The organism is Litorivivens sp. (genome assembly GCF_041625495.1).
In the GTDB taxonomy this organism is placed as follows: domain Bacteria; phylum Pseudomonadota; class Gammaproteobacteria; order Pseudomonadales; family Spongiibacteraceae; genus Litorivivens.
This window is the reverse complement of the sequence record NZ_JBFJTH010000008.1, coordinates 1-46,921: the sequence shown is the minus strand read 5'-3', so window position 1 is coordinate 46,921 and position 46,921 is coordinate 1. Positions and strand designations below refer to the sequence as shown.

The 46,921-nt window shown below is 54.6% G+C and carries 38 protein-coding genes and 1 pseudogene; 13 read left to right on the top strand and 26 right to left on the bottom strand.

Going from position 1 to position 46,921, the window contains the following annotated elements; translation table 11 throughout:
• A partial coding sequence (locus tag ABYP39_RS01880) for a PQQ-dependent dehydrogenase, methanol/ethanol family (protein WP_372780894.1) occupies nt 1-1,659 on the bottom strand: 1,659 nt, incomplete at its 3' end.
• Between the two features lie 125 nt (nt 1,660-1,784).
• Nucleotides 1,785-2,426 (bottom strand): outer membrane protein, encoded by a 642-nt coding sequence (locus ABYP39_RS01875; protein WP_372759643.1) that lies wholly within the window; start codon nt 2,424-2,426, stop codon nt 1,785-1,787.
• 167 nt (nt 2,427-2,593) lie between these two features.
• On the opposite strand from ABYP39_RS01875, the gene ABYP39_RS01870 reads away from it, so the two are divergent.
• Entirely contained in the window at nt 2,594-3,013 is a 420-nt protein-coding gene (locus tag ABYP39_RS01870; RefSeq protein ID WP_372759642.1) for a PaaI family thioesterase, read from the top strand.
• Between the two features lie 7 nt (nt 3,014-3,020).
• Here the strand turns inward: ABYP39_RS01870 and ABYP39_RS01865 are convergent, their stop codons facing one another.
• Entirely contained in the window at nt 3,021-5,549 is a 2,529-nt protein-coding gene (locus ABYP39_RS01865; RefSeq protein ID WP_372780893.1) for a TonB-dependent receptor, read from the bottom strand.
• Nucleotides 5,550-5,964: 415 nt separating this feature from the next.
• Between ABYP39_RS01865 and ABYP39_RS01860 the strand changes: the two genes are divergently transcribed.
• Complete coding sequence (locus tag ABYP39_RS01860) at nt 5,965-6,573, top strand: TetR/AcrR family transcriptional regulator (protein WP_372760516.1); 609 nt, start codon at nt 5,965-5,967, stop codon at nt 6,571-6,573.
• Between the two features lie 99 nt (nt 6,574-6,672).
• Nucleotides 6,673-8,190 carry a flavin-containing monooxygenase gene (locus ABYP39_RS01855; protein ID WP_372780892.1) on the top strand — a complete coding sequence of 506 codons (1,518 nt, stop codon included), beginning with the start codon at nt 6,673-6,675 and terminating at the stop codon, nt 8,188-8,190.
• Here ABYP39_RS01855 and ABYP39_RS01850 read toward each other — a convergent pair.
• From ABYP39_RS01850 to ABYP39_RS01830, 5 genes are read right to left on the bottom strand one after another with little or no spacing between them, the layout of a single operon-like run.
• Nucleotides 8,169-9,221 (bottom strand): AraC family transcriptional regulator ligand-binding domain-containing protein, encoded by a 1,053-nt coding sequence (locus ABYP39_RS01850; protein ID WP_372780891.1) that lies wholly within the window; start codon nt 9,219-9,221, stop codon nt 8,169-8,171. The genes ABYP39_RS01855 and ABYP39_RS01850 overlap by 22 nt on opposite strands.
• Entirely contained in the window at nt 9,218-10,093 is an 876-nt protein-coding gene (locus tag ABYP39_RS01845; protein WP_372780890.1) for an alpha/beta hydrolase, read from the bottom strand. The genes ABYP39_RS01850 and ABYP39_RS01845 overlap by 4 nt, the downstream gene beginning before the upstream one ends.
• A 14-nt stretch (nt 10,094-10,107) precedes the next feature.
• Nucleotides 10,108-11,481 (bottom strand): cytochrome P450, encoded by a 1,374-nt coding sequence (locus ABYP39_RS01840; protein ID WP_372780889.1) that lies wholly within the window; start codon nt 11,479-11,481, stop codon nt 10,108-10,110.
• 51 nt (nt 11,482-11,532) lie between these two features.
• Entirely contained in the window at nt 11,533-12,351 is an 819-nt protein-coding gene (locus tag ABYP39_RS01835) for a crotonase/enoyl-CoA hydratase family protein (protein WP_372749976.1), read from the bottom strand.
• A gap of 15 nt (nt 12,352-12,366) precedes the next feature.
• Nucleotides 12,367-13,890 (bottom strand): hypothetical protein, encoded by a 1,524-nt coding sequence (locus ABYP39_RS01830; protein ID WP_372780888.1) that lies wholly within the window; start codon nt 13,888-13,890, stop codon nt 12,367-12,369.
• Nucleotides 13,891-14,175: 285 nt separating this feature from the next.
• Between ABYP39_RS01830 and ABYP39_RS01825 the strand changes: the two are divergent.
• The 6 genes and pseudogenes from ABYP39_RS01825 to ABYP39_RS01800 all read left to right on the top strand — a co-directional run.
• A pseudogene (locus ABYP39_RS01825) lies at nt 14,176-15,636 on the top strand (coniferyl aldehyde dehydrogenase); the annotation flags it as partial.
• Between the two features lie 13 nt (nt 15,637-15,649).
• Nucleotides 15,650-16,834: an acyl-CoA dehydrogenase family protein gene (locus ABYP39_RS01820; RefSeq protein ID WP_372780887.1), complete on the top strand. Its 1,185-nt coding sequence runs from the start codon at nt 15,650-15,652 to the stop codon at nt 16,832-16,834.
• Between the two features lies 1 nt (nt 16,835).
• Nucleotides 16,836-17,966, top strand: coding sequence for an acyl-CoA dehydrogenase family protein (locus ABYP39_RS01815; RefSeq protein ID WP_372780886.1), 1,131 nt, complete (start codon nt 16,836-16,838; stop codon nt 17,964-17,966).
• Nucleotides 17,890-19,644, top strand: a complete 1,755-nt coding sequence (locus ABYP39_RS01810) for an acyl-CoA synthetase (RefSeq protein WP_372780885.1) — start codon at nt 17,890-17,892, stop codon at nt 19,642-19,644. Before ABYP39_RS01815 ends, ABYP39_RS01810 begins: the two co-directional genes overlap by 77 nt.
• Nucleotides 19,641-20,564 carry a TIGR03564 family F420-dependent LLM class oxidoreductase gene (locus ABYP39_RS01805; RefSeq protein WP_372780884.1) on the top strand — a complete coding sequence of 308 codons (924 nt, stop codon included), beginning with the start codon at nt 19,641-19,643 and terminating at the stop codon, nt 20,562-20,564. Before ABYP39_RS01810 ends, ABYP39_RS01805 begins: the two co-directional genes overlap by 4 nt.
• A gap of 8 nt (nt 20,565-20,572) precedes the next feature.
• The gene (locus tag ABYP39_RS01800) at nt 20,573-21,025 is read left to right on the top strand and encodes a MaoC/PaaZ C-terminal domain-containing protein (RefSeq protein WP_372780883.1); all 453 of its coding nucleotides are present in this window, start codon (nt 20,573-20,575) and stop codon (nt 21,023-21,025) included.
• 9 nt (nt 21,026-21,034) lie between these two features.
• Here ABYP39_RS01800 and mtnC read toward each other — a convergent pair whose 3' ends face one another.
• The 6 genes from mtnC to ABYP39_RS01770 all read right to left on the bottom strand — a co-directional run bounded on the left by mtnC (nt 21,035) and on the right by ABYP39_RS01770 (nt 25,521).
• On the bottom strand, nt 21,035-21,736 hold the full coding sequence (gene mtnC, locus ABYP39_RS01795; protein WP_372780882.1) for an acireductone synthase: 702 nt from the start codon (nt 21,734-21,736) through the stop codon (nt 21,035-21,037).
• Complete coding sequence (locus tag ABYP39_RS01790) at nt 21,736-22,281, bottom strand: acireductone dioxygenase (RefSeq protein WP_372748763.1); 546 nt, start codon at nt 22,279-22,281, stop codon at nt 21,736-21,738. The genes mtnC and ABYP39_RS01790 overlap by 1 nt, the downstream gene beginning before the upstream one ends.
• Nucleotides 22,282-22,299: 18 nt before the next feature.
• Nucleotides 22,300-22,914: a methylthioribulose 1-phosphate dehydratase gene (locus ABYP39_RS01785; protein ID WP_372748764.1), complete on the bottom strand. Its 615-nt coding sequence runs from the start codon at nt 22,912-22,914 to the stop codon at nt 22,300-22,302.
• A gap of 102 nt (nt 22,915-23,016) precedes the next feature.
• Nucleotides 23,017-23,646: a lysophospholipid acyltransferase family protein gene (locus ABYP39_RS01780; protein WP_372748769.1), complete on the bottom strand. Its 630-nt coding sequence runs from the start codon at nt 23,644-23,646 to the stop codon at nt 23,017-23,019.
• Between the two features lie 52 nt (nt 23,647-23,698).
• Nucleotides 23,699-24,541, bottom strand: coding sequence for a DUF6279 family lipoprotein (locus tag ABYP39_RS01775; RefSeq protein ID WP_372780881.1), 843 nt, complete (start codon nt 24,539-24,541; stop codon nt 23,699-23,701).
• 86 nt (nt 24,542-24,627) lie between these two features.
• Nucleotides 24,628-25,521 (bottom strand): alpha/beta fold hydrolase, encoded by an 894-nt coding sequence (locus ABYP39_RS01770; protein WP_372780880.1) that lies wholly within the window; start codon nt 25,519-25,521, stop codon nt 24,628-24,630.
• A gap of 131 nt (nt 25,522-25,652) precedes the next feature.
• Here ABYP39_RS01770 and ABYP39_RS01765 point away from each other — a divergent pair, with 131 nt between their 5' ends.
• The 4 genes from ABYP39_RS01765 to ABYP39_RS01750 all read left to right on the top strand — a co-directional run bounded on the left by ABYP39_RS01765 (nt 25,653) and on the right by ABYP39_RS01750 (nt 31,545).
• Nucleotides 25,653-26,306, top strand: coding sequence for a TetR/AcrR family transcriptional regulator (locus tag ABYP39_RS01765; RefSeq protein ID WP_372780879.1), 654 nt, complete (start codon nt 25,653-25,655; stop codon nt 26,304-26,306).
• Between the two features lie 64 nt (nt 26,307-26,370).
• Nucleotides 26,371-28,749, top strand: coding sequence for a TonB-dependent receptor (locus tag ABYP39_RS01760; protein WP_372780878.1), 2,379 nt, complete (start codon nt 26,371-26,373; stop codon nt 28,747-28,749).
• 10 nt (nt 28,750-28,759) lie between these two features.
• Nucleotides 28,760-29,908, top strand: a complete 1,149-nt coding sequence (locus ABYP39_RS01755) for a PHB depolymerase family esterase (protein ID WP_372780877.1) — start codon at nt 28,760-28,762, stop codon at nt 29,906-29,908.
• Nucleotides 29,909-29,931: 23 nt separating this feature from the next.
• Nucleotides 29,932-31,545, top strand: coding sequence for a long-chain fatty acid--CoA ligase (locus ABYP39_RS01750; protein ID WP_372780876.1), 1,614 nt, complete (start codon nt 29,932-29,934; stop codon nt 31,543-31,545).
• A gap of 70 nt (nt 31,546-31,615) precedes the next feature.
• On the opposite strand, the gene ABYP39_RS01745 is transcribed toward ABYP39_RS01750, so the two are convergent.
• The 12 genes from ABYP39_RS01745 to ABYP39_RS01690 form a co-directional block, all read right to left on the bottom strand.
• A complete protein-coding gene (locus ABYP39_RS01745) occupies nt 31,616-33,421 on the bottom strand; it encodes a wax ester/triacylglycerol synthase family O-acyltransferase (protein ID WP_372780875.1) in 1,806 nt (601 codons plus the stop codon).
• A gap of 416 nt (nt 33,422-33,837) precedes the next feature.
• Nucleotides 33,838-35,547, bottom strand: a complete 1,710-nt coding sequence (locus ABYP39_RS01740; protein WP_372748686.1) for an FAD-binding protein — start codon at nt 35,545-35,547, stop codon at nt 33,838-33,840.
• Between the two features lie 6 nt (nt 35,548-35,553).
• The gene (locus ABYP39_RS01735; RefSeq protein WP_372748685.1) at nt 35,554-36,438 is read right to left on the bottom strand and encodes an alpha/beta fold hydrolase; all 885 of its coding nucleotides are present in this window, start codon (nt 36,436-36,438) and stop codon (nt 35,554-35,556) included.
• A gap of 1 nt (nt 36,439) precedes the next feature.
• Nucleotides 36,440-37,741: an alpha/beta fold hydrolase gene (locus ABYP39_RS01730; RefSeq protein WP_372780874.1), complete on the bottom strand. Its 1,302-nt coding sequence runs from the start codon at nt 37,739-37,741 to the stop codon at nt 36,440-36,442.
• Nucleotides 37,738-39,072: a wax ester/triacylglycerol synthase domain-containing protein gene (locus ABYP39_RS01725; RefSeq protein WP_372780873.1), complete on the bottom strand. Its 1,335-nt coding sequence runs from the start codon at nt 39,070-39,072 to the stop codon at nt 37,738-37,740. Before ABYP39_RS01725 ends, ABYP39_RS01730 begins: the two co-directional genes overlap by 4 nt.
• Entirely contained in the window at nt 39,069-40,247 is a 1,179-nt protein-coding gene (locus tag ABYP39_RS01720) for an alpha/beta hydrolase family protein (RefSeq protein WP_372749822.1), read from the bottom strand. Before ABYP39_RS01720 ends, ABYP39_RS01725 begins: the two co-directional genes overlap by 4 nt.
• An 84-nt stretch (nt 40,248-40,331) precedes the next feature.
• Complete coding sequence (locus ABYP39_RS01715) at nt 40,332-41,402, bottom strand: transporter substrate-binding domain-containing protein (RefSeq protein WP_372749823.1); 1,071 nt, start codon at nt 41,400-41,402, stop codon at nt 40,332-40,334.
• Between the two features lie 101 nt (nt 41,403-41,503).
• A complete protein-coding gene (locus ABYP39_RS01710; RefSeq protein WP_372749824.1) occupies nt 41,504-41,953 on the bottom strand; it encodes a chemotaxis protein CheX in 450 nt (149 codons plus the stop codon).
• Nucleotides 41,946-42,317, bottom strand: a complete 372-nt coding sequence (locus ABYP39_RS01705; protein WP_372749825.1) for a response regulator transcription factor — start codon at nt 42,315-42,317, stop codon at nt 41,946-41,948. The genes ABYP39_RS01710 and ABYP39_RS01705 overlap by 8 nt, the downstream gene beginning before the upstream one ends.
• Before the next feature lie 9 nt (nt 42,318-42,326).
• Complete coding sequence (locus ABYP39_RS01700) at nt 42,327-44,450, bottom strand: ATP-binding protein (RefSeq protein ID WP_372780872.1); 2,124 nt, start codon at nt 44,448-44,450, stop codon at nt 42,327-42,329.
• Nucleotides 44,451-44,663: 213 nt separating this feature from the next.
• Nucleotides 44,664-45,797: a PepSY-associated TM helix domain-containing protein gene (locus ABYP39_RS01695; RefSeq protein ID WP_372759629.1), complete on the bottom strand. Its 1,134-nt coding sequence runs from the start codon at nt 45,795-45,797 to the stop codon at nt 44,664-44,666.
• A gap of 128 nt (nt 45,798-45,925) precedes the next feature.
• Nucleotides 45,926-46,921: TonB-dependent siderophore receptor (locus ABYP39_RS01690; RefSeq protein WP_372780871.1), on the bottom strand; the 996-nt coding region annotated here is incomplete at its 5' end.

Genomic DNA, 46,921 nt, shown 5'->3' with positions numbered 1-46,921 from the left:
TTGCTCGCCATCAATCTGGTAGCTGATGGGCGCGGCGACAATCCCGGTTTGAGCAAAGTGATCCCACAGGCGCTTGCCTGTGCGCGCGTCATAGGCCACAAATTTAGCATCCGCATTGCCCTGAAAGACCAAGCCTCCTGCTGTGGACAACACCCCGCCATTCCACGGACTGTTGTGCTCAACCTTCCAGGCAGCTTTCTGGGCAACCGGATCCCAGGCCAGCAGGCGTCCTTTTACAGCCGCGCGCATCGCCTTGAACTGGGCCATATCCGTTGGCAAGGAACCAAAGCTGGCGTCGGCTCCTGCGTTCCAACCCACCTCACTGGCGCTAAACGCTTCTTCGTCCGCATAAATATAGGGGGTTTCAAGTGCTGGTATATATACCAGCCCCGTTTGTTGGCTATAGGACATGGGATGCCAATTGTGCCCGCCCAGTGGTCCCGGCAACTGTAAATATGGTTTGCGGCCACCCCAACGCGCCTCAGGCAGTTCCACCGGTCGCCCGGTTTGCGTATCAATATGGCTGGCCCAATTCACCGGCACATAGTTTTCTGCCGAAATCAGCTCACCGGTAGCTCTGTCTATCACATAGAAAAACCCGTTTTTCGGCGCCTGCATGATCACCTTGCGGGTATCCTCCCCGATCTGCAGGTCTGCCAGAATCAGGTGTTGGGTGGCTGTGTAATCCCATGTTTCGCCCGGCGTGGTCTGGTAATGCCACACGTACTCACCGGTATCCGGTTTGACCGCCACAATCGACGACAGAAACAGGTTATCGCCGCCCTCCGGGCTGCGAATGCTTTGATTCCAGGGCGAGCCGTTGCCTACCCCAAAATACAGCAGGTCCAGCTCCGGATCGTAGGCCATGGAATCCCAAACGGTGCCACCACCGCCAAAGCGCCACCAATCCCCGGTCCAGGTCTTCGCGGCCTCGGCCATAATTTCAGATTCAAAGCCCGCCTCGGGATTACCGGGCACCGTATAAAAACGCCATACCTGTTTACCGGTATTAGCGTCGTAGGCAGAAATATAGCCCCGCACACCAAACTCAGCGCCACCGTTACCAATCAGCACCTTTCCTTTTACCACCCGCGGCGCGCCGGTAATGGTATAGGGTTTATTTTGGTCTACGGTGACCACATCCCAGAGTTTGCGCCCGGTAGCGGCGTCCAAAGCCAGTAATCGACCATCAATAGTACCGGTGTAGATTTTACCGTCCCACCAGGCGACCCCGCGATTGACTACATCGCAGCACAGATCAGCGGCCTTGCTGCGATCCACCTGCGGATCAAAGCTCCAGATTTCCTCACCGGTTTTGGCATCGAGAGCGTAGACAACATTCCAGGTAGCGGTCACGTAGATACGGCCGTCGACAACCAGTGGTGTCGCCTCGATGCCGCGGCTGGTACCCAGATCAAAGGCCCAGGCCAGTCCCAGGCGTTCAACATTTTCAGTGGTAATCTGCGTTAGCGGAGAATAACGCTGCTCACTGTAGCCGCGACCGTGGCTGAGCCATACTTCAGGTGTGGTGTCGGCTGCTGCGATCCGCGCACCACTGTCTAGATCTGCGTCTTTCCCAACGGCTGTGGTGTTTCCCGATTGTTTGGAACAGGCTGTCGCTAGCAGGGCGACCAACAGTACAGCGATGCGTGCTTTCATTATTTTTCCTCTCGGCGCAGCTCCATGTTGGCACTGAGGATAAAGATTCAGCAGCGGCCTGTACAGCCACAAAAAAACCCGCAGGCGGGTTACGCCAGCGGGTTTAAGGTGAGAACCTGAATGGATCAATAGAGGTAGTAACGAACACCGAAGTTAAAGCTGTGACCGCGATTGTCGAGGTCGATGCGACGATTGTCGTCTTCCAGCTCAATATCCGGCTCAGCGGAATACAGGCGATAGCCCAAGTCAAGACTGAGGTTCCGGGTTACCGCATAAGTAACGCCGCCACCCAGTTGAGCCACAGCAAACTCATCGTCGGCCGGGCCTTGCTTCAGCTGCCCTAGGCCAAAGCCGAAACCGAGGTACGTACCCAGCGGCGAATCATTGAATTTGAAGTCCCGCCAAAAGCTCGCCATCACTCTGCGAGATTCAATCGAATCTTCCTTTGACTGTTGTGAACGAATACCGAAATCTGCTTCGGTATACTCGAACTCTGTACGCCAGCCGTCGCGGTTAATAAAACCAAAGTTGATTGCTGGATGACGGTCGGTGTCGAAGCGTCCGCGGTAGTCGCGCGACACAATCGAAGAGGTACAGGCGACCAGCGTGCAGTTTTCTACCCGCTCACGATCGTGCACCGTGTTGTTGTTCATGGTGGTTTCATAAGATGTCGCACCGATGTACCAAGTATCACGCGCCCAGGTTGGGGCACTCAAAGCCATCAACAACGACAGGCCTGAAACAGCTATCCCCTTGTTCACACGCATTAAAACCTCCCTATATCGTTACAACAAAATATGGCGCCAGTGTAAGTTGCAGCGGGTTAACCAAACCTGAACAGCCAGCGTGAGCGACCGCACAATTCATTAACAAGCTGTATACCTGTGCACATTACGCATTCGGCACAATAACTGGATCACTTGAGGAGAAAACAATGCAGCAGGCCAAACCACCCGAAGGCTTTACCCCCCTCCCTCTGAACGGCACCTTTAACGATGCGCTGCACCCGGTTTACATAAAGGTATCCGACGACAGCGCGCCGGAAGTAGGGCTGTTACTGCAAAAACAGCATTTGAACAGTATGGGAATCTGCCACGGCGCGGTTACCATGGCGTTATTCGATATCGCCTTCGCCTGTGCTATCGGGTTTGAAGCGAAAAATTACCAAACACCAACAATCAACATCAGCATTGATTACCTCAGCGCGTCAAAAGAAGGCGAGTGGTTATGGGTTGAGGCCGAGTGCCTTAAAACGACAAAGACCACAGGCTTTGCCTCAGGGCTTATTCGATCTGAAGCGGGAGTAAAAGCGCGTGGCAGCGGTGTGTTCAAAATCCCCGCGCCGAAGACGTAAGACCTGGCTAAAAGTCGAGCGCAATTTCCAGACCAAATGTGCGCGGATTACCTTGCACCAGGGTAGCCGCGCCGAGCGCTGCACTCACCGAAAACCCGCTTTTGAAATATTCCCTGTCGGCCAGGTTGTCTACAAACGCTGTCAGGCGAAATGTCTCCGAGGGTATCCAGCTCAAACGCGCATTGAACATATCCAGCGCATCAACGTAGGAGCTCTCGTACTCCACCGCTTTAAAGTCGATACCGGTAAATAGTTCGTCACGGTGATAATAAGCCAACCTCGGCATAATAAGTCCGATCGGCGTCATCCACTGGTACATCACCGCAAGGGAGTAGGTCGCTTCCGGAACTAGCGCAAAGTCTTCTTCACTGCGGTCTACCGTATCTTGCCCTTGACCCGGAATAACAATCTGCCCCATGAACTCATCATAACTGGCATCAGTATAGGAAAAACTACCTTGTAGGAACCAGTTACCGAGCACCAGGGTGGACTCCATTTCAAGGCCCTGCACAGTCGCCAGGCCAGCATTCGAAAGGAACAGATAAATATCGCTGATGCGCTCACCCTGCTCTGCCACGCGCACCTGAATCTCCTCGTAATCCAGGCGGTAAAGCGCTGCATTGAAGCGCAATCGCGAGTTCAGGCCATCGAGCTTAACGCCCACCTCATAATTATTAACCTGCTCTGGCTCAAAGGGCACCAGCTCTGGGCCCCGCGGCTCAAAGCCACCGGCCTTGAAGCCCTCACTGTAGGTGGCATACACCATGAAACTGTCCAGGTTCATGGTGTCGAGCCATTCGCCGGGCGCCACCATCGACAAGGTGACCGACGGTGAGAAATCTGTCCAATCCGCCTGTTTTACGTCGCGAGATTCGCGAACAATGACCGGCAGGTCCGGGATGTTCTGTCCAATCTGGTCGAAAATCGGCACCGGCACCGGCGAGTAGAAACCGGCCTGACTGATATAACTGGTTGGGAAACCGAAACTACTCAGGCGCTGGCCGTATTCCTGATGGTCAATCTCAAAGATTGTGAGGTCACGCTCTCGCTCTTCATAGGTATAACGCCCGCCAACGGTCAACGACAGGTATTCGGTCAGCTCATAGCTGCCCTGCGCAAACAGCGCCCAGCTTTTGTTTTCCAGATTGCTGCGGGTCGCCAGAAAGGTCGCCAGTGGAAATACAAAACCATCATCCACGCCGACACACAGCGCACCCAGCGCCGGCGAGCCGGCCGCACAGGCGGTGGACGGCCGGATGCCACCCAGACCCTTGGGACCGATCAACTGCGCAAAGGGGTTGTCATCAATCGTTTCCAGCGACGCAAATGCCCCCAAGGTAAATTGCAGGCGATCGCTGAACGCCGCACCGTTCAACTGCAATTCCTGACTGAACTGCATACGCTCTTCTTCCGGAACCGGTTCGCCGTCAGCCTCCAAGGTAGAGTTCAGCGCGATGCTGCCATTGTTGACTGCGCTGATCTCAGTGCCATCCTGATCGTCATTACGCACGATATTATTTTGCAGGCTCAGGCCGGAAATACTTTTCAGCTCGTAGTCGTCAGATAATGCCCAATTCAACGTCAGCGCAAAAATACTTGTATCCATGGCGATGCGACTGTCTGCGCGATTAACCACCAACTCACGATCATCAACCGCCGCTTCGCTTGCCGCGCAGGCATCGGCAAAATCCGGGCGGTTGGGATAACGCAGCTGGGCAATATTGGATTCAGGGTTTTGCAGGAGACAGCTGATACCCGTGCTGAGCTCGTCCTGCCGACTCCAGTAACTGAAAACATCGACAGAAAATGTCTCACTCACATCCCACAACAGACGCCCGGTTGCCGCAACCCGGTCTTCATCGCCAAAAGTGCCGCCGTCAAAGCGATTGTCAAAGTAGCCGTCACTGCGCTTGCTGTTGAGCGCGAAGCGCAATCCAACCTTGCCTTCAACCAACGGAATATTGCCGCTGAATTTTGCATCGCGCCGACCAAAATTACCTGGCCTGAGCAACAGCGAACCCTCTAGTGATTCAAGATCCGGCTCACGGGTTGATACCAGTATTGCGCCGCCGGTATTGTTTTTGCCAAACAACGTACCCTGCGGCCCACGCAGGACCTGAATCGTTTGAGTATCAACGGTATCGAGTAATTGGGAGTCTTGCCGCGCAATGAATATACCGTTCAGGTAAACCCCAACTCCGGGGTCGAGCACCGCCGCAGCCTCGCGCTGACCTATTCCACGAATAAAAATGGCCGGTGTTTTCGAACCGCTTTCACCGAACTGCAGCCCCGGCACCGACTGTTGCAAGTCGGTAATCGCCGTAATGCCCGCTTCAGCCAAGGCATCAGCATCCAGCGCACTGACCGCCACCGGCGTCTCCTGCAGTTTCTCGGTTCGCTTACGCGCCGTGACGTACACTTCTTCAAGCACATTAGACCGGGCTGTCGGCTCCTTAGCCGCAGCATCCTGCGCCAGCGCTGACGTTAGCGGGGAAATGCAAATCGTTATAGTAAGCAGCCTAAACCAGACGTTCATACGTGCATCCCCCTGCATTATTATTTTCTGCGCCTAAAAAACGTAGGCTTAACGCCAACGGCACAATATGAGGCTCATCGCTCGGCCGGCACTTTGGCCTTGGCTTTAGCTTTGACGGCGGCAGTGTCGATAGATTTTGATCGGATAATGAAATCGAGCGAAAGTGGATGGACAGGCGCAGTCTAGAGACCTCGACCTCGGTAGCTGCCAGCGTCTGGCAGCCATACTGCCTGCACTGCCCCGTTACGGTCGCAGAATTGGCGCCGTTCAGAAGGACATCAATAGCGTCGCTCTCGGACATGATTTTCCGGACGATTTATATTATTATCTCTAAATATACTACAGTATATTTGATTTACAATCTCAATTTTGAGCAACCCCGCCTTCCGCCGACGCACCTGAGGTTTCAACGCGCATGACAGCCGCCCAACCCATCAACCGCATAGAAAAACGCAAACTGGAATTCCGGCGGAAGATTACCGAAGCCGCTGTGCGGCTGTTTGAAGAAAACGGTGTTTCTGACACCAGCATCGCTTCTATTATCAAAGAGGCGGATATCGCCCATAAAACGTTCTTCAACCATTTCCCAACCAAAGAACATCTGCTTCGCCATGTAGCCAGCACCTTTAGCCACCGCGCCTACCAATCTTTTTCCGACCAGATTACACGCATAAACGATCCGAAGAAGCGTGTCGCATTCTGTCTAAAGAGCATTGCCAAGGAACTTTCCGGGGTGAAAGACCACTACAAAGAATTGCTCAATCTCTATCTCATCAGCGGCGCTGCAGAAAGCGACCTGCAAAGTGAACAACGCGCTCAATTTACGTCGTTGATCCGGCAGATCATTGTCGAGGCCCGGGCACAGAACCAGCTGCAACACGATTTTTCCGACGACACACTCACCGACATCATCATCGGCCTTTGCATAGCCACGCTGCTAGCCTGGAGCCTGGAAGACAATTACCCGATCGTGGAAAAAATGCGGCAGCAGGTGGAATTCATCAACGCTACGGTGTTTGTCTAGCTGCTGTCGCGAAATATCAGGTTCTGCGCAGCCGACGACATTCAGCTCGGCAGGCGCTTTCGCTAAGGTGATAGCAGATCAGGATACAAGGTGCCACACATGAACACACAACGGCAAAACCCTTCTGTGGTGATAATCGGTGCCGGCATGACCGGCATTGGTCTGGCGATAAAGCTCAAGCTCGCCGGCATCAACAATATAACGCTACTTGAAAAAGCCGGCTCAGTTGGTGGCACCTGGCGCGAAAATACGTACCCCGGTGTAGCCTGTGATGTACCATCACATGCTTACACCTACAGTTTTGCCCCCAACCCGGACTGGAGCAGCTTTTTCGCGCCGGGACACGAGATATGTGCCTACTTCCAATCGGTGTTTGACCGCTATGCGTTAGCCGAGCACACATACTTCAACGAAGAGGTAACTCGCTGCCACTACGAACGCGGTCGCTGGCAGGTCGAAACCGCCAACGACACCCACTTCGAGGCAGACTTTCTGTTTTCAGCCACGGGTTTTCTGCACCGTCCAAAATACCCAGAGATACCTGGACTCGAAAATTTCGCCGGCCCCAAAATGCATTCCGCGCGTTGGGATCACTCGGTTGAACTCAAAAGAAAAAAGATTGGCGTGATAGGCACCGGTTCCAGTGCCACACAAATTATTCCTGAACTCATAGATACCGAGAATACTCAGGTTTCGGTCTTCCAACGCACCGCACAATGGATCGTACACACTGATAACAAGCCCTACAGCGAAAGCGACAAGGCCAAGTTTCGCGCTAAGCCCTCTCGCATAGAACGCGTAAAAAACCTGTCTCTCTATGTTTTCGAACAAGGCACGACAGCGCTGACCAGCCAGTCACTGTTTTACCGCACAATGCACAAGCTGTTTGCATGGAATGCGGTCCGCCACTTGAAACAGAAAGTCAAAAACCCTGAGCTCCGTAAAAAGCTAACGCCCGACTATACGTTCGGCTGTAAACGGGTTGTGATGAATGGACGCTTTTACGATGCGATGCAAAAACCTAATGCTCACCTCGTCACAGAGAAAATAGCGAAGGTAGTACCCAATGGGATTGTGACCGCTGACGGCCAACACCACGAGCTGGATATCCTCGTCATGGCGACCGGATTCGACTCCACCGCCTTTATGCGCCCCATCTCACTAGAAGGCCGGGACGGCATCACCATCAACGATGTCTGGCGCAAAAAAATGGTGGCATACCGTTCCATGTGCCTTCCTGGCTTCCCGAACTTCTTTCTAACCCTCGGACCCAACAGTCCAGTTGGTAACTACTCGGTGATAGCCATCAGCGAAAAGCAGGCCGATTATGCGATACAACTAATCAATGCGTGGCAGAGTGGCGCTCTGGAAACCGTTGAAGTAAAACGCTCCGCGCTGGATTCCTGGTACGCTAAGCTGAAAGGCAAACTGTCCCATACCATATGGGCCAGCGGCTGTCAGAGCTGGTACCTTGATGCCGATGGCGATCCACTCACCTGGCCCGATAGCTGGAAGGCCTGGACCCGCATGATGAAAACCTGCAATCTCGACGATTTTGAACACGTGTCGGTGCAAGCGCAGAACGACACAGAGACCTATTCCCTGGCTGAATCCTGACCCTTACGCCACTGCTGAGGCGATACTCCCTCCCACGTTTTAAAGGCGTGGGAGAACGCAACCCCATCGTTAAAGCCAAGCTCCAACGCAATCTCCTCGATCGCCGCAGCTGAATAGCTCAGTCTGTCTCTGGCACGTTTGGCACGCACGTCGCGCAGTATTTCACTGAATGTCACCTGCTCGCGCTTGAGGTACCGCTGCAGCGTGCGACCATCAACACCCAGATCAGACGAAAGTGCCTGCAAGTCTGGAATGGGGGTCTGGATTAATAGTCGATCGCGAACAACGCAGGCATATCGGAATGGAGCATCCATTTCCGCGGCCTGCCGCGCGCATTGCGCTTCGTAAAATTCCAACGCCAGCGGGTCAGCTGTGGGCAGTGGTCGCGCCAGCTCACTGGCCTTGAATGCAAGGAATGCATTTTCATGCCCGGACAGTACCTCACAACCAAAAAAGTGCTCATAAAGCGCAAACGATTCTTTAATGTCATGGGAAAAGCCCACACGTTCTATAATAAAGCTGGCGCCGAGGGCCTCGCCAAACAGCGTTTTCATGCACGCCATGTCGCGCTCCAGCAAAAAGCGTTCGACAGGGCTATTGCCTGCCTGGAGATCGAACCGAATTAAATCACCCTGCATTGTCCCCCGGGTTTCACAGACACCCCAGACCAATCGTGGATAACGCATAATCAGCTCAAATACATCACCCAAGGTGGCGCAGGCTCGCATCGCCAGACCAAGCATTAGAAAATTGTGCAGGTGATAGTAATGCGCCAACGCCAGACTCGGCGCTGGCTCTCTCAGATACCGCAGCGCCGCCTCAACAATCCGAAACTCATCGTCTCGACTGATTGTGAATGCGGGGTCGAACAACTCAAACCGCCGGATATTCACGGGGGCAAGCACTGCATCAATATCAACCCCGCGATCACTGAGCATATTGAGTAATGGAATCAAGCCGCAGGCGAGGCGTCGCTGGTAGCGCAGATTTGCACCGGCGAATGGAAAGGGTTCAGTCGCGGAGCGCGTCATAACTCCAGATGACGCAACCAGGCGACAATATCCTCCATCGCCCGGTTATGATCTTTTGTGGGGCCCATGATGCCGATAAACCCGTGCTGGCAGCCTTCGTATTCTGCGTGCGACACAGCAACGCTTGCCGTCTGTAGTTTCTCAACGTAAGCCCGCCCCTCGTCGCGCAACGGATCCAGTTCGGCGGTTATCAATAACGTAACCGGTTGCCCCCCGAGGTCGTCGCGCCGCAGCGGTGTGGCCCGGGGATCAACAAACGCTTCTTTCTCCGAGCGCCCCAGATACGTATCCCAAAACCAGATCATCTGCTTTTCAGTCAGCAGGTAACCTTTCCCGCATTCCTTGTAGGAAGCAAACCCTGACTGGTAATGATCCGTCACTGGGTAGATTAGCAGCTGGCCCTTTAACAGGCCGGGATATCGTTCTCGTGCTTCCAGCGTGGTCACCGCTGCCAGATTTCCACCGGCGCTGTCGCCGCCGATATAAACACGCTCCAATGACAGACCATGAACCTGCGTTTGTGACACAAGCCAGTCCAATGCAACCATGCAGTCATCTACGGCGGCAGGAAACAACGATTCCGGCGCACGTCGATAATCCACCGACACGACCGCTATCTGCGCCCGTTGACACAAGTCGCGGCAGAAGCCGTCATAGGAGGCAACATCGCCAATTACGAAGCCGCCGCCGTGGAAATAGAGCATTACAGGGCGCGGCGCCTCCGTATCCGGCGTATAGCACCGAACAGATACCTGACCACCAGCAAGGACATAATCATGGGTTACAACCGAACGATTGCGACCGCGCCACAGTAGATTGTTCGCAATTTTGAAACCACCACGAAACAATTGCGCTTTCAGCTTGTTTAACAAAATAAGACCTCTAGCTATCGTATTAACAGTTCTACCGGCATGTCATCAGTCGGCTTCGGCAAAGGCAAGGTCTGCATAAAAGGTTCTTTAGTGTGTTTTGCAAAAAAATCATATTTCAACAAGAACTGGTAGAGAAAGCACTTGTACTCCATCTGCGAAAAGTGCATGCCAATACACTTATGTGCGCCGCCACCAAAGGGATGAAAGACAAAGGGATGCTGCTTGTGCTCTGCCCGCTCGGGAGAAAAACGATCCGGATCAAAGCGGTGTGGCTCAGTCCAGTACTCATCCATAAAATGCGTAAACCGGGGCACCGTGTACACCATTGTGTGCGCCGGCACCTTTATTCCGGCAAGTTCAACATCACGGATAGTTCGCCTGGGCACCAACGGCGTTGACGTGCGCACACGCTGTACTTCGAAGAACACCTGTTCCATATAGGGCACACTAGCAAGGTCTTCGTAGTCCAGTGTCGGCTTGCCAACTGATAAACACTCGCGATACAGCTTTTCTTTTACGTCTGGATTGCGGGCGAGGTAGTACATCGTGTGCGTGATGGCAGCCGTGGTGGTATCGTGCGCCGCAAACAGCAGAAAGATAATCTGATTGACGATGGCTTCATCGCTAAAATAATTACCATCCTCATCTTTTTCTCTGCAGATCAGACTCAACATATCGCGCCGGTTACCCACGCGCCTGTCGTCAATCAGGCTTGCCACAAACTGCTGCAGATATTCACTGCCCTTTAACCCCTTATCCAGCACTGTTCCAGGCAAGCGGTAGGGCACCAGGTACATCATGCCGTTAAGCGCATCGATAAACGCCTGATTGAGTCGCTCTACCCGTTCTCCCCGCTCCGACTCACCGATAAATATCTCCGCCGCCACTTCCAGCAGAAGATTTTTTATCAAAAAGAAGAAGGGCACAGTCTGTCCTGTGTGACTTTCCCACTCCGTCAGGGCCCGCTGATAAATCGCATTGATATCGCGGGTGTAGTTCTTCAATGCATCGCTTTTAAACGCTGTTTGGAAAATCCGGCGCTGCGCTTTGTGGTGTTCGAAATCCTCCATAATCAGGCTGCCGGGGAAGAACTTAGCCACCCGGTCCATAAAACCCATCTTTGAGGAAAACTCGCGGTCGGGATCAAGGTAGATGCGTTGCATCAGGTCTGGGCCCAGCGCAACAATACCCTTCCCACTAGGCAAATTTACTCTGCATACTGGGCCGTATTTAGCATACTGCTTCTGCGACCACTCAAAGGGGTCTTTGTAGAACTGCAGTGTATGCCCGATCAATGGAAGGCCTTCGTCGCCCGGAATGCCAGACAGATCCTGGTTATTGGGCTCGTGAATATAATCGTCGTAATTGGTTACCGGGGTTGCGGCCATAACTGCCTCATCTGATTCATATCTGTTGCGAGTGCTCGACCCATCGCCTGATTACTCACCTATAAAGGCAGGCTTTCGTTTTTCCTTGAATGCTTTCATGCCTTCTTTTGCATCCTTGGTGGCAAAAATCCCCCAACCCAGTTGTTCTTCTTTTGCCAGCGCATCGCGTTCCGGCATACTTTCATCGTTTTCCCTTACTGATTTAAGAATGGCTTGTACTGACAAGGGCGCATTCTCACAAAGCTCTTCAGCCACTTTCATGGCTTCAGCCAATGCCTGTCCTTTGGGAACGATCCGGTTTATCAAGCCCCAATCGAGCGCTTCCTGCGCTGATACATGGCGGCCCAACAATAATATTTCCATGGCCAGGCAATAGGGAATCTGACGCCGCAGGCGAATCGTGGAACCCCCCAGAGGAAACAGGCCGCGTTTGCATTCAGTAACGCCAAAGACCGCATCTTCAGCAGCGACCCGGATTTCCGTACCCTGCAGAATCTCGGTACCCCCTGCCAACGCATAGCCTTCTACCGCAAGAATCACCGGTTTCGTCGGCCGGTTATGTCGCAACAAAGCTTGCCAATGCAGATCAGGAATGTCTTTCATCATCGCGTTGATTTCGTCGGCATCCGCGCCACCTTCGGTGCCGGTTTTCAGATCCATACCCGCACAGAAGGTGTCGCCCTTGCCTGTCAGCACGGCGCAGTAGAGATCCTTGTCTTCGTCCAGGCGGCGCCAGGCACGGTACATACCCACAATCATTTGCCCGCTAAGTGCATTCTTTGCTTCCGGACGATTCAGCGTTACTACCAGCACGTGCCCTTTCTTTTCAATCGTACAGTTCGGGGTACTGATATCCAGTTCCTGACTCATGACTTTCTCCTATTATTATTGATTAACAACCGATGCTGCCGATTCGATGGAAAACAGCTTGCCGTCAGAGATAGTGACCGTTTCCCCCACCCATTCTTTCTGAGTCATCACTTTCAGTGCTTCTTGGTTGTCGGAGCGAGCAACGACCCGTTTGCCGTCTGGCGTTTCACCGTACACGAAGCCGTGGGTAATCGTGTCCTTGTGAAATACCACGGTATATCCCAGCACTCTAGCAGGACCGTCATACTCGGTAATCGACGGTACGGGCTTATCAATTGCTGCAACACTGTCAGTAACATCTTCGTATCGGTAGCCCTCAGGTCCCGGTTTGTTGGCAAAGATAGCTACCGCCTGTTTACCGAATATGCCGCTTAAATTAGATGTTAGCCCGTAGCCAGGTGCCGCATCTCTTTCGGCTTTTTCCCGCAACACTTCAACCATTCTGGCAACACCATCGAGTGCACCATGATTATAAGGGCCACCGGCAAAAGCCATCGAACCAGTTACTGTCCAGGGAATATTGCGCTTAAGCTTCAAATCCCGGGCAAAGGATTGCACCGCTGAGGGGAAACAACTGTAGAGATCGGCGGCGACTATGTTATCTGCCGAAATGCCGGCCAATTCGTAGGCACGCTGGCCTGCGACTACGGTACCCGGATGAGTATGCAGTGCGCGCTGCTCTGCCAAGCAGACCACGTGGCGCGACTGGGCCGCTGATACCGGATAAATCCACTGGCTTTCATTCAGGCCGAGCGCCCGCGCGCGCTCCACCGAGCACACCAGAATCGCTACTGATTGATTAACGTTCCACTGACTGTTGTGCTTCTTGGTGTAGGGGAAAGCCAGCATCGTATTTTTCCCAGCCGGGTTGCGAATATCGCTGGCGGCGACAGGCTCGCGATTCCAGGCGTGTGGATTAGCTGCCGCAATCTCGCTGAATTCGCTGTAGAGCTCTGCCACCTGATCCCGATGCGACTCTATATCCAGCCCCTGCTCTGCCCTCAACGCCGATTCAATGACCGCAAAAAGCTCTACAGGCATCATGATGCCAGCATTGGATTCAGCCTGAGTGGCAAAGGGGTCCGGGGTGGGGTGATACACATCAGGGGGCGGCGTATCCTCGGGCTCCTGATAGTTACTCACTTCGGTCCCGGTTATCTTTGCCCGCAGGTCTCGATACTTTGCTTCGCCGCCGGTCACCACGCCCATCGAGACCTCGCCAGCCTGTATCGCAGCAAACAGGTCGAACAGCGGGGTCAACTGCAACACACCCAAATCTGCCAACACGCTCCGCGCTCCGGGACAGCCAATCGCCTCCGCAATCAGCTTACCGGGGTTGCGGTACTGCCACATGCCCTGCTCGACCGAAATGGATTCAATCGCAGTAACAAGGTCGGGCCGACCCGCGTCTTTGGCTGCATCACGAACAGCTTCTACCATCATTTCATAAGGTTCGGGGCACGCTGCCGGGTCGTCTGTAGGGTTCTGATAAAAACCGACCCCGACAATCACGGGTGTATTGGGCGCAATCTCTTTCACAACGGCTCCTTACATTGATCGACCATTTGGCAACAACCCACATTACCAATCTTTTATACAACTATATTCTTGTATACCGTAGTATATTTCAACGATGGCAATCTAAATTTTTTGTCACCTCAAACTCGTCAGCATTAAAAAAACAAACGCACGAGAACAGATAGCGAGGGATGCCGATGAAACATCAGTCGGATAGGAAACCAGCGGTAGCAGGTAAGCTCCCGTGCAGCACCAGCGTCGGTGTCGCTGGTGCTGCCAAGCTCCCCCTAACATCATCCAACGAAAAACCCTACATGCACGGAAAATCCCAACATGACTGCTACTGATATTTCGGAACTTCTGACCCAGCAGAAACGTTCCTTTATCAAAGAAGGCGCCGTGACAGCTGCCACTCGAATTGACCGACTACAGCGACTGCATCATCTTGTGGGGCGCCACCGCCGGCAAATTACAGAAGTCGTCAGTGCGGATTTTGGCAATCGCTCACTGCACCAGTCACAAATGTCTGAAGTGCTTGCATCCATGGATGGCATTAAACACGCGATCAAAAATGTAAAACGTTGGATGCGCCCGGAGCGGCGTAAACCGCCATTCCCCTTCGGTCTACTTGGCGCTAAGGCCCACATCGAATATGCACCCAAAGGCTCCGTGGGCAATCTGTCCACCTGGAACTTTCCCGTATATACGGCGCTGTCACCGTTGACCGGCATACTGGCTGCCGGCAACCGCGCCATGCTCAAGCTTTCAGAGCTGACACCTGAGACCGCGCAACTCCTCAAAACGCTGATAGAAGAACAGTTTTCACCCGAGGAGGTAGCCGTCGTGTTGGGCGATGCGGCGGTAGGCGCGCAGTTTGCCGCGCAGCCCTTTGATCACCTGATTTTTACTGGCGGCACCCATATTGGGCGCCATATTCTGGAAGCCGCAAGCAAAAATCTGACACCTTGCACTTTGGAGCTCGGCGGCAAGTCGCCGGTCGTAATCAGTCGCTCCTATGATCTCAATAAAGCCGCCGAGCGAATTTTTGCCGGTAAGGCACTCAATCAGGGGCAGGCCTGCCTGGCCCCAGATTATGTGTTTGTGCCCAAAACAGCGCTTCAGGACTTTATTAACGCGGTCACTCAGTGCTACAGCACCTGGTTTCCCACCTTGATCGACAATCCCGACGTCACCTCCGTTATTAATCAGCGTCACTATCAACGCATTCGCAATCTGATTGAAGACGCCAGACAAAAAGGCGCGAGCATTCACAGCATTAACCCCGCAAACGAAAATCTGGAACAGCAACCCGAACATCTGCACAAGATCCCCCTCACCTTAGTCAGCAATGTCAGCGACGATATGGCGATCATGCGCGAAGAGATTTTCGGCCCGGTCATGGCCATCAAAACCTATGACAATATCGATGAATGCGTGACGTACATCGCCGCCCGCCCGCGCCCCCTCGGACTTTATTATTTCGGCAATGACACACACGAAGAGCGCTTTGTACTCGACAACACCATCAGCGGCAGTGTCTGCCTGAACGATGTGATGGGGCAAGCCAGCTGTGAGGACTTGCCCTTCGGTGGCATTGGTGCGTCGGGCATGGGGCACTATCACGGGCAGGACGGCTTTCGAACCTTTAGTCACGCCCGCGCAATTTACCGCCAATCTCCCATCAACCTGATGAAGCTGTCGGGCATGCTGCCGCCCTATTCCGACAAATGCCAGAAGCAGTTAGACCAACTGACGAAAGTAAACTAAGGACGTTTCTGCCATGAGAATCGGATTAACAGAAGAACAACAAGCTCTGAAAGAAAAAATCCGTCACTACATGCGCGGTCTACTCGATGAGCCCATGCGGCAGGAAATGGCACAACCTGACTTTATGGAAGGTGGCGGCCCTCATTTCCAGTCACGACTGCAGCAAATGGGCGCAGACGGCTGGCTTGGACTCGGCTGGCCAAAAGAACTGGGAGGCCAAGGTATTGGCCCCGTCGAGCAGTACATCTTTACCGAAGAAATCATGAACTCCGGATTTCCCTATCCATTTCTCACTGTCGATACCGTGGGCCCAATGCTTGCGCAACATGGCAGCGAATTTCTGCGCGAAACGGTGGTAAGAAAAATATTGCAGGGCAAGGTGATTATTTCCGTGGGTTACTCCGAACCCGATGCCGGCACCGATTTGGCAAGCCTTAAAACACGCGCCGACCGCGATGGCGAAGACTGGATTATCAATGGCCAGAAAGTGTGGACCAGCCTTGGCCAGTTCGCCGATTATGTCTGGCTTGCGGCGCGCACCAACCACAATCCCGATATTAAAAAGCATAAAGGCATTACCATCTTCCTGGTCCCTACCAGCGCGCCCGGCTTCTCGCTTACCCCCATCCACACGCTGGGCATGCGCACTAACGCCACCTACTACGAAAACATTCGCATACCTGACAAATATCGTGTTGGCGAGATTGATGGGGGCTGGAAACTGATCACCGGACAGCTCAATCGAGAACGCCTCTCGATTGTAAACCCTGGCATGCTTGGCGGCCTGTTCGAAGAGGTCTGCGCCTGGGCGGCGACAACAAAATCCCCCAATGGCAACCCGATCATCCACACGCCGTGGGTTAAACAAAGCCTGGCGCGGGTTCAGCTAGATCTGGAGACACTCAAGCTGATGTGCTGGAAGCAAGCCTGGTCAATGCAGTCAGGCAATCCAGACATGGCAGATTCCTCTGCCGCCAAGGTGTTTGGCAGTGAGTTTTTTGTAGAAGCCTATCGTCGCCTGATGGAAGTCATCGGTCAGGCCGCAACACTCAAACGAGGCTCACCAGGGGCCGTACTCAAAGGAAAGCTCGAACACCGCTACCGTGTCGGATCTGTGCTGACATTCGGTGGCGGCACCAATGAAATACAACGGGAAATCATCGCCGGCGCCGGCCTGTTTCTACCCAGGGGAAGATAGCATGGACTTTTCCATACCGGACACACATCACGATGTACAGACGCTGTGCAACCGCGTAGTCAAAGACTTTTCGACCCAGGAACGATTACGTGAAATGGACTCACAGTCACAGGCCTGGGATCACGCGCTCTGGCAACAATTCGTCGACAGCGGATTGCACGTTATCTCCCTGCCCGAATCAATCGGCGGCAGCGCGTTAGATTTACACGCCGCCGCTGCTGTAGCACAGAGCATTGGAGAGCACACAGCACATACGCCGTGGCTATACTGCATCGCCATAGCGCACGGGCTATCCTCATTCGAACAACAAGACGCCGTTTCAGACTTACTCAACGCGCTGACACAGGGCCGCGTGATATGCACCCCAGCTATGATCGAGCTGGGTAATGACGTATTGGAAGCACCGGCAACCCGCGCTGAACACAACGATAACGGCTGGCAACTCAATGGCAATAAAGACTGCGTGCCCTATGCCGCCGACGCAGAACAACTGCTGGTCACAGCCTCTTGCGAACACGGCCTGTGGTTGGGGCTCGTGCGCAAAGACCAGGCGGGCGTTGTCGAAGAAGATCAGCTCGCAACGCACGGAGAACCACAATCGCACATAACCTTCCATAACGCCCACGCCGCTTGCCTAGCATACGGCGAAGACGCCACGCATTTGGTTCAGCAGATTAACAACCTTTTGCTCGCCCTGCAGTGCGCAACCGCCATCGGCGTGGCCAAAGCCATGCTCGATCTGGCAGCTCAATACACGGGGCAGCGCAAGCAATTTGGGGTAGCAATCGCCACGTTCCAGGCCGTCGCCCACCGCTTGGCAGATTGCTACATCGCGATAGAGCGACTGGAAATTCTAACCCTGAAAGCAGTTGATGACGTCGACCAGAAACACCCCGGGGCGATGCTTTCCTGCGCGATGGCCAAAGCCTTGTGTGGCGATGTATTGCACGACGTTAGTCAGGCAACGCAACACGTTCACGGTGGCATGGGGATAGACCGGGACTATCCACTGTTTCGCTATTGTCAGTGGGCTAAACATTTAGAGCTGCACCTTGGTGGCACCCAACACCATCTCTGTCGGCTTGCCGACGCATTGGAAAAGCAAACCCTTTCAGACTGCACAGGAAGCTGAATCGATGGACTTTAACTTTGCTGACCTGCTCGAACGCGTCGCGAACAATATTCCCGACAGAGAGGCCCTTGTGTGCGGTGATCGTCGCGCCAGCTACCGCCAGCTTGACGAAGACTCCAGTCGCTTTGCTGCTCACCTACTGAGCTGCGGCATCAGCAAGGGCGACCACGTGGGTATTTATGGCTACAACAGTATCGAATGGGTGACCGCGATGTTGGGCTGCTACAAAATAGGTGCGGCGCCAATCAACATCAACTTTCGTTACGTGGATGAGGAATTGATATACATCGCACGCGATGCCGACCTCACAGCATTGGTCTTCGATGTTGCATTTTCGGCGAACGTCAATCGCATTCGTCAGCACCTGCCGTTGATAACACACTTTGTCTCTATCGACTGGGCAGACGAAGGCGAAAGCTTCCCGGAGGTGGAAGGCAGTGTGTGTTTCTACGACGCCCGTCGAGACGCCCAAGACCAGCCACTACCACCGCGCAGCGGCGATGATCACTATATTCTTTACACTGGCGGTACAACGGGCATGCCAAAAGGCGTTGTATGGCGCCAAGAAGATGCAGTCATGATTCTATGTGGTGGCATTGATATGTACACGCAGGAACCCATAGCAACACCTGAGGCCATGGCAGACCGCTGCCTGGCTGAAAACGCAATGCACATGAAATCACTGCAAGTGGCACCTTTGATGCACGGGGCTGCACAGGGCGCCATAATGCGCGCGTTATTCGAGGGCAGCACGGTTATTCTGCTGGCAAGCAAACATTTCGATCCGCACGAAGTCTGGCAACAGGTGGAGCGCGAGGGCGTGCATATTCTGATGGTTACAGGCGACGCCATGGCCAAACCTCTCATGATGGCGCTGGAAAAGGGAAAGGTCGACGGCAGCAGCTATAACACCTCAACGCTCTTTGCCTTTGCCAGCACGTCGGCCGTGTTCTCGCCCACGCTCAAAGACCGCTATGTAGAAAAACTTCCGCACGTAGTGATTACCGACAATATTGGCTCATCAGAAAGCGGCTTTACCGGAACCACCATTCACGAGAAAGGCAAAGCCGAAACCAATGCGGGCGGACCGCGGGTAACCCCAGCACGCAATACCGTGGTGCTCGACGACGAGCTCAACATTATTCCACCGGGGGATGAGCGCGTTGGGTTGCTTGCAAAATCCGGCTATATTCCACTGGCCTACTACAAAGACCAGGCCAAAACTGCAAAGACCTTTGTAACGGCTAAAGATGGAAAACGGTATGTGATTCCCGGCGACCGCGCGCGCCACAACAGTGATGGCACCATAACCATGCTCGGTCGCGATTCACAGTGCATCAATTCCGGCGGCGAAAAGATTTATGCCGAGGAAGTTGAGATGGCGGTGAAGGCACACCCAGACGTGCTCGACTGTCTCGTTGTCGCCACTCCACACGAACGTTTCGGTCAATGCGTCACCGCACTGGTGCAATTACACAGCGGCGCGCGTGCCCCTGACATCGACAGTCTTCACACGGCCTGCGCCAGCCATATCGCCCGCTACAAACTCCCGCGACGTGTTTACTATGTGTCGAGCATCAAACGCTCGCCCAGCGGTAAGGCAGATTACAAATGGGCAATGGAGGAAGCACAGCTGCTTTACTATGCCCAACTGCGCACGGAAGATGTCAGAACATGAATATCGGCTTTATGTGCGGCATGAAAAATAACGGCCGCTACACCATTGACGACTACCTGGAAGAAATTCGTTTTGCCCAGAGCATTGGCCTCGACCAGGCCTGGATGGGTCAGGTGTTCAGCGCTGATGCGATCTCTGTGCTAACACTGGCCGCACGCGAAACCACGTCGATTCGGCTGGGCACCGCCGTTACACCAATTCAACCACGCCATCCGACATCGCTTGCGTTACAAGCACTGACCGCGAACGCCGCCAGCGCCGGTCGCTTTGATCTTGGCATTGGGCTGTCTCACAAGCTGGTTATCGAAGACATGTACGGCCTGTCGTATAAAAAGCCCGCTCAGCAAATGCGCGAATACCTTCAAGTGCTGGCGCCTCTGTGCAGGCGTGAGCGCTGCGATTACGATGGTGATCTGTATCGAGTACACGCCAAACTGCCAGTGGCAGACGCTGGCGAAGTACCGATTATCGTCGCGGCGCTGGGCCCGGCGATGCTAAAGCTCGCGGGGCAACTCGCGGCAGGCACCACCACCTGGATGACCGGGCCAAAAACGCTAGCGCAACACACCATTCCACTTATCCGGCACGCAGCTGCGGCGGCAGATAAACCACAGCCTCGGGTTGTTGCGAGTTTCCCCATCGTACTGACCGACAAGCCTGAGGACGCCAAAACCCAGGTTGCCGACAAAACCGCCATCTACGGTCACATACCCTCTTACAAGGCAATGTTGGACCAGGAGGGTGCCGAGCACCCGGTCGACCTCGCGCTAATTGGCGACAAAGCGACCTTGCGCAGCCAACTACAAGCGCTGAAAGATCTCGGCGTCGACGATTTTAACGCCTTCTGTATGGACACCGACCCGGAAGCGGTACAGCGAACGCTGACCTTTCTGGCCGAAGAAAAAACCAATCTACGCTAGGACACCACATGCTGTATTACGAAGATATTGATCTAGGGGCGCGCTATACCTCTCGCGAGTACTATGTCGACAAAGACGAACTGATCGACTTCGCGAAACAATGGGACCCGCAACCCTTTCATATTGATGAGGAAGCCGCCAGAGGCTATCCCACCGGACTGATAGGCACCAGCGTACACAGCTACGCCATACTGACGAAACTACTCACCGAAAGTGACCAGGAGCCGCCTGCCATGGTGGCCGGGTTAGGCATCGAAGACTGGCGTATGCCTTACCCCTTGCGGCCCGGAGATGCGGTGCATGCGGTTGGATCGGTGGAATCAAAGCGCGAGTCAAAGTCGAAACCGGAATTCGGCATTCTGGTTTCGCGCAGCGAATTGATCAATCAAGATGGCAAGGTCGTACTTACACACTGCAGTTCGGGCTTGATAATGAAAAGGCCGCAATCGGTAGTCGCCTAGACTGCCTTCTTATTCTGCGAGCTGTATCTCGTGAAAACTCGATACCACTGGGTAGGAATGTTCAGCTACCGCGGCATTGCCCGGTCGTTCGAGTAGACAAACCTGGAAACCGGCCCGGCTGGCAGCGTCCAGCTCGGCGACAACGTCAGACAGAAAAAGCATAGCCGGAGCAGCGAATCCGGTCGCCCCGGCAATAGCCGTGTAACTCTGACTATCACGCTTGGGTCCGGTTGTGGTGTCAAAATGGCCATCGAATAACGGCAGCAGATTGCCAGCTTCCGAGAATTCAAAAAACAGTTTCTGCGCCAGTACAGAGCCGGAAGAATAGACAAACAGTTTCAGGCCGGCATGCTTCCAGCGCTTCAACGTATCTCCCACATCGCCAAATACATGAGCCCGGTAATCGCGGTTGCGATACCCCGCCTCCCAGACTTTCCCCTGCAGCGCTTTCAGCGGCGTTGCTTTCACGTCATCCCGAATCCAGCCAAGTAACTGCCCAACCAAGGCGTCAACATCGTTCGGCGACAGAGCAGCCTCGCGCGCCACGGCATCGAGTTGTTCACGCACCTCCGGCTCGTCTGCATGCTTGCGAACATACTCTGGCAGGTGTTTCGCCGCATAGGGGAATAACACGTCGTGCACAAAGGAGATCGAACTGGTGGTGCCTTCGATATCCGTCACCACCGCTGCGATACCGCTGAATTTCACCATCAGGCTTCCAGCCGCGAAAACTGGTCTGCAATCTCACTACCTGAATAATGCGCCACCCAGCCATCGGGGTTATTGAAAAAACGCAGCGCCACCAGATGTGGTTCTGGCCCCATATCAAACCAGTGACGAGTGTTGGCCGGCACGCTGATAAGGTCACCTTTTTCGCACAACACTTCATAGACCTTGTCATCGATATGCAGCGAAAATAGCCCTTTGCCATCGACAAAAAAGCGCACTTCATCTTCCGTGTGAATATGCTCAGACAGAAATTTTTTGCGCAATACATCCTTATCCGGGTTGTCCGCTTTAAGGCTGATCACATCCACTGTCTGGTAGCCCTCTTCATCGAGCAGCCGCTTTACATCGTCTTGGTATGCAGCCAGCACTTTTTCCTGACTGTCTCCGGCCACCACCGCAGCGCCAGCCTGCCACTGTTCGAAGCGCACACCGACGGCCTTGAGAACAGCAGCAATTTCCTGCTGGTTATTGCTGTGCAGCTCCACCTTATTCGGCTGACTATCTGCAAATACCTTTAGTTGACTCATCGATTGATCTCCCGGACGTCAGCCGCGCAGACGTCGCAATTCAAGCTCACAGTGAAACAAAAAATCCAACGCTTCCAGCTCACGCTGACAGGCATCCAGACTGTCTGCCCAGCAATATACGCCGTGTCCACGAATGACATAGGCCGGGCAATCAGGCTGGCGATCGAAATACGCATCAACGCTTTTCGCAAGCGCAGCAATATCCTGAGTGTTGTCGAACACCGGGATGGTCAGCACCGACTCATGGGTATCAACACCGGCAAAGGCCTTTTGCAATTCATAACCTTCGAATACCAGCTCAGCCTCGGGCGAATGCATCGACAGCACGGTAGAGGCAGGGGTATGACAGTGCAGCGCTGCGTTAACCTTGGGAAATCTGGCATACAGCTGTGTGTGAAGCAGTGTTTCCGCTGAGGGCTTTCCACCGTCGACCGGCTGCCCCTGCAGATCCACCGCTAGGAAATCCTGTTCGTTCAGCCGCCCTTTGTGACGACCAGAGGCGGTCACCAGTACGCTGTCGCTCGCCAGACGCATAGAAAAATTGCCGCTGGTAGCGGGCACCCAACCACGTGCGTGTAACTCCCGGCCTGCCGCCGCGAGCGCTCTGGCCTTGGCTAGAAAATCGCTGTTCAACCCGCTGTCCTTTCTCAGAAATCTGCTTCAGAAACACCGCGTGTTTCCACAGGTGATACGAGCGGCGGAGTATACCCCGCCTGTACCGCCCCGCAAGGGGTTTCAGCTGCGCGTTTCAGTCGAATCCAGGCGAATAAACTTTTCCGGGTGTCGCGGTACAACCGTATCGTAGTCGGCCCGCAGAGCCCGCATGTCCGCCTCTATGTTACCGGTAGGATAGAACGGTGCCCAAATACCTGCCCGTCGGCTGCCTGCATCCAGATAGCAGCGCACGATCGGTACACCGGCCTCGCGGGCAATATGATAGAAGCCCTGCTTCCACTGAGGTACGGGCTTGCGCGTTCCCTCAGGCGCTATGATCAACACCATTTCATCGGCGCGGTCGAACTCATCGACCATTTGCTGCACAAAATTATTCCGATTGCTGCGATCCACCGCAATCCCACCGAGCCAGCGCAGTACAGAGCCCACTGGGCCTATAAAGACACTGTGCTTGATCATGAATTTAACGCGCCGCTTGAGCAGCAAACCTACCGGGAACATCATCAGAAAATCCCAGTTACTGGTATGGGGCGCCAGTATCAGTACATATTTTTTCTCGGCGGGTGCCTCCACATGGTGAGTCCACCCCCGCCATTTAAGCAGCGGCAATGCAATCCGCTCAAGCAGCCGAATTATCCACGGGTGGTCAAAAATATTGGGGGGACGCTTGAGGGTCTCTACTACCTGCATATTCACATCAATACCTCACCGACAGCCACGTTAACTACGTAGAACCAACCAGTCAGCTTTGCTCCAACAATTTGCGGATATCTTCGGCGATTTTACGCAATTCAGCAAGCAAGTGGTCACGTTGCTGCTGAGTAAGACTGTTCTCTATCGTCAGCAGCATGGCTTTTGTGAGGTCGCGGTTCTGCTGTAGCTGACGCTGCTCCCAATCTTCGAGGTAAGGGGTATCGTCAGCCAGCAACTGCTGCAGGCGCTGACTAAACGCTGGTTTCTGCCTGGCCGCGAGCAATTCGGCAAAGGCCTGCTGACGGTGCTCGCGTAAGCGAAACCAGATGGGGTAACTGTCGGGCGCGCGTCCGGCCCAATCGGCTACGACACTTTTCTGTGCTGGCGTAGCCGAACCCAGCCAACGCTCTAGCTGGTCGACAACACGCTCATTGCGCTGTTTGATCCGCTTGCGATCAGTGATCGCCACGTGCTTGTCGAAATACTCTTTGTGCTTTTCCGTCAGACGCTGCAATAAACCTGCAACCTGAGTGTCTGACAACTCGGCCAGCAACGGCGCAGCATCGGCAATCGCCCGATCCCGGGCACGATACCAGGCAGTTTCAAAATCACGCGTCAGCGCATCGTAGTGTTCTTCGGAAAAGTCCTTGCCCAGCGCTACCTGCATACGCTCGAGCAGATCCACGTAGCTCGGCATTTCTTCCAGCCGATGCCACGTCAGCCACTGCTCAACCGTCGTCTCCAGCTGGTTAGTTTGCGGCGGAGTGAGATCAACATAATCCTTAACCGCGCGCTCAATAAACCAATCGGCACGGTTATAGAAAAACTGCGTAGCACTGCAGCCACTGATGAACAGCAGAACAATCAGGCTCAGGCAGGTTCTAGCCTTCATTGCGCACCCTCTTTCGCATGGTATTGCGTGCGAGCCATTATGGCACGAGCACTAATGACAGGCGCGCAGTGGTTAAAAAATACCCGTTACGACCCCGGTTTTAGGGTGCTGCGCAGGAGGGTCGCAATCTGCCTGGCACCGTTGCCACCAAGCACAATGGTATAGTGATTGACGTCTTCAAGAGCGCAGACCGTCAGCCCGGGTATAGCCTGAGCCAGTCGCTCCACACGCGCCAGAGGGTAGAGTGGCGCATCATCCATAACGCCGCGCGGCGCTTGCAGAAACCAACCTTCACCGCTTAGCTGTTCGATGGAGGCAGGAATGATGTCACTCATCAGCTGGCTGTTCGTATCTTCGACTATCGCCGTCTTGTTTACCGGCGAGTGCAGATGCGGCGCCTTCCCCGTTAGGTCAAACAGAAAGTAGTTTTCCAGCGCATCGCTCCAGTCCTCAACACGAGCAAAGGCAGGGTGCGCTCGCCAGAAGTCCAGGTAGGCTGCCGCGCTCTCAAACTGCATATCAAGCCGCTGCATCGCAGGGCCAATAATCGCGTCTATTAACTGTTCAGGGGTAACGTCCGGCACCTCATCAAACAGAGGCAGCCCCCCGTCCACAAGCATGTAGCGTGGTATACGCTCGGGCATTGCCGCCTGACTAACTACGGTGACAAAGGCGCCCATCGAATGACCCAGCATCAGATCGACCGAGTCGATATTCAAAGCATCGAGCAGCGCCGCCATATCTCTAGCGTGTTCGGCCATACCCCACGGACCGGCTATCCCCGCACTGCCGCCACGGCCGCGATGATCCGGTGCAATCAGCTGAAACCCATCCCCCAACGCATCGGCAAGCCCCTGAAATGACAGGTGATTCGCAGTAATACCGTGAGAGCAGAGAATGCGTGGTCCGGTGTTTCCCCAGAGCCCAACATGAAGCAGTCCGCCATCGACCTCGATATCGATCGTGCGATAGTCCGGCATCAACAACCCCTTTTTATCGTTATCGTGACGACGATAGATTAGCCTAACGATCGTTCGTTGACAAAACAAAATATCCTCTTAGAATGTGATAAACGAACAATAAATACACTAACGATCGTTCAGGAATGCGTATGCCGGTACAAACCCATACCGCCAGCAATGTCAGACGCCTGGCCAGCGCCACTACCGCCTTGCCCGCTGACGTGGCTCCTGCCGGCCCGAAGGGCGGCATTCTGAATGTTGCACTGCGGCTGTTCGCTGAGCACGGCTACGCCGGTGCCTCAATTCGCGATATCGCCCAGGCTTGCAACCTCAAACCGGCATCGATTTACGCGCATTACGCCTCCAAGGAAAAACTACTGGCGCAGTTGCTCAATCTGGGTCACGAAGAACATTTCAAAATGGTTCAGGAAGCAGTGATTGATTCCGAGCCTGAGCCCTTTACTCAGCTCAAGGCCTACGTCTCCGGCCATGTGCGTTTCCATGCGGAATTTCCAATGTTGGCAACCCTGGTCAATCACGAGCTGCACGCCTTGTCAGCTGAAGAAGTCACGACGGCACTGAAGTTGCGCGAGCAGGCGACAAATCTCCTGATGCACATTCTGAAGCGTGGTCAGGAACAGGGGGCGTTTGCCACCGACTACGATCACTGGCTGGCCGGTGCGGCGATTGGTGCCATGGGCATACGGGTAGCCAATTGGTACTCGGAACAGCACGAAAAAAGCATTGAAGACATCGTCGACCACTATCAGCGCTTTGCCTGCCGGCTGGTTGGCACGCCCTGAATAACAGCGACCCGAAAACGCGGCACAACTAAAACAATATCTATAACAACAGGAGAAGTCGGGCATGATAAACCGTCATCGCAGATCCCCCCTCTGGCTGGCCCTAAGCGGTCTCTGCCTGCTGCCACTGATTGGCAACGCCCAGGAATCCTCCCCAGGCGGAAAAAAGCCTCGAGTGATCGAAGAAATTATTGTATCAGCGCAGAAGCGCGATGAGGCGGTACAGGATGTGCCGATTTCCATGTCAGTAATGACCGCTGAATTCATGGTGGAACAGGGTGTCACGGATTTGCGCGAAGCGCTGCTGTACGTGCCCAATGTTGCTGTAGAGCAGGCCGGCTTTTTCGCTGCACCGCGAGCACGTGGCTTTACTTTCAATAACAACAACAAGGCGTTTGAGCCGCCGCTGGGTTTGGCTATTGACGGCGTGCCCTACACGCGCATCCCTTACTTCCTCGCCGCCACTTTTGACTTAAAGCGCATGGAAGTGTTGCGCGGCCCACAGGGCACCACATTCGGCAAAAATACTACCGCCGGCCTGATTCACATACTTACCGCCGACCCCAGCGACGAGTTCACCGGCAACTTCAGCGCCCAACGCGGTGACTTCGAGCGCAAGCGCTACGAAGCCAGCTTCGGCGGCCCCTTAATTCAAGACATTGTGAATTTTCGCATCGCGGCTTTCACTGACGAGCGCGACGGATTTATCGAAAATACGACCGACGACGTAAACCCCAAAGCACAGGAAAATTTCCGCGGACACGACCGCGATGGTTACCGGCTGAAACTGCAGTTTCCGGATCTTGCGGGCGCCGACGTAAAGCTCACCTGGGAAGATGTTGATCTCACGGATTTGGGCACCGGTTTTGAAATCATCCGCGCCTCGGATGAAGTTAAGGAATACCTGCGCGCCTATGATCCCAATACCGACTTTGAAAAAGGCAACTACACCGCGTCGCTGGATGAGCAGGACGGCCGCTCGGTCAATATCAAAACCTTTAACCTGCAGGTGAACTACGACATCAGCGAATGGGGACTGGTGTTTGTAGGCGGCCACTCAGTGCTGGAGCAATCGCTGAGTCTGGATACCGACTTTACCCCAGCCCCGGCAACGCTCGGCCTCGGCGGCGATAAGTCTCCTACGACCACAGGCGAATTCCGCGTTATATCTCCACCGTTAGAAGGCCTGTTTGGCATCGAGAGCCTATTCGGCGCCGATCTGGGAAGCAGCGACTTCGTCGCCGGCGTGTTCTATCAGGACAGACAAATCAACGACAGCTACTTCCGCTTCATTTTCGATCTTCCATCGTACTTGGGCTTGATTGCAGCCGCAGGCTCTGACGATTCTGCCCTGGCCTACTCCCTCCTGCCCAACCTGGGCGAAGACCAACTGGTCGAAGACTTCACCCAAACTTTCGAGCAGGAGGCCGAATCCAAGGCTGTATTTGCTGAGTTCAAATGGCACTTTCTGCCGGAGTGGACTGCACAGGTGGGTATGCGCAATGGCACCGAGACGAAGGTTGGCGAGTGGAAACAGTTCTACAACCAGTCGCAACCGGCCATCGTATTGCCTCAGGCGGGCATTCAGGAATTTGAGGCTCGCCGCGAACAGGAAGATACCCAATTTCAGCACAAAATCTCGCTCAATTGGCAACCAACGGAAAACATCAGTCTTTTCCTGCATCGCGCTGAAGGTGTAAAAGGCGGCGGCTTCAACGCTTTTGCTTTCCGTGGGGTTGAGGATGAACTGGTTTTCTACCCCGAGTTCACAACCGAATGGAGCTTCAATGCCAAAACCAGCTGGCTGGACAATACGCTCAACGCCAACCTGTCCATTTTCCGCATGGATGTCGACGACTTCCAGGTGCTGAGCCGCGCTCCGGAACGCACCACCATCGGCATAGGGGTAACGCTGGTGAAAAATGCGGCTGAAGCTCGTTCACAAGGCGTTGAAGGTGACATTCAATGGCTGGTAAATGATTGGTTCACGCTGATCGGCACCATCGGCTACAACGAAACGGAATACCTCAACTTCACTGACAATGAATGCCCTCCGGACAAAACCGATGACCCAAACTGCGGTGACGCCTCTGGCAAATCCTTTCCTTTCGCGCCGGAGTGGAACAATACCCTCACTGGTCTAGTGCGCCTGCCGATTTCCAACACCGGACTGGAATTCACCGCCAGCGCTACCATCGAGCAGTTTTCTGAACAGTTGCTCGATGTGGACCTGGACGAACGCAAACTACAAGAAGGCTTTGAACGCTATAAGGCCAGCCTTGGTATTGCTCACCCGGCTCAGGGCTGGAGCTTGAAAGTCATCGGGGAGAATCTTAGCGACGAAGCTACCGGTATCCGCCAGGGCGATCTGTTCTCCGGCGTATTTGTTGAAATTGCCGAGCAGCCGCGCACGCTCTATGCGCAATTTGATTGGCGGTTTTGAGGTCTGATTCATGCTGGCGCGCCTTCTGCTTCTAGCCACTGCGTTACTCTCGCTGACTGCCTGCAATGGCTCGTCGAGCTCATCGGGTGGCAGCCCAGCCAACACGCAAGCTGCGTCTTTCAAGCAGTTTCGTTTTGAACAGGACGGCCTGCCATCACGGGACTACTTCGTGTACGTTCCTGCCTCATTGCGGGCCAACGCGCCCCTGGTGGTTTATCTGCATGGATGCAACCAAAATGCCCAACAGGCTGCCATTGGCACCCGCTGGAATGAGGCTGCCGAACGCTTTGGCTTTGTGGTGGTTTATCCAGAGCAGAAAAATCCCAACAACGAAGAAGAGCCCGTAGACCAGACCAACGGCCATCTCAATGACGGCAATGGCATCAACTGCTGGAACTGGTTTCGCCCCGAGCACTTAAATCGCGACGAGGGCGAACCGGGCACCATCGCGGGTATAACGCACGAGGTGATGGCGCGCGCTGATATCAGTATTGATCCGAACCGGGTTTACCTCAGCGGAATGTCGGCCGGTGGAATTATGGCCAGCACCATGGGGGCCACCTACCCGGAACTGTACGCAGCTATCGCCGTGGTTGCCGGTTGCGGTTACCCGGCCTGTGGCGACCCCACCGGTAGCGCCGCCTATCAGGCGATGGGAAATCATGCCCGACGCCTGCCGGTCATTCTGTTTCACGGTACAGCCGATGAAATTGCGCCCATTGCCATGGGCGAAGATGCACTGCGTCAGTGGCTCGGTGCCAACGATTGGAGCGACAATAGTCAACCCGATCAATCGGTACCCGCCACGCCAGCCCAAACCTACAATGTAGGCTTTGATGAAAGCCTGTTTGCCAATGTGGGCAATGAGGGCGACACCTGTATTCGCAATCAAAACTCACCCTGTATCGGCGGCGTCTTCGCCTTTGCAAGCTACCCCACGACCATAGAACGATACGCAGATGCCAACGGCTGCCCACTCATCGATTTCTGGGTGATCCACGGCCTCACGCACAACTACCCCGGCGGCAACCCAGAGGGCAATTTTGTTGACCCTATAGGCCCAGATATTACGCTGGCCAGCGTCAATTTTTTTCTGGCCAACCCGAAAAACAGCGTCTTTGAACGCGGCGAACTCAACTGCAACGCGTTGCTGCAGTAAACCAATCTATAAAAGAGGGAACCATGCTGCAATCTACCATGATGAATATGCCGCTCACCCTGAACAGTATTCTTGATCGCTGCGGATCACTGTTCGCGGATGTCGACATCATCTCCAACACCCCCGACAAACAGCTGCACAAAACCAACTATGGCGAGGTAGCCCGGCGCGCACGACAACTTGCCAGTGCGCTCCAAAAAGCCGGCGTAAAACCCGGCGACCGGGTAGCCACTCTGATGTGGAACCATTACGCCCACCTGGAATGCTACTTTGCGATACCCAGCATCGGCGCCGTGATTCACACCCTTAATTTGCGACTGCACGGCGACGATATCGCCTACATTGCCAACCACGCCGAAGATCGCATCCTGATCATTGACGATATGTTACTGCCACTGTTTCGGGAGTTCGAAGATCAGGTCAGTTTTGAGCGTATCATCGTGCTCAACTATGGTGGTGAGCCGCACACGCATGAAGATTATGAAGACTTTCTGAGTAGCGGTAATGCACAGCCGGAAGCTGTCGACATCGATGAGCACTGGGCCTGCGGCATGTGCTACACCTCGGGCACCACCGGCAAACCCAAGGGCGTACTTTACGGCCATCGCTCATCCGTATTGCACGCGATGGGCTTTGCTCTGCCCGACGCCGGCAATCTTTCTTTTCGCGACACGATCTGCCCGGTAGTGCCCATGTTTCATGCCAAAGCTTGGGGCTTACCCTACGCTGGCGCCATGGTCGGTGCGCGCCAGGTACTGCCCGGCCCCCATCTCGACGCGGAAAGTCTACTCGACCTGTTTAGCCAAACCGGGGTGAACTTCACCGCCGGAGTGCCCACTATCTGGATGCGAGTTTACGAATCACTGACCCGGGAACCCACGCGCTGGTCGCTAAGCGAAAACTTGCGGTTGTTTGTCGGCGGCTCTGCGACGCCTTCCTCCCTGATCGAAAACTTCAGATCACTGGGCATGACCTTGCAGACGGTGTGGGGCATGACCGAGACCTCACCCATTGCCAGCGTGTCCACCATGCGCCCTGAAATTGACGCGCTGGACACTGACGAACAGAAACGCTACCGAGCACGGGCTGGAATTCCACTGCCCCTGGTGGAACTGCGCGTGCAAACCGACGACGGCGAGCTTGCAGACTGCGATGGCAAAACGGTGGGCGAATTACAGGCCCGCGGCCCCTGGATTACCAATAGCTACTACAACCGGCCCGATGCCGCAGACAGCTTTACCGACGACGGCTGGTTTTGCACTGGCGATGTCGCAGCGATTACGCCACTGGGCTATGTACAGATATCGGATCGCACCAAAGACCTGATCAAATCCGGTGGTGAATGGATAAGTTCGGTCGACCTGGAAAACGAACTTATGGCTCATGCGGACATAGCCGAGGCCTGCGTCATTGCCGTGAGCCACCCCAAGTGGATGGAACGGCCGCTGGCCGCCGTGGTTAAGAAGCCGGGAGCAGAAATTTCCGACACGGCAGTAAAGGACCACCTGCGCCAGAAATTCGCAAACTGGTGGATTCCTGATGCGGTGGTATTTGTCGACGAGATTCCCAAAACCTCCACCGGAAAATTCATGAAACTGAGATTGCGGGAACAGTTTGCCGATTGGCACTGGGATTAGTTTCGAAGGGAAGAGCTAAAAAAAAGCCGGGCACAGGCCCGGCTTCTCCGTCTGAAATGGCGCGACTCGGTCAGTGCAGGGCTGATTCCTTACGCGCCGGCTCAGCATCAACATCCGCAAAGATAGATGTCACCGACTCGCTGCTGCCCTTACCATTAGTCTTGGCAGCTTTGCGAACCGGAGCCTTGGCCGGCGGTTTGGCCTTGCTTGCTGGCGCAGGCTTGGCGGTGTTCTCCGCCTGCTTCACTTCAGCCGCAACCGACGAGACCGCCTCCAGCTGCTTTTTACTGGCCTGCTTGCGCTTGCTGGCACTGGTCTTCACAGCCTTGGCTTTACGCGGCGGTGCCTTTGGCGCCGGCGCTGTCGCCTTGGCCTTCTTGGCTGCGCTAGCTGCCACACGCGGCTTTTTCACCAGCGGCGCAACATTACCCTTCACTTGTTCAGCAGCTTCTTCATCACTGCGACGATTCAGGGCCGCCTCCTTCAGCTCTTCGAAGGTTTCGTACATGAAGCCCACAAAGGTCGAGGGATCAGACACCGTATCGCGATCTGCCAACAACGAGAGCGTCAACAAACCATTGGACGTAAAGGCCAGATTGAATATCCCCATACCTGGCGTTAACAGACCCATGCCGTAATAGCGCACCATCTTCGCGCCAGCGGTGTACAGCGGGAAGGGAGGCCCGGCAACATTGGACACCACACCGGAAATGTTAGCCGGCACGTGGCGGGTCAACTGGTTGTTGATATACATGTTGATGAAAGGCTTGGTCAGCGCTGGCGAGAACATGCCGGTCACTTTCAATGCATCCACCAAGGGTGAGGACTCGCCGTGGGATTTAGCATCGGACGAGCTCTTCATGATTGCCCGCAAACGCTCCAGGGGGTCCTTGATATGGGTGTGCAGCTCCAGAAACACCGAGCCGATCTGGTTGTTGTCTTCAGTGACACCACGGCGGGTACGCATGTTCAATGGTACCGATACCGCCAGGCTCTTTTCTGGCAGCTCGCCAAGGTTATCAAGGTAGCGACGCATCGCCCCTGACACAATCGCCAGCACCACGTCATTGACCTTGCAGTCAGCCGCATTTTTGACGGCCTTTATTTCTTCCAGCGAAAATTCCGCTGCATCAAAGGCTCGGTAAGGTCCAACCGGCTTGTTAAAGCGGGTTTTGGGCGCGCTGATCGGCGGCATGGGTATTTCCTTGCGCGCCAGCCCCAGCGCAAACTTGCCAATATCTTTGGCAAGACCGGCAGCACCCTTGGCCATTTTGAATGTATTTTTCACCTGGTTAACAGTGGCAGCAGCGGCCAGATAACCCGGGGTCGGCGGCGTATCAACCGTTATGGTTGTGCGCTCGGTATTTGGCTTGGGGTTGGGTTCCAGATCATGGATGGCCGACATAAAGGAGGCGCCACCCGCGCCATCCACCAGCGAGTGATGCATCTTGGTGTAGATGGCAAACGCGCCCTCGGGCACATCGACAATATTGTCCAAGCCCTCAATGATATAGACCTCCCACAGCGGGCGAGACATATCGAGCGGTCGCGCGTGCAAACGCGACACCAGAATACAGAGCTGGCGCCAGTCACCCGGTTTGGGCAGGGCGATGTGGCGGATATGAAATTCCACATCAAAATTGGCATCCTGAACCCAGTACGGCCGATCGAAACCGCCGGGGGTGTGCACCAGACGAGCACGGAAAATGGGCTGTTTAAGCAGACGTTGCTCGAAATTCGCGATTACGCCCTTGAAACGGACAGACCCGCCCGGTGCCGTCGACTGATCATAAATTCCAAGCCCGCCAATATGTTGCGGTGTATGTGGATGCTCCAGGTTTACAAATGCTGAATCAATAATTCCGAGTTGTTTCATAGCGCCCTGCCAAAAATTCCTTTTATTTTGTCGCTTCCAAGACCGACGAGATGCTTATTGAGCAATGCTGACTCGCGCCAACGCGAAGTAGACTGCGGATTCAATAATGCGGGTATTTTTCAAATCTGATTACTAAGTCATTGGAACCTAGCAATGTTACATTTGATCGTATCAGAGACATTGTAGCTGATAGCTGGAAGCTTAGATCAATTTTCCACCGTTAGTTCTACCGAAAAATTTGACACACATCAACGGCGCCAACGATCCCTTGCAACTGCGCACAAACTGCGCGGATATCCCACCAAAAAGTTCAAAGCAAATACGGTGCCAGCGCTAATTCAGCAGGTAGGCATCAATACAGAAGAAAGCAGCACGTTTTTGGGGCGCGCCACGAAGGCTCGCCCCAAAGAGGTGCTTTATTGGCCGGAGATATGTTTGGCTGCTTGATAGGCAAACGTCATGGCTGGCCCAAGGGTTGAACCCGGACCGGGATAGGTCGGCAATACCGCCGCCGAGCAATTGCCCACAGCGTAAAGCCCCTCAACCCAACTGCCATCTTCACGCATTACCTGCGCGTTGGGGTTGGTGGCCAAACCACCCTGCGTGCCAAAATCCCCCGCATCGAGCCGGATAGCGTAGAACGGCGCCTCGTCGATCGCGCCCAGGCAGGGGTTGGGTTCAAAACGCGGGTCACCATAGTAGCGGTCGTAGGCAGAATCCCCACGCTGAAACTCTGGGTCTTTGCCGTCTTTGGCGTACTGGTTCATGTTGGCAACCGTCTTTTCCAGGTTATCCGCATCGATACCCAGCTGCTCGGCCAATTCGCGTACCGTGTTGGCCTTACCCACCAGCTTGGTTTCAAACCACTCCTTGGGAATAGTCCAATCCGGCTTCAGGGACGCCGTCATCAGCGGGCCGACGATGTAATCCCGGCGGAAGCGCGCATCAAACACCTGATACATCGGCGAGCATGGCGTTTCTTCTGAATGGGCCTCATAGAGGTCTTTCTGGAAGGCCATGTAATTCTGTGATTCGTTAGCAAAGCGTTCACCGCGCATGTTTACGATGCAGGAGCCCGGATAAGACTTCTCCATTACGCTCAAACGCGGCGCCGGCTCGCCCGGCACGGAAATGGTGGTACACCACCAGGCGCCGCTCATCAGGCGGGTGGCCGCCCCCAAGCGCAGGCCTTCGCGAATGGCGTCACCGGTATTGCCCGCTACCCCGCCGCTCCAGCTGGTATCCGTGGGCGCAGGCAGGTATTGCTCGCGCATTGCCTGATTTTTCTCAAAGCCACCAGCGGCCAGCACCACACCCTTGCGCGCTTGAATGCGCTGGGTTTTACCGTCTTTGGTAATGACGGCGCCAATTACCTTGCCGTTTTCATCCACCAAAGACTCCATAGTGGTCTCGGTCCACAGCGGAATGTTGCGCTCTTTCAGCGAGTACCAAAGACGAGCCACCCCCGCCGCACCCGTACAGATCTGACGGCTGCGCGAATGGCCGCGCAGTAGCCAGAGAAAATCGAGGTAATAGCTGGCCAGCAATTTCATGGTCAGCTTAACCCAGCCCGGCGCCTGCACAGTCAGCAGGGCAGCCTCCACCTGCGTAAAATAAATGCGGTTGAACAGCCGCATCATATGATGGGTGGGGCGCAGTCGTTTAACATCGTCGCCCAGCAGCGAGGAATCGAACCGCGCCGGCTCCATGGAGCGATGACCGGTGCGCGAGCCTTCCACATTGGTGTAATAATCCGGGTAATGCTCCAGCGATTCATAGCGCATGTGGGTGCGCTCGTGCATGAAGTCGACCATTTCCGGGGCGACCTGCAAATAGGTATCAATCATTTCCTCGGGTACATCGCCCTCGGGAATGGTACTCATCAGATACTTTTTGGCATCTTCAAAAGAATCCTGAGCGCCGGCAGCTTTTGCATAGCGATTGCAGGGAATCCAGACACCACCGCCCGACGTGGCACTTGTGCCGCCCACCAGGTCTGACTTTTCGATGACGAGTACATCCTGCGTACCCATTTCATAACAGGCCAGTGCAGCGGTCAGGGCTCCATTACCGCTGCCCACCACCAGTACGTCGACACTGTGATCCCATTGTTGTTCTGCGCTCATGAGTGACTATCCAACCTGCTTGTCTGCTGCAGCTTCCGGCACCGCTAAAAAGGCCAGTAACTTGCTGTGAAATTCCGGTGCCGCCTCGCGGTGTACAAAGTGCCCCACACCGGGGTAACTCACCAGCTCAAAGGGGCCACTGCAGGCCTCAGCGGTGTTGGCAAAGACTTCCGGGCCAATGCTGCCATCCGCTTCACCCACAAACCAGAGCGCCGGCACCGTGGTTATTGTAGACATCACATCATAAACGTCGCGGCTGGCACCCCGAATCATCCGTCTGTAGTAGCCGAGTGCGGCCTGGAGCCCGCCGGGGGCAGCCAGCGCGGCTTTGAGCGGCGACAGATCGTACTTATTTACCGGCCAATTAGGCGACCACGCCCGGTAGAGACGATCGATAAAGGCAAAATTGTTTCTCGCCACCCGTTTTTCAGGCAGCCAGGGCAGTTGGAAAAACCAGACATACCAAGATCGCCGCAGCTGGGCAAAAGAGTTAGCTGTCGCCGCCATGTGCGGTACCGCGATGACCACCAGTTTTGACACCTTCTCCGGCGCGATATTGGCCGCCGTGTAGGCCGCAAAACCGCCCCAATCGTGGCCGATCACAATGGCGCTTTTCTCGCCCAACGCGTCAATCAGCGCCAACGCGTCGCGCGCCAGGGTAGTGATGGCGTAATCGCCATCCGCAGGTATTTCACTGGGATAATAGCCACGCATAAAGGGTGCAACGGCACGGTAGCCGGCTGCGGCCAGCACCGGCAGCAGCTCATCAAATGAATGGGCAGTATCGGGAAATCCGTGCAGACAAAGCACCAGCGGGCCGCTGCCCTGCTCAAGATAGGCTAGCTCGATACCGTTTACAGATAGACGTTTGTAGCCTGTGCCATTTTGCATGCTAGGTCGACTTGATGTTTTTGACTTTGCGCGCCCGCTGCTTTTTTGCCGGCGCTACTTTGGCTTTCCCGCTGGGCGGCTTCCCCGGGCTATTCGCCGAGGTGTTGGCTACCCTACTTTTGCCGGCAGCCGACTTGCGCGGCTTGCGGCCACTATCGCGCGCCTGTAACCAGTCCGCGGCCTGCGCCCAGACAGCCTGCTGGGCACGGCTACCGAGAGTCACCCCCATATGGCCGCCCGGTGACACGTAAAAGGCTTTGTCACTGCTGGCCACCACATCCATGATGCGCTCGGCAATCGACGGGGGCACCAGTGAGTCGGTCTCACCAGCAAAAACCAGCAAAGAGCACTGTATTTTATTAAGCTCGGCCAGCTTGCTGCCAATTTCTATTTCACCCGTGGCCAACTTGTTATCAACGGCAACCTTGACCGCCATATCCTGCACCACCCCCCCCGGATACAACAGCATGTTATTAAGGTAGTCAGAGGTGGTGGTGTGCGATTCCACAAATTCTCTATCCCACAACCGCGTAATCAAATCCCAGTAGCTCGTGACGCTGCTGAGCGGGTCGGTCAGCTTGAACGCAAGCGTGGTGAGCCACGGCGGCGCGCTCAGTACCGACGGGTCGAGCACATGCAGCCGAAAATCGGTATAGCGCCGGATCATTTGTGCCGGCACATTCAAGGCCTGGGCAACACCCGTGGCAAGCCCACCACCGCGTAAATCGATTGGGCTGGCCACGGTCACCAGATTTTTCACCTGCGGATCTTTGGTCAACCCCATATAAAGAAGACTGATCAGCCCACCCATACACCAGCCCATCAGGGAGATTTCCTTGCAGCCGGAGTGACGACGGATTTCTGCCAGCGCTTCACCCATCATGGTCTCAGCGTAATCTTCCAGTCCCAAGTGCGCATGTTTCTTTTTGGGTTTACCCCAATCGATCAGGTAGGTTTTGAAGCCGCAGGCCGCCATATATTTCACAAGGCTGCGATGCGGCAACAGGTCAAAAGTTTCAGTGGTAACCCCCAGCGGCGGCACCAGCACCAGCGGTCGCTTGAACTGTTCCCGGCGAATGGGCATGGTCGAGCCGTCCGCCAGCTCAATCTCATCTTCGTCGGGTAAACCGTAGTAGCGCACCGCCATTGGGTCGCCGTCGTAAACCAGCTCAAACCAGGTATGTCCCGATTTCACCAGATTGTTACGTCTAAACAACCAGTCAAAGCCGTTGCCCGCCGCCTGGGCAACACGCTGATTGGTTGCCAGGCCCTGATCAAGCAATCGTTTCGCCAGTGGGTTCATATGCTAGCCTCCAACTGCTCCAGCGCCAGCCCCATATACACGGCCACACGCTGCAAATGCGGCAGCGTATCACGAGCGCCAATCAAACCAATACTGACAGCGTCATCATAATAATTGGACGTGACGGCAAGTGCAGTTCCCGGCATCAACAGCGACAGATTGTGTAGCGCCACCAGCTCGGCACCCGCCAGATAGCGCTTGCCGATCGGCCCCGGCATATTGATAAAGGAAAGGTTAAACATGGCAGGCATCCACGGCTGAGCGCCCGCGGCCTGGGACGCAATAAACGGCGCACTCGCCGCCAGGCTGTATGCCATACGCAATTCTGGAGCCACATCAGCCAGATGTGCCAGTGCTGCACGGTAGGATTTATCAACCGCTGCATAGCGCGCCAGGGGATCAGCCTCATCACTGGCCAGGCTGACAAACGCAAGACTGAAATCCGACAAATAGACACGGCTTTGCGGTACCGCTGCCACCAGCGGCTCGTCTGGCAAGGCATTAAATTCCTTGAGGAAGCGACGCAGCGCACTACCACAGAGATACAGCAGGGTTACCGTATCATCACAGCCGCCCAGCTTCCGGGTAAGCTCCGATACCGTTTTCTGGTCGTAGCGCTGGGTGGCAAACCGCCGCTGCCTATTGACCGGCCCGTTCAGGGCGGTACGCGGCGCACGGTAGGGAACAGCGAGGGTTCTATCCCGACGAATCCCCGCGCCCACCAGCCGAGTAATGGCCTTGCCCAGCCCGGTCGCGGCAGCCACTGGATCTTCCCACGCTTCAATCTGCGGCACGTCGTTTATCGAATCGGCATCTATACAGCAATGCCAAGGCGGCGTTACTTCACTATCGCCTTTGCTTTGCGCAAGAAAGGTATAGAGCACTTCCGCGCCCCCAGCCACATCAAGCAGTGCCCGGTGAACCTTAATATAAAGGGCGAAACCATTCCCCTCTAGCCCTTCGATAAGAAAGCACTCCCACGGTGGGCGCTCCATATCCAACAGCTGACTGTGAAGACGAGACACCAAGACCCCTAACTCACGTTCGCCGCCCGGGGCTGGCAAACCGATTTGCCGGAAATGGTGACTCAGATCCACCGACTGGCATTCCTGCCATTGCGTTTTTATAACCCAACGACCGAGCAAGCGGCTGTTCCATGGAAATACCACGTCGCTCTGACGCCGAAAATCAGCCGCCAAATCGGCCATAAAGGTTGAGCTGGCGTTTGCTGGTATCTGAAAACGCAGTAATACCCCGATATGCATCGGTGTGTCGTCAGACTCCAGCGACATCATACTGGAGATAATAGCTGGTACCTTGCCGCGACTCATGGCGAAATTCCAAAACTGCGATCAATAAAAGCATGCATATCCTGCAGATAATGCGATTGCTGCAAGTGAAGCAGATGATTACCGGGAAACCAGTGAATGCGACTGCCCTGCCAGTGTTCGTGCAGCAAACGCACGAACCGCGGCGAGGTAAAGCGATCACCTGCACCGCTTATTATAAACAAGCGGTCGGGCGAAATTTTAGGTTGGTAGGTAAGCGGGCTATGCAGCGCCATGCAATGCCGCATGTCTGCCATGGTGAGATCACCCAACGCAAACAGCAATTGGGACACCGGTGCCACGGGCTGCCATTGCAGGGCCATATCCACCGGTGCTACCACCGGCGAGTTGGGGATGGCAAAGGACAAACGATCGTCGACGCAGGCCAGCAACGCTGAGAGGTACCCGCCAAGCGAAACACCGGACACGCCTACCTGCGGAGCGCCATGTTCAAACAGGTAATCAAGCCATATCCGCGCATCGTAGATACCCTGCAACATCGCCTCATTGGTGCCCGCCAGACCATTGGTATAAAAGCCGATACCACTGACAGGGTGTTCAATATCCGCGCGAGGCCCATGAAACGGGAGGGTCATCATCAGCACGTCATAGCCCTGATCATAGAGCTCGGTAAGCGAAAACCACCAACTGTTAACCCGGTAGTTGTCCAACGACTGGCCGTGAATATACAGCAGCGTCGGGCGCGGCTGTTCGTGCCTCATATGCAGTGCGTACGCCCTGCGGTTGCGCGAATGCTTATTGTAGGTGTCAGCCAGGGCCGGGTTCAGAGGCTCATAGGGCGATTCGAAGCTGAGGTATTGGCAGTTGATACCCTTGGGGTTATACCGCCGGTGCCGTGAAAACATCGACGGTGACTGTTCAATCACTTTCACTTTCGGTGGCTTGACAAAATTTTCCGACACGTCAGCCCGGTCGGCAAACGGCGCGTAGTAACGCAACAAAGTATTCTGTTCGTCCAGCTTGCCCTTGCCCAGAAACATGGGCGCCAGCGCCGAGCACACCATCGTGCCAAGGCCGGTGCGGGCAACGCGATCGAGCGCTGCCGTCGCGGCAATACTTACCAACTTCTGGCGATTAATATCTGTATGGTCGGATTGGCGTTCAGCCTCCGCCTGAAGCTGATCCCACCAGTGAACAGTTGAATCTGATGCGGTCACAATGCGCCCTCTTGTTTTTATCGGGTGCACTCACTCTAACACGGTTTTGAAAGGGGCTTTAACCCCGAGCAAACTGCCCCTGATTTAACGCCCTTCATCACCGAGGTAACTGGCTAGAACCTCCCGCCACTGGTCTTCCGCCAACACTGACAAAATAGCTTGATTAAGTGGCTCTCGCAGCGCACTGCCCTCAGGCAGGGCAAAAGCATAGTCCTGTCGTTCGAAGGTATTGGGCAGCACCTGTATTCGACGCGGATAGTCCTGAATAGAGAGATATTTAAGAATGGGCGCATCATAGACCAAGGCGTCTGCCTCGCCAGTTGCAACCGCATTGACTGCTGCCGGCAGGTCCGCTCTCGGCATAAAACCAATGCCGCGTTTCTCCAAAAACTCAGCACTCGCGGAATCAGCAACGCCCACAACTCGCACCTTGGGCAAGTCGTCGACCCCGCGCACCGCACTACCCAATTGGCTTACCGTGAGGCTGGTGGCAATAGCCGCGGTAAAACTGGAAATAAGAATAATGGCTGCAAACATCCAGACCAAACCGACAACGCGCCCCCAGAAAGTCGTCGGGGCTTTATCACCATAACCCACGGTAGTCATAGTAACCGCCGCCCACCAGAAACTTGCACCGATGCCCTCGGCCGTCCCGCCACCGAACTGCTCGGCATTGCTGCGCCGCTCAGCCAGCCACAGCAATACACCGACCACCAGCAGCAGCGCGCCCAGGGCAGCCAGTGCCGCGAGAAATTCCCAGGAAAATACCCGCTTCACCGCCGCCCACACTGCGTTACCCTGTTTGGGGACAGCTATGGCCAATCCGGTGGTGTGGAAGGGATGGGTAAAATCAATACGCTTCTCGCGGCTCGCTGTTACTGTCAGAGCGGCCGCCGAGACGTCCAGCGTTCCATCCGTCAGACCGTCAATCAAGCCGTTCAGATCGGTTTCGCGGAACTCATAACGCAACCCGAGCTTGTCGGCAGCCCGTTGAAACAACGCAATACTCAAACCGCCAAGTTCGCCCTCGCTGTTGCGCACTACAAAAGGGGGGGCCAGTTTAGTGCCAACAATCAGGGTTTCGCTGTTCGTCGCCGATTGCGCCACCCCCAGCAGGGGCCAAAGTAGCACCAGACCTATCAGATACTTTTTCACGCGAGTCTCCCCCGATTGGTGGTTATCATAGGAAGACTACAAAAAATTGCGGTCTGCGTCGAAGCGCAGATATGGCAATAGTGCGCGAGCAAGCGTATATGTCAGCCTTCCAGGCTAATCACTACGGCTGCACTATAGGCTTTCCAGTAAACGGGAATCACATAGGAACGTAAGGCTTTTGGTAGATGAATACCCTCCGGAACGCCAGTGACAACAACAGGCACAGAAATCATAAACTCGCTGCCAAAATGACCACGCGCATTGCCTGACAGCGTATTGGCCACCTCCCCAACGACGTCCAGCAGGTTTTCCTGCGCCATATCGTCTTCACCCATGGACAACAACAGATGCCGCAGGAGAGCTCGCGGGGCGCTGAAGTAAACACACCCTTTGCGGGCACCGGAAATGCCAATGATCCCTGTGTAATCGAACAGCGCCGGTGCGCTCTCGCTATCCAGATACGGAGTGCCTACCTTTACCGGGTCATCCGCAGTGCACTCGAAGTAGTTCACTACCGCATCAATAAATACACTGAGATTTTCATCATTCATGAGAGTCATCCATTACTTCTTCGAGCGCGCGGCTCAAATCATCTTCGGTAAAAGGCTTACAGAGAAAGCCCCTTGCGCCGAGCTGCAGCGCCTGAATGCCTGTCGCTTTATCTTTAAGCGCCGAGACCACCAGAATACGAATATCCGGTTTACGAGATACCAGCTCCGAGATGCAATCCAATCCATCCATCTCCGGCATGGTCAGATCCATGGTAACCACATCCGGCTGCCAAACATCCAAGCCTTCAACGGCCTTTTTACCGTTACTGGCGCTACCCACCACTTGAAAACGCTCGTTATTTTGGCTGCGCGCCACCTTGCGACGAATCACATTGGAATCGTCTACGATCATGAGTCGATACATAGTTAATCCTTAGGCTGCACTGAGTACCGCATCGCCAGCGAGAGCCGAGTCAGACACCTCACCCGGCAGCGTAATCACAAACTGACAGTAGCGGCCTGGCGAACTGCCAATGGAGAGGCGACCACCCAACGCATTGACCTTGCTCCGCACTACATCCATACCCACACCTCTGCCCGCATCTGCACCAACCTCTCTACAGGTAGAAAAGCCAGGCTCAAAAATCAGGGACAATAACTGTTTGTTATCCATGCATTCCAGATCCGTCTCCGTGCGGAGTCCTGCTTCCATTGCCCGGCGGCGAATGGCCTTGTAATCAAAACCCGCGCCATCGTCGCGCACTGTCAGCTCAAGGGAACCGCCGGCCACCTCAGCCAGGCGAACATCAATACGGCCAAGCTCCGCTTTATTGGCATCGCGACGGTCTGCCGGCTTTTCAATTCCGTGGGCTACCGCGTTACGAATCATCTGAATACATACCTGATTTATCACCTCGAGCCGTTCACTGCTAAGGGATAGCTCGGCCAATCCGCTGGCCACCAGGTGTACTTTTTTACCAGCGCGTTCGGCACAGCTGCTTGTCAGATCATATAGATGCGCCCAACTTGGCACCGCGCTTTGCCCTTGCGGTATATCTGCAAGACCGCCAATACGAGCAATTAACTTCTGAACAGACTCGGTATAAGCCATCAAACGATTTAGCTTTACGGTCAGCGGTAGAAAGTCGTTACCTGAAAGATTGGGTTTATCACGCAACTGCGCCAGTTCCGCCTCAAACTGATGGGCCATAAGGGCAAAGTTCTCCAGCGTCAGTGCACTGGCCTCACCTTTGAGGTTATGAATATCATTAAAAATACGGCGAACTTTATTCTGCAGAACATATTGATGGCCAGGCCCTTGCTGTCTTAGCGGCTCACGCAGCACCGCATTAATGCGGTTATAGCTGGCATGGGCATTATCAATAAACATCTGCAGTACCTTGGGATCTGCATGCAGAATATTGGTCAGTATTTCGAGCTGCTGCTCGCTCTCGCCTCGACTCGCCTCCAACTCTTGGGCCAAATTCACTTGCTCAGTAATATCATTAACCGTAACCAGCACGTGGGCAATTTTGTTCTGTTCGTAAACTCGCGCAAACTGGAAACTGATGTACTTTGTGGTATAGCTACCGTCCTTTTGCGGTAGGTTTATCTGAAGCCTGTCAAGTGGATTGAGATCGCGAATCAGCTTTTCCTTCACTTTCGCGCTAAACAAAAGCCCCACAAACTCACGCGTAGTATGTAAATCCTTTTCGGTTACCAGCCGATTCAATAACTCATTGAGGCTTCTGCCGGCAATATCATTCCGCCCAAATATGTCGCTTAATTTTTGCGAGTGCTGACCTCCAATCACAAGATTTTCATCCAACAGGAACAAGCCCTCATTTACCGTATCGAGAATTTCTGTGGTTTCGCGACGAGCAAGCTCAATACGGCGATCACCCTCGCGCAGCTGCGCAATAAAATGCAAAATAATGAAGATAAAGTTACATACGGCCAGCGTAATACCTATCGTTTGAATTAGGCGTAACCGTGTGGCTTTAGCTGTGGCCAGCGTCTCCAATCGAACGGTTAAATCGTTCATGGTTTTCAGCAGCGTAAGATTGTGCTCGCGTGCGTAGTCAATCGCAGTTTGCAAGGCAGGTAGAAATTGCACTGGATCGCCGCGCGCTGCCATCAACGCGTCAATATGCCCACGGTAGGGCTGCCAAACCCGCTCGGCGGCGTTTATCGCAGCCATTGCAGTCTCATCAACAACCGGCGGCAACGTAACCTGACCAACGCCTGCGCCCTTGGCCGTACCACCGAATTTAAAAGCATTGAGAGTTGAATCAAAAAGGTCACGTGTGGTTTCCAGTTCTACGAGAGCGCTCTCTGCACTGTGCTCTTTACCCAGCAAATAATCACCATCAAGCAACGACTTGGTCATGCGCTGCGACAACATACGCTGCCGTCCCGCCAGGTTTACCGCAATTGCGTCGTCAGCGATTTCATACGAAATGTAAAAATTTAGTGTGAGTACCGATGCATCCAGCAATAAGAAAAGAGCAATTGACGCAATGATGCCACGGTACTTCCCATAATCGAGGCGAGTCATAACAAATCTCCCGAGGTGCGGCCCCATTGCCGCCAAACCCTGCCAGAGCAATTAGCGGGCCAAGGTGAGAGATGCTTTCATTTTACGGTGTGAATGACTGACTTTAGTGGAAAACAGCGATCAGTGAATTGATACGGTGCAGTTAGTGCGCCAGCATGTAGCAGACACCACGACAGCGCGCGCTGCTTTTCGGGGCGTGCGCGCCAATAGGTGTCAACGCGATGTCAACGGTTGCGCTTCTGCCTGGTTTTGACGCCGCGCTTTTTCCGCTGCGCGTTGACGCTGGGGGCGGCGCTTAATCCAAAGCGTGACACCAGTCACCGCGAGCAGCAGTGGGCTGAGCCCCAAGACACACCAGAGTATACGGCTAGGTAAGCCAGCAAAATCGCCGAAGTGCAGTCGCCGAAATGAATCGAGTGCTTTTGCACCTAGGTCAGCGTCCCGGATATCGTAGACCGAGACCAGCTCACCGCTTTGCGCATTAAATGCCACGCTGCTCGCATACTGACTCAACAGCGGATTGACGCTGTCCACGTCGCCAAAAAAGCGAATTGCCGCGCCGGGCTCCCAGGGCAAAGAAATATAAGTGGCATCAAACCCCTGCAGTTCGCGCTCACTGCGATCATGCAGTGCCTGTAGCGAGAGATCATCGTTGTACAACCGATTTTGCATAGCGTAATGCGCCTCGCCACCGGCGTGCTCCTCAAGCTCATGGGCAAAATGTGTGAGGTTCCAATATGCGCCCGTAAAACCAAGGACCAGCAATACGGGCGAAGCATAGACACCCACTAGCTTATGCAGGTCGCTGAAGTACAACACGAGCCGCGCTTTGCGTCGCAGGGTAAACAGATTGCGCCAGAAATGGCGGTGCATCCAAATACCGGTAATGCCTAGCAAACACAACACCACCGCGACCAATCCGCTAAGCAGCAACCCAGTGTCATGTAGCAGCAGTGTGTAATGCAGCTCCAGCAGCCAGTCGGTGAAATAGTGCGTGGTGGATACCACTGGCGCCAGCAGTTCGGCCCGGTATTGATCCATCAGGATATATGACCAGTCGCTGCTGCCATGCTGCATCAGATAGATCAGGTCTGCCCTGGCAGGATCCTCAAACAGCGCCCATCCCACTGTTTCGTAGTTGGGGTAAAGCGCATTGGTTTTTGCCAGCAAGGTATCAAGGCTCTGACGCTCGCCTTCTGGTATGACCCGGACCTTGTCGTGCATCAACAGGGTATCGATCTCATGTTTGAATACGAGAATGCTGCCGGTAAGACAGATCAATAGCAGCGGCAGACAAACTGCCAGAGCGGACCAGCTGTGTATTTTAAAAAGTAGTCTATTTTTCATACTCTGCTTCACTGTTAGCTGCGGGGTTCGCCCTTATTCGCCTGCGGGCAGACTCCCACAGACAAGCCGCACACACCGCGCGCAACTGTATCCGCAACCCATACGCCTGCGAGCAGGCTACTGAAGCGCTAGTAGGCCCAGGTAACGGTGACCTGACCATGCCTGGGTGCACTATAATATCCCTGCTCCCAATAGAGGCTACTAATGTATTTCTCATCGGTGACATTGTTGATGTTCAAAGCAGCGGTAAGATTTTCGGTAATGGCATATTGGGCAAACAGATCCACCAGCGCGTAACTGCCTTGTTCAATGCGCGCATTCAACGACGTTAATTCTCTATAAATGTCGTCCTGCCAGCGCAGTGCACCACCTATACGCAACGGTAATACTCCGGGTATTGCGTAACTCAGGCTCGCATTCAGGGTTCGCTTAGGAACATAGTGACGGGCGCTGTTACCCTGCGTATCTTCGATACTCAGAACCGTGAAGTTGATGTTGCCTTGCAGCCCATCAGCAAGGTAGCCGGCGATTTCCAGCTCAACACCGTCGCTGTCGAAATCGGCACCACGATACACGGAGATTACCCCGCCGGAAACCGGATCTGTCGCCGTACCCGCCGATTCCGAAATATTGTCATGCTTGGCCTTGAACAACGCCAATGCCGCCAGCATTCGGCCGTCAAGGAACTCGCCCTTGACGCCCAACTCCGCACTACGCCCCTCATTGGGGTCAAGGCGATTAAAATCCAAGCCGATATCGCGCTGCGGCATAAATGTTTCGGTATAGCTTGTGTAAACGGTGTAGTGCTCGCCAAATCGGTAAACCAACCCAGCGTAGGGCAGCGTTTTGCCACGGGCTTCGGTGGCGTGGTTTTCACCGTAGCTGCGCCCTTCGCTATCCCAATCGATAGTGCGTGCTCCGAGTGTGAACGACAGTTCGTCAGTCATACGATAGCGAGTCGCCACGTACACCGCCTGCTGCTTGTCAGTCCAATCGCTACCGTTGGCCGGATCATTCGCACCATCAACAAACGTTGGATAGGCCGCATTTCCATCCCAGGTTTTCAGGTTCGGAATGGGCGGAAAGCCATTGCCGGTGGTGTAATCGTAGAGCGATGCATCTTC

Excerpts from the sequence above, each read along its gene's own strand:
- ABYP39_RS01875 (WP_372759643.1), bottom strand. The coding sequence starts at position 2,426 with ATGCGTGTGAACAAGGGGATAGCTGTTTCAGGCCTGTCGTTGTTGATG.
- ABYP39_RS01870 (WP_372759642.1), top strand. The coding sequence starts at position 2,594 with ATGCAGCAGGCCAAACCACCCGAAGGCTTTACCCCCCTCCCTCTGAAC.
- ABYP39_RS01865 (WP_372780893.1), bottom strand. The coding sequence starts at position 5,549 with ATGAACGTCTGGTTTAGGCTGCTTACTATAACGATTTGCATTTCCCCG.
- ABYP39_RS01860 (WP_372760516.1), top strand. The coding sequence starts at position 5,965 with ATGACAGCCGCCCAACCCATCAACCGCATAGAAAAACGCAAACTGGAA.
- ABYP39_RS01855 (WP_372780892.1), top strand. The coding sequence starts at position 6,673 with ATGAACACACAACGGCAAAACCCTTCTGTGGTGATAATCGGTGCCGGC.
- ABYP39_RS01850 (WP_372780891.1), bottom strand. The coding sequence starts at position 9,221 with ATGACGCGCTCCGCGACTGAACCCTTTCCATTCGCCGGTGCAAATCTG.
- ABYP39_RS01840 (WP_372780889.1), bottom strand. The coding sequence starts at position 11,481 with ATGGCCGCAACCCCGGTAACCAATTACGACGATTATATTCACGAGCCC.
- ABYP39_RS01835 (WP_372749976.1), bottom strand. The coding sequence starts at position 12,351 with ATGAGTCAGGAACTGGATATCAGTACCCCGAACTGTACGATTGAAAAG.
- ABYP39_RS01820 (WP_372780887.1), top strand. The coding sequence starts at position 15,650 with ATGAGAATCGGATTAACAGAAGAACAACAAGCTCTGAAAGAAAAAATC.
- ABYP39_RS01815 (WP_372780886.1), top strand. The coding sequence starts at position 16,836 with ATGGACTTTTCCATACCGGACACACATCACGATGTACAGACGCTGTGC.
- ABYP39_RS01805 (WP_372780884.1), top strand. The coding sequence starts at position 19,641 with ATGAATATCGGCTTTATGTGCGGCATGAAAAATAACGGCCGCTACACC.
- ABYP39_RS01800 (WP_372780883.1), top strand. The coding sequence starts at position 20,573 with ATGCTGTATTACGAAGATATTGATCTAGGGGCGCGCTATACCTCTCGC.
- mtnC (WP_372780882.1), bottom strand. The coding sequence starts at position 21,736 with ATGGTGAAATTCAGCGGTATCGCAGCGGTGGTGACGGATATCGAAGGC.
- ABYP39_RS01790 (WP_372748763.1), bottom strand. The coding sequence starts at position 22,281 with ATGAGTCAACTAAAGGTATTTGCAGATAGTCAGCCGAATAAGGTGGAG.
- ABYP39_RS01780 (WP_372748769.1), bottom strand. The coding sequence starts at position 23,646 with ATGCAGGTAGTAGAGACCCTCAAGCGTCCCCCCAATATTTTTGACCAC.
- ABYP39_RS01775 (WP_372780881.1), bottom strand. The coding sequence starts at position 24,541 with ATGAAGGCTAGAACCTGCCTGAGCCTGATTGTTCTGCTGTTCATCAGT.
- ABYP39_RS01770 (WP_372780880.1), bottom strand. The coding sequence starts at position 25,521 with ATGCCGGACTATCGCACGATCGATATCGAGGTCGATGGCGGACTGCTT.
- ABYP39_RS01765 (WP_372780879.1), top strand. The coding sequence starts at position 25,653 with ATGCCGGTACAAACCCATACCGCCAGCAATGTCAGACGCCTGGCCAGC.
- ABYP39_RS01760 (WP_372780878.1), top strand. The coding sequence starts at position 26,371 with ATGATAAACCGTCATCGCAGATCCCCCCTCTGGCTGGCCCTAAGCGGT.
- ABYP39_RS01755 (WP_372780877.1), top strand. The coding sequence starts at position 28,760 with ATGCTGGCGCGCCTTCTGCTTCTAGCCACTGCGTTACTCTCGCTGACT.
- ABYP39_RS01750 (WP_372780876.1), top strand. The coding sequence starts at position 29,932 with ATGCTGCAATCTACCATGATGAATATGCCGCTCACCCTGAACAGTATT.
- ABYP39_RS01745 (WP_372780875.1), bottom strand. The coding sequence starts at position 33,421 with ATGAAACAACTCGGAATTATTGATTCAGCATTTGTAAACCTGGAGCAT.
- ABYP39_RS01740 (WP_372748686.1), bottom strand. The coding sequence starts at position 35,547 with ATGAGCGCAGAACAACAATGGGATCACAGTGTCGACGTACTGGTGGTG.
- ABYP39_RS01735 (WP_372748685.1), bottom strand. The coding sequence starts at position 36,438 with ATGCAAAATGGCACAGGCTACAAACGTCTATCTGTAAACGGTATCGAG.
- ABYP39_RS01730 (WP_372780874.1), bottom strand. The coding sequence starts at position 37,741 with ATGAACCCACTGGCGAAACGATTGCTTGATCAGGGCCTGGCAACCAAT.
- ABYP39_RS01725 (WP_372780873.1), bottom strand. The coding sequence starts at position 39,072 with ATGAGTCGCGGCAAGGTACCAGCTATTATCTCCAGTATGATGTCGCTG.
- ABYP39_RS01710 (WP_372749824.1), bottom strand. The coding sequence starts at position 41,953 with ATGAATGATGAAAATCTCAGTGTATTTATTGATGCGGTAGTGAACTAC.
- ABYP39_RS01705 (WP_372749825.1), bottom strand. The coding sequence starts at position 42,317 with ATGTATCGACTCATGATCGTAGACGATTCCAATGTGATTCGTCGCAAG.
- ABYP39_RS01700 (WP_372780872.1), bottom strand. The coding sequence starts at position 44,450 with ATGACTCGCCTCGATTATGGGAAGTACCGTGGCATCATTGCGTCAATT.
- ABYP39_RS01695 (WP_372759629.1), bottom strand. The coding sequence starts at position 45,797 with ATGAAAAATAGACTACTTTTTAAAATACACAGCTGGTCCGCTCTGGCA.